33 protein-coding genes, 1 tRNA gene, 3 rRNA genes, 1 other RNA gene and 1 other annotated feature (1 of these 39 only partly in view) are annotated in these 45,000 nt (G+C 39.2%); of the genes, 8 read left to right on the top strand and 30 right to left on the bottom strand.

Annotated elements, in window-relative coordinates; all coding sequences use genetic code 11:
• From recR to ffs, 4 genes are all read right to left on the bottom strand, one after another.
• Positions 1–579, bottom strand: partial view of a recombination mediator RecR gene (recR, locus tag NYE67_RS00190; RefSeq protein ID WP_191701843.1) — the 5' portion only. Its footprint begins 18 nt before the window's first position; only the first 579 of its 597 coding nucleotides appear in the window; the start codon lies at positions 577–579; its stop codon lies off the left edge, out of view.
• Between the two features lie 68 nt (positions 580–647).
• Positions 648–962 (bottom strand): YbaB/EbfC family nucleoid-associated protein, encoded by a 315-nt coding sequence (locus tag NYE67_RS00185; RefSeq protein ID WP_191701844.1) that lies wholly within the window; start codon positions 960–962, stop codon positions 648–650.
• A 26-nt stretch (positions 963–988) separates the two neighbouring features.
• Complete coding sequence (gene dnaX / locus NYE67_RS00180; protein WP_340728867.1) at positions 989–2,734, bottom strand: DNA polymerase III subunit gamma/tau; 1,746 nt, start codon at positions 2,732–2,734, stop codon at positions 989–991.
• A gap of 152 nt (positions 2,735–2,886) precedes the next feature.
• Positions 2,887–3,154: signal recognition particle sRNA large type (ffs, locus tag NYE67_RS00175), an RNA gene on the bottom strand.
• A 156-nt stretch (positions 3,155–3,310) separates the two neighbouring features.
• Here ffs and NYE67_RS00170 point away from each other — a divergent pair.
• The 4 genes from NYE67_RS00170 (at position 3,311) to NYE67_RS00155 (ending at position 7,059) form a co-directional block, all read left to right on the top strand.
• Positions 3,311–3,403: transfer RNA gene (locus NYE67_RS00170), tRNA-Ser, on the top strand.
• A gap of 192 nt (positions 3,404–3,595) precedes the next feature.
• The gene (locus NYE67_RS00165; RefSeq protein WP_340728866.1) at positions 3,596–4,831 is read left to right on the top strand and encodes an ATP-binding protein; all 1,236 of its coding nucleotides are present in this window, start codon (positions 3,596–3,598) and stop codon (positions 4,829–4,831) included.
• Positions 4,831–5,709, top strand: coding sequence for a response regulator (locus NYE67_RS00160; RefSeq protein ID WP_340726586.1), 879 nt, complete (start codon positions 4,831–4,833; stop codon positions 5,707–5,709). Before NYE67_RS00165 ends, NYE67_RS00160 begins: the two co-directional genes overlap by 1 nt.
• 81 nt (positions 5,710–5,790) lie before the next feature.
• Positions 5,791–7,059, top strand: coding sequence for a cation:dicarboxylate symporter family transporter (locus NYE67_RS00155; protein WP_340730869.1), 1,269 nt, complete (start codon positions 5,791–5,793; stop codon positions 7,057–7,059).
• A 46-nt stretch (positions 7,060–7,105) separates the two neighbouring features.
• Here the strand turns inward: NYE67_RS00155 and NYE67_RS00150 are convergent, their stop codons facing one another.
• On the bottom strand, positions 7,106–7,726 hold the full coding sequence (locus NYE67_RS00150; RefSeq protein WP_340728865.1) for an RraA family protein: 621 nt from the start codon (positions 7,724–7,726) through the stop codon (positions 7,106–7,108).
• Positions 7,727–7,881: 155 nt separating this feature from the next.
• On the opposite strand from NYE67_RS00150, the gene NYE67_RS00145 reads away from it, so the two are divergent.
• Entirely contained in the window at positions 7,882–8,259 is a 378-nt protein-coding gene (locus NYE67_RS00145) for a sodium:proton antiporter (protein ID WP_340728864.1), read from the top strand.
• A 45-nt stretch (positions 8,260–8,304) separates the two neighbouring features.
• On the opposite strand, the gene NYE67_RS00140 is transcribed toward NYE67_RS00145, so the two are convergent.
• The 3 genes from NYE67_RS00140 to NYE67_RS00130 all read right to left on the bottom strand — a co-directional run bounded on the left by NYE67_RS00140 (position 8,305) and on the right by NYE67_RS00130 (position 10,527).
• A complete protein-coding gene (locus tag NYE67_RS00140; RefSeq protein WP_191701850.1) occupies positions 8,305–8,973 on the bottom strand; it encodes a deoxynucleoside kinase in 669 nt (222 codons plus the stop codon).
• The gene (locus NYE67_RS00135) at positions 8,970–9,608 is read right to left on the bottom strand and encodes a deoxynucleoside kinase (RefSeq protein ID WP_340726583.1); all 639 of its coding nucleotides are present in this window, start codon (positions 9,606–9,608) and stop codon (positions 8,970–8,972) included. Before NYE67_RS00135 ends, NYE67_RS00140 begins: the two co-directional genes overlap by 4 nt.
• A gap of 124 nt (positions 9,609–9,732) precedes the next feature.
• Positions 9,733–10,527, bottom strand: a complete 795-nt coding sequence (locus NYE67_RS00130; protein ID WP_340726582.1) for a hypothetical protein — start codon at positions 10,525–10,527, stop codon at positions 9,733–9,735.
• A gap of 103 nt (positions 10,528–10,630) precedes the next feature.
• Between NYE67_RS00130 and tadA the strand changes: the two genes are divergently transcribed.
• Together tadA and NYE67_RS00120 are read left to right on the top strand one after the other, a co-directional pair.
• Positions 10,631–11,134: a tRNA adenosine(34) deaminase TadA gene (gene tadA, locus NYE67_RS00125; protein ID WP_340728863.1), complete on the top strand. Its 504-nt coding sequence runs from the start codon at positions 10,631–10,633 to the stop codon at positions 11,132–11,134.
• Between the two features lie 8 nt (positions 11,135–11,142).
• On the top strand, positions 11,143–11,841 hold the full coding sequence (locus NYE67_RS00120; RefSeq protein ID WP_340726580.1) for a YwaF family protein: 699 nt from the start codon (positions 11,143–11,145) through the stop codon (positions 11,839–11,841).
• A gap of 30 nt (positions 11,842–11,871) precedes the next feature.
• On the opposite strand, the gene NYE67_RS00115 is transcribed toward NYE67_RS00120, so the two are convergent.
• The 9 genes from NYE67_RS00115 to serS all read right to left on the bottom strand — a co-directional run bounded on the left by NYE67_RS00115 (position 11,872) and on the right by serS (position 22,534).
• On the bottom strand, positions 11,872–12,999 hold the full coding sequence (locus NYE67_RS00115) for a zinc-dependent alcohol dehydrogenase family protein (protein WP_340726579.1): 1,128 nt from the start codon (positions 12,997–12,999) through the stop codon (positions 11,872–11,874).
• A 13-nt stretch (positions 13,000–13,012) separates the two neighbouring features.
• Positions 13,013–14,443, bottom strand: a complete 1,431-nt coding sequence (locus tag NYE67_RS00110) for an aldehyde dehydrogenase family protein (protein ID WP_340726578.1) — start codon at positions 14,441–14,443, stop codon at positions 13,013–13,015.
• A gap of 60 nt (positions 14,444–14,503) precedes the next feature.
• Positions 14,504–15,337, bottom strand: coding sequence for an AhlS family quorum-quenching N-acyl homoserine lactonase (gene ahlS / locus NYE67_RS00105; protein ID WP_340726577.1), 834 nt, complete (start codon positions 15,335–15,337; stop codon positions 14,504–14,506).
• Between the two features lie 219 nt (positions 15,338–15,556).
• Complete coding sequence (locus NYE67_RS00100; protein ID WP_340728862.1) at positions 15,557–16,921, bottom strand: MmgE/PrpD family protein; 1,365 nt, start codon at positions 16,919–16,921, stop codon at positions 15,557–15,559.
• Positions 16,908–18,032 (bottom strand): CaiB/BaiF CoA transferase family protein, encoded by a 1,125-nt coding sequence (locus NYE67_RS00095; protein ID WP_340730868.1) that lies wholly within the window; start codon positions 18,030–18,032, stop codon positions 16,908–16,910. The genes NYE67_RS00100 and NYE67_RS00095 overlap by 14 nt, the downstream gene beginning before the upstream one ends.
• 30 nt (positions 18,033–18,062) lie before the next feature.
• Positions 18,063–18,914, bottom strand: a complete 852-nt coding sequence (locus tag NYE67_RS00090) for a hydroxymethylglutaryl-CoA lyase (protein WP_340728861.1) — start codon at positions 18,912–18,914, stop codon at positions 18,063–18,065.
• A gap of 10 nt (positions 18,915–18,924) precedes the next feature.
• A complete protein-coding gene (locus NYE67_RS00085; RefSeq protein ID WP_340728860.1) occupies positions 18,925–20,091 on the bottom strand; it encodes an acyl-CoA dehydrogenase family protein in 1,167 nt (388 codons plus the stop codon).
• Between the two features lie 11 nt (positions 20,092–20,102).
• Positions 20,103–20,879, bottom strand: a complete 777-nt coding sequence (locus tag NYE67_RS00080; RefSeq protein WP_340726573.1) for an enoyl-CoA hydratase/isomerase family protein — start codon at positions 20,877–20,879, stop codon at positions 20,103–20,105.
• Positions 20,880–21,241: 362 nt separating this feature from the next.
• Complete coding sequence (gene serS / locus NYE67_RS00075) at positions 21,242–22,534, bottom strand: serine--tRNA ligase (protein WP_340728859.1); 1,293 nt, start codon at positions 22,532–22,534, stop codon at positions 21,242–21,244.
• Between the two features lie 95 nt (positions 22,535–22,629).
• Positions 22,630–22,849, bottom strand: a binding site (T-box leader).
• 156 nt (positions 22,850–23,005) lie between these two features.
• Here serS and pdxR point away from each other — a divergent pair.
• The gene (gene pdxR / locus NYE67_RS00070; protein WP_340728858.1) at positions 23,006–24,412 is read left to right on the top strand and encodes a MocR-like pyridoxine biosynthesis transcription factor PdxR; all 1,407 of its coding nucleotides are present in this window, start codon (positions 23,006–23,008) and stop codon (positions 24,410–24,412) included.
• A 40-nt stretch (positions 24,413–24,452) separates the two neighbouring features.
• On the opposite strand, the gene asnB is transcribed toward pdxR, so the two are convergent.
• The 13 genes from asnB to dnaA all read right to left on the bottom strand — a co-directional run bounded on the left by asnB (position 24,453) and on the right by dnaA (position 45,000).
• The gene (gene asnB, locus NYE67_RS00065; RefSeq protein WP_340728856.1) at positions 24,453–26,279 is read right to left on the bottom strand and encodes an asparagine synthase (glutamine-hydrolyzing); all 1,827 of its coding nucleotides are present in this window, start codon (positions 26,277–26,279) and stop codon (positions 24,453–24,455) included.
• Positions 26,280–26,408: 129 nt separating this feature from the next.
• The gene (locus NYE67_RS00060) at positions 26,409–27,749 is read right to left on the bottom strand and encodes a D-alanyl-D-alanine carboxypeptidase family protein (RefSeq protein ID WP_340728855.1); all 1,341 of its coding nucleotides are present in this window, start codon (positions 27,747–27,749) and stop codon (positions 26,409–26,411) included.
• 131 nt (positions 27,750–27,880) lie between these two features.
• Positions 27,881–29,347, bottom strand: coding sequence for an IMP dehydrogenase (gene guaB, locus NYE67_RS00055; protein ID WP_340728854.1), 1,467 nt, complete (start codon positions 29,345–29,347; stop codon positions 27,881–27,883).
• A gap of 360 nt (positions 29,348–29,707) precedes the next feature.
• Positions 29,708–29,823: ribosomal RNA gene (rrf, locus tag NYE67_RS00050) — 5S ribosomal RNA — on the bottom strand.
• An 82-nt stretch (positions 29,824–29,905) separates the two neighbouring features.
• Positions 29,906–32,834, bottom strand: a 23S ribosomal RNA gene (locus NYE67_RS00045).
• Positions 32,835–33,064: 230 nt separating this feature from the next.
• A 16S ribosomal RNA gene (locus NYE67_RS00040) occupies positions 33,065–34,619 on the bottom strand.
• Together the 16S, 23S and 5S rRNA genes form the textbook arrangement of a ribosomal RNA operon.
• A 446-nt stretch (positions 34,620–35,065) precedes the next feature.
• Positions 35,066–36,160: an HD-GYP domain-containing protein gene (locus NYE67_RS00035; RefSeq protein WP_340728853.1), complete on the bottom strand. Its 1,095-nt coding sequence runs from the start codon at positions 36,158–36,160 to the stop codon at positions 35,066–35,068.
• Between the two features lie 189 nt (positions 36,161–36,349).
• Positions 36,350–38,851 (bottom strand): DNA gyrase subunit A, encoded by a 2,502-nt coding sequence (gyrA, locus tag NYE67_RS00030; protein WP_340726566.1) that lies wholly within the window; start codon positions 38,849–38,851, stop codon positions 36,350–36,352.
• Positions 38,852–38,879: 28 nt separating this feature from the next.
• Positions 38,880–40,805, bottom strand: coding sequence for a DNA topoisomerase (ATP-hydrolyzing) subunit B (gene gyrB, locus NYE67_RS00025; RefSeq protein ID WP_340728852.1), 1,926 nt, complete (start codon positions 40,803–40,805; stop codon positions 38,880–38,882).
• A gap of 67 nt (positions 40,806–40,872) precedes the next feature.
• Positions 40,873–41,985, bottom strand: coding sequence for a DNA replication/repair protein RecF (recF, locus tag NYE67_RS00020; protein WP_340726564.1), 1,113 nt, complete (start codon positions 41,983–41,985; stop codon positions 40,873–40,875).
• A 3-nt stretch (positions 41,986–41,988) separates the two neighbouring features.
• Complete coding sequence (gene yaaA, locus NYE67_RS00015; RefSeq protein WP_191701044.1) at positions 41,989–42,225, bottom strand: S4 domain-containing protein YaaA; 237 nt, start codon at positions 42,223–42,225, stop codon at positions 41,989–41,991.
• Between the two features lie 124 nt (positions 42,226–42,349).
• The gene (gene dnaN, locus NYE67_RS00010) at positions 42,350–43,486 is read right to left on the bottom strand and encodes a DNA polymerase III subunit beta (RefSeq protein WP_191701045.1); all 1,137 of its coding nucleotides are present in this window, start codon (positions 43,484–43,486) and stop codon (positions 42,350–42,352) included.
• A 170-nt stretch (positions 43,487–43,656) separates the two neighbouring features.
• Positions 43,657–45,000, bottom strand: a complete 1,344-nt coding sequence (gene dnaA, locus NYE67_RS00005) for a chromosomal replication initiator protein DnaA (protein WP_191701046.1) — start codon at positions 44,998–45,000, stop codon at positions 43,657–43,659.

Below are 45,000 nucleotides of genomic sequence, written 5' to 3'. Positions count from 1 at the left end.
TTCTAAAGCTTTCGATAATGTAACTTCATCAGCGTATTCCAAGTCCCCACCAACAGGTAAGCCATGTGCAATACGAGTTGTTCGAAGTCCGGATGGTTTAACGAGACGGGAGATATACATCGCTGTCGCTTCACCTTCAATAGTAGGATTAGTCGCTAAAATTAATTCTTGTACACGTTCATCGTGCAAACGCGCTAATAGCGAAGCCACATTAATATCCTCTGGTCCAATACCGTCCATTGGTGAAATCGCTCCATGCAGTACATGATAAAGCCCTTGATAGTCACGCATTTTTTCCATAGCAATAACATCTTTTGGATCTTGCACGACACAAATGGTAGAAATATCTCGTTGTTTATCTGAACAAATATGACAAGGATCTATATCTGTTATATGACCGCATTGTGAGCAATATAGTAAATTACGTTTTGCATCAATCAGTGCTTTCGCGAATGTTGATACTGTATCTTCTTTCATCGTTAAAACGTGAAATGCTAAACGGGCAGCAGTTTTAGGTCCAATCCCTGGTAATTTCATAAAGCTGTCGATTAGCCTGGATATCGGCTCTGGATAATGCATTCTATTCCCTCCTATAAAAAGGCACATCCCAAAGCTTGAGATGTGCTCTTATTTCTACATGTTTCAAATTAGAAAGGAAGGTTCATCCCTTGTGTGAATTTGCCCATTGTAGAATTTGTTGTTTCTTCTACTTTTTTAAGTGCTTCGTTCGTTGCGATAATAATTAAATCTTGTAACATTTCGATATCTTCTGGATCAACTACAGATTCATCTAAATTTACCTCTAACACTTGGCGCTGACCGTTCATTACAACTTTGACCATACCGCCACCAGCAGTACCTTCAAATAACTCTGCATTTAAAGCCTCTTGTGCTTCCATCATTTCTTTTTGCATTTTTTGCATTTTTTTCATCATGCCTTGCATATTACCCATACCACGCATATTAATTTCCTCCTTTAAATGTTCAATTATTCTTCGATAACCTCAACAAAGTCTTTTCCAAATTGCTTTTCAGCTTCCGTTACAAGTGGATCTTGTGTTTCCATCATTTGAACTTCATCCATAAAAGAAGGCTCATCCGATAAATCCGTTGTGGCATCACCATCAGTCATTCCGGAATTTTTCTGATTTAACCCATTTTCCTGAATGAAACTTTCCCGCAGACGAACCCAAGCTGATTCTGGAATACATAATAGTTCATACTGTACCCCTACTTCAGACGCTATCCTTTGTGTAAACAATGAAACAAGAGCACTGTTGTCTGCTACCATTTGACAATGTATATCATACTTGAATTTTATCACAAAAGCACTTGCATTTGCGGCAACTGGCTCTGCATCTGCCAATAAAGCAGCATGTGACTTTTGTAAGCTTGATAAACTGATCGCCCAAGCCGATTTCACTTTTTGTAAATCTGTTTTTGTTGCTGTTTTTAAGACTTCTTGAATACGACCTGTTGGAGCATTGTATTGATTACCTTGTGGCCGTACACGTTGACGAGGTTGCTCATTTTGTTGAACGGGCGCTCCTCCACCTTGAAGTTGTTGTGTCAGTTGACCTAAACGATTTTCAAGTGAAGCCACTTTCCCTTCGATTGCAGGGTCTACTGCCGTTACCCCTTGTGGTGTTGCTTTATACTGCGCCATTTTTAGAAGTGCCGTTTCTAAATAAATTTTCGTGTGATGTGAAAAGCGCATCTCTTGTTGTGTCTTTGCTAGAATATCGATAAAGCCATATAGTGTACTTGCATCAAAGTGCTCAGCCAAAGCTAAAAATTTATCTTCAGGTGCAATAAACTCCAATAGTTCCTCTAATGTACCGTCTGTTTTCAAAAGCAGTAAGTCCCGGAAAAATGTAATGAAGTCTTCAGCCAAACGTAACGGCTCTTTTCCATCTGCAATTAAATTTTCCACACTGCTTAGTACTTGTGCAACTTCCTTTTGTAAAAGTGAGTTGGCAATATCATAAAATGCATCTTGGCTAACAGAACCTGTTACAAGGAGTACATCTTCCAACTGAACATGCTCATTACTGAATGATACGACTTGATCAAGTAAACTTAGTGCATCACGCATACCACCAGCTGCAGCTTGTGCAATTGCTTTCAACGCTTGCTCATCGTATCCCATACCGATGTCTTCCAACACAACCTTCATACGCTCCACTATATCTATAGAAGAAAGTCGCTTAAAATCAAAACGCTGACAACGGGAAATAATCGTCGCTGGTAATTTATGCGGCTCTGTCGTAGCCAATATAAATACTGCATGCTCAGGTGGTTCCTCAAGTGTTTTTAGTAAAGCGTTAAATGCACTTGTGGAAAGCATATGCACCTCATCAATAATATACACTTTAAAGCGTGCATTCGCTGGGGCAAAGCGTACCTTTTCTATAATATCGCGCATTTCCTCCACTCTAGAGTTAGAAGCTGCATCGAATTCAATAACATCCGTATGTGATCCTTCAGTAATACTTACACAGGTCGCACACTCATTACATGGCTCACTTGCTGGAGCATTTTCACAGTTTAAAGCTTTCGCAAAAATTTTCGCAGTACTTGTCTTACCTGTCCCGCGTGGACCAGAAAATAAATAGGCATGTGTCGTTTTGCTTGCAAGGAGAGCATTTTGAAGGGTCCTCTTCACATGTGTTTGCCCAGACATTTCACGAAATGACTGTGGTCTATAAACACGATAAAATGCTTGATACGTCAACCTTTCCCTCTCCTTTCGTAATAAAAATCTATAAATTTAGTATAGCACAAAGTAATAGGAAACTCTTTTGAAATCAAACGAATATACTTCATACAAATAAAAAAACGCACCCATCAAATTTTGATGAGTGCGTTTGAGTTGGTAAGTTAATACCGTGCACCTTTCTTCGACTGCCGCACATAAGCGTTACTCTTGTCGTTAGCTCGGGTTAGGCTACCCCGCGGCACATAAGTGATTCCACTTAATGCTGCTTCCTTCCGGACCTGACATGGTTCATGGGTACTTATTGCGCAGGACCCAACCGTCAACACTACGTGCAAAAGGCAGACCAAACAATACGGACAGCCTCAGAAAAGGAATTCAATCTTGCTAGAGCGGATTGCAAGTTACAGGGCACCGCTACCTCCCCATCTAGCACGGCAAGTATTAGTATACTAAGCAAGCAATAAAAATGCAATGATATGTCCCAATTAATTTTTACCATTTTAAAAAAATATCGTTTTTTTGCACAAATTTTATTGACGTGAAATTTATTTCGTGATAAATTAATCTTTGTCGAAAAGACAGCTTATATTTGGAGGTATACCCAAGTCCGGCTGAAGGGATCGGTCTTGAAAACCGACAGGCGGGTAACACCGCGCGGGGGTTCGAATCCCTCTACCTCCTCCATATTTTTAACATTATTCCGCTACAGCTATTGTGCGGTTTTTTTTATATAAAAAATCATTTAAGTACTATTTCTATCTGTTAGAAATAGTACTTTTTGTATTTATTTTTGCTTTTCAGGTACAATTAACTCTTAAAACAGGCTTTTAAAGGCGGTATATTACTTTGGAATCGACTCTACCTCGAATAAAATCAATGAATTTATTTCTCTTTATACTGCTTGTAGCGTGTTTAACGGCTATAGGTAGCGAAATAAAGTTTATTCCCTTTGAAGACGGACCATTTCGTTTTGGATTAGGGAGTATTATTTTTTTCTTTGTATTATTAACTCGACCATTGCCAATTTTATCAACAGGTCTTTTAACTGGAATAGTTGTTATTATTAGCCGATCGATATTGGACTTTTTAATTTACGGCCAAGATCTTGCTGTTCAACTAATTGAACATATACCGGCAGGATTTTTTTATATTACCTTTGCGCTATGCTTTAAACTAATTGCATTGGATGAAATAAAAAAACAACCGTTTATTCTTGGTTTATTAGGCGCATTATTTGAGGTTGTTTCCAATATGGTCGAGTATATTTTAACGGAAATACTCCTTGCCTCTGATCAAGAAACGTTAGTTATTTCTTTCTTACTGTTTAGCGTAGTTGGATTATTACGTAGTTTTTTCGTTGTCGGTATCTATAGCATTATTACTATGTCGGAACAGAAAAAGCAGTTAAAGCAACTGATGACCATTCATTCCGATTTATATGTTGAAGCACTCTATTTACAAAAGACAATGAATCAAATTGAACAACTTACCGCAAATAGTTATCAGCTTTATAAAAAGCTAAAAACAACCGAAGAAAAGCATGCGTTAGAAGCTTTATATATTGCCCAAGAAATTCATGAGGTTAAAAAGGATCATGAGCGCATTTATGCAGGTCTTTCAAAAATTACAAATCAAAATTATCCATCCAAATTCTTATTAACGGATATTTTAGCTTTTATTGTAGAAGCTAATGAAAGCTACGCAAAATATTTAAATAAATCTATTTCGTTTACACTAATATGTCCAGAAGATTTTGTAACAAAAAAGCATATTGCCCTTTTTGCTATTTTAAATAATTTAGTGGCAAATGCCGTAGAAGCAATTGAAAAAAGCGGGTTTGTTACGGTAAGTGTTACGGTCGAAAAAGAAACGACAACTTTTATCGTAGAAGACAATGGCATTGGCATCGAAGAATCACTTATTCCTGTTATATTCGATCCAGGCTATACATCGAAATTCAATGAACAAGGACAAGGCTCCACAGGAATTGGTCTGTCTCATACAAAAACAATTGTCGAAAACCTAGAAGGAAAAATTCACATAACGAGTGACACTTCAACTTGCTTTATTGTACAAATTCCTTCTAAAAATATTCAAAAGGAGATTTTCTAATGCGTTATTTTATAGTAGATGACGACCGTGCAAGTCGGGCGATGCTTAGTAATATTATCAACGACTGTGAACTTGGGACTGTCATCGGAGAGGCAAAAAACGGTCTTGATGCAATTCCTCAAATTTTAATGATGCAACCGGAATTCGTATTAATCGATCTATTAATGCCTAAGTTGGATGGTATTGAAACAATTGAACGCCTTTTGCAAAATGGATTTAAAGGCCACTTTATTATGATTTCGCAAGTGGTCAATAAAGAAATGGTGGCAGATGGCTATTCAAAAGGGATTGAATTTTTCATCCATAAACCTATTAACAAAGTTGAAGTGCAAATGGTCTTAAAACGGACGACAGAGCAATATTTATTGAAAAATTCTCTTGAAGTTATCCGCCAATCTTTAACAAATTTTAATATTACAGAAGTGACTCATACTAAAAAAACAACACGCGAACATATACAGTCCATCTTAAATGATATGGGGATTGTCGCTGAAGTTGGCAGTGAGGATATTATTAAAATAATTGAACAACTGTTAATTGAAAAGCATAAAATCGCTCCCCTCCCTCCGTTAAAAGAGGTCTATGAACGTGTAGCAATGCTGACGAAAAATACACCCGATGACATTTTAAAAGAGAGTAAAGCGATAGAACAGCGTGTGCGTCGAACGATATTAGCTGCCATGATTAACTTAGCCAATATGGGAATTGTCGACTATACAAACTCTGAATTTGAATACTATACTCCCCGCTATTTCGATTTAACCGATATCCGGTATTTGATGAAGCAAATTGAAAATAATGACCAACGAAAGGCAAAGGTAAATATCAAAAAATTCATTCAAGTATTATATTCTGAAATTATTAGTAAAGTTGATTAGTCGGATTTTGTCGGATTTTGTAGGTATGCAATAAAATTAATTTTAGGCTAGTCCTGAATCTAAATTTTTAGGGGGAACTATATTTTGAAAAAGCTAAAAATTAGTTTAGCTGCTCAAATTTTAATCGGTCTTGTACTTGGTGTTATCGTTGGGGCAGTATTCTTTGGTGACGAAAATGTACAATCATATTTACAGCCACTTGGCGATATATTCTTAAACTTAATTAAGATGATCGTGGTACCGATTATTATTTCGACACTAATCGTTGGTGTTGCCGGAACTGGTGACATGAAGCAATTAGGTCGTCTTGGCGGTAAAACACTTATTTATTTTGAAGTTATTACAACAGTAGCCATTGTTGTTGGTTTATTAGCAGCGAATCTATTCCAACCAGGTGCTGGAATTGATATGAATGAGTTGCAGCAAACAGATATTTCTTCTTATGTAGAAACATCAGAACAAGAAGAAGCAAAAGGAACTTTCCAAATCATTGTTGATATTGTACCAAAAAATATCATCAACGCTATGGCTGAAGGCGATATGCTTGCAATTATCTTCTTCTCTGTAATTTTCGGTTTAGGTGTAGCAGCCATTGGAGAACGAGGGAAACCTGTACTCGCATTCTTCCAAGGTACAGCAGACGCCATGTTCTGGGTAACAAACTTAGTAATGAAATTCGCACCAGTTGGGGTATTTGCACTTATCGGTGTAACCGTTTCCAAATTCGGTGTAGAATCCCTTATTCCGTTAGGTAAATTAGCCATTTTAGTATATGCAGCAATGATTTTCTTTGTAATTGTTGTATTGGGTATTACAGCCCGTATTTTCGGTATTAATATTTTTAAATTAATTCGCATGATTAAAGATGAGTTATTACTGGCATTCTCTACATCTTCATCAGAGACAGTATTACCTCGCATTATGTTAAAAACAGAAAAGATGGGTGCACCAAAGGATATCGTATCATTCGTTATTCCAACAGGTTACTCATTCAACTTAGACGGCTCGACACTTTACCAGGCAATTGCAGCACTTTTCATTGCTCAAATGTACGGTATCGAACTTTCAATAGTAGAACAAATTACATTAATGCTTGTATTAATGGTAACATCTAAAGGGATTGCCGGTGTTCCTGGGGTATCATTCGTAGTACTTCTTGCAACATTAGGATCTGTAGGTATTCCACTTGAAGGTTTAGCATTCATCGCAGGTATTGACCGTATTCTTGATATGGCTCGTACAGCTGTAAACGTAGTAGGTAACACATTAGCTGCACTTGTTATGGCAAAATGGGAAAAACGTTTCGACGAGAAGCAATTTGCCGAATATCAAGCTGCAAACTTAAAATAAAGATATGAAAACGCCGTAGTGAGATACAACACACTACGGCGTTTTTTTATTTTACAACTTTCGATAAGTAAGCTCGTATGGATGCTTCGCCATTATGTAAAGCTTCATGTTCCCGCGCTTCATCCTTTGCCACTTTTACTTCTGCAGCTTCTATTATCTGATGGATATCTTTTTGTGGAATGACAATTACCCCATCAATATCACCAACGATATAATCACCATTTTGAACGGCTACTCCACCTACTGATACAGGTCCCCCAACCGTACCACCGCCATGTTTATTGCCTGCTGCTACTGTTGTTCCTAATGCAAATACAGGAAAATTAATAGCTCGTGCAGCTGCTAAATCCCGTATGACCCCGTCGACTACAAATCCCTGTACTCCGACGCCTTGTGCAAGCTGCATGACGAAATCACCTGCAACTGCACGATTTGTATTACCCTTTGCATCGATAACTAAAATATCTCCCTTTTCTGCTTGACTAATCGCTTCCAAAACAGCCCCGTTTTCCCCGTCCGGTAATCGTACCGTTAGTGCACGTCCCGCAATTTTAAAATGATCGGCCAGCGGTTTAATTGATGCTGCAACATTCGTATGCCCCCCTGTTGCATCGGAAATTGCCGTCGTTGGTAAAACAACTAATCGTTCTACTATTCTTAAAGTCATATTTCCATCCCCTTTTCGCTATAATGTTACAAATCATAAAATTCATAAACACTTTTAGCATAAACGAAATAACTTTTTTTTTACAATATTTTTTATACTCGTTACAAATTTATACAGATTGGGAATACTGATACTACTTAAAAGGAGGATTAATCATGAACAATCGACTCATTGAAGTTGTAACAAATGATGTTGGTGAAACTGTTTATAAAATGAAGACTTTTGATATACATGTTACAGCTAAGTTAACAGGGGGAATTGCGCCGACAATTACTTATCTTCATGGAGATAAGGATGTTACGGATGATATACGTGCCATTCGCTTTCATTTCGAAAATCCGGCTTCCTATATTGAAAATTACGCCTCTTTTCAAAAAATACTTTTTGAAAAAGAACAACGTGCAGTTAATGAATTGTATGAAATGATTAGTATAAAACCTAAAAATATGTCGACCGGTAAGCAGATTTTATGGAGCTCTTTCGTATTTTTTCTTGTTATGATTCCCATCTTTATTATTCTTTTAATAAAATAAAGAAAGACCGATTTCCGTCATGATACAGAAATCAGTCTTTTTTCATTATTTTCTTAGATGGCTTGTTTGCTCTAGCATATAACCAATACGTGCTACAACGTCTTCTACTTGATCAGGATTTTTCATTAAATCGTAGTCATTTATATCAATGCGCAATACAGGGCACGCATTGAAGTTATTAATCCAGTCTTCATAGCGTCCATGCATTTCCTGCCAGTAAGTATGAGGCGTTTGCTGCTCCATCTCACGTCCACGTTCCTGGATACGACCAATGACATCGTCAATCGGTCCCTCTAAATAGACAAGCAAATCCGGATGCGGGAAATAAGGTGTCATGACCATGGCATCAAAAAGGTTTGTATATGTCTCATAATCTGTTGGTGACATTGTGCCTTTGTCATAATGCATCTTTGCAAAAATACCTGTATCTTCATAAATAGAACGGTCTTGAATAAAGCCACCGCCATATTCAAATATACGTTTCTGTTCTTTAAAACGCTCAGCTAAAAAGTATATTTGTAAATGGAAGCTCCATTTTTCAAAGTCATCATAAAATTTATCTAAATAAGGGTTTGTATCGACCTTTTCATATGATGTGCGGAAATTTAAGCTCTGTGATAATGCATTTGTCATTGTCGATTTCCCGACACCAACTGTTCCTGCAATTGTAATGACCGCATTCGCAGGAATATTGTACTTCTCTCTTAAGTTCATTTCTGATGCAAACTCCTTTGTTGTAACTTTTCCTCTACTACTCGTAGTACATACTGTAAATCTTCTTCGTTCTTTACAAAATCAAGCTCATCCCCATTAAGCGAGATAACAGGAATCTCTGGATGCATCTTTTCAAAATGCCCAATAAACTCATGATAATCACTTGAAAGTTGTTCCATATATTCACGTGTGATATTCTTTTCTACTTCACGACCGCGCATCGCAATTCGTTTCATTAAAGTATCCAAGCTTGCATGTAAATAAATGACCATGTTTGGCTTTGGCATATCTGCCGTTAAAATTTTATAAATAGATTCGTACTTTTCATATTCTGACGCCTTTAAAGTACGTTTCGCAAAAATTAAATTTTTAAAAATATGATAATCAGCCACTACCGGACCTTGCGCTTCAATAATCTCATGAATATCAGATAATTGCTTATAACGATTGCACAGGAAAAACATTTCGGTCTGGAAGCTCCATTCATTAATATCTTCATAAAACTTACCTAGAAATGGATTTTCATCTACAATCTCTTTTAATAAATGATAATCAAACGTTTGTGATACGGCCTTAGATAATGAGGTCTTCCCAACACCAATCGGACCTTCTACTGTTATAAATGGCACAGACATTAGAAGTGCTCCTTCTCTTTTTATAGTCAATGCTTTTCATTTTATCACAATGACTAATAGACAACAAAACAAACTATTTTATTTTACTGAAATCATGAAAAAAGCTGTTCCAAACATGAATCATTCAATCGAATTGAGCAAGTGCCTGTTCTTGTTGTTCATATACTTTATTACATTTTTGTTCATAGTCTACTTCAATCTTTTCACATTCAGTGTTCACCATCTCTTCAAGTGAATGTTCCTTTTCTATGAAATCCCGTTCTAAAGTATCTTGCTGTTGGTCGATTTTTTCATTTAAATCCTGTAATTTCTCAAACAATTGATTCTCGAGCTGGTTTTGTGATGCTATCTCGCTATCCAGGAGCTTTTCAATAGCTTCATCACGCTTTTGCTCAATTAATTCACACTTCTCCTCATGTTTCTCTTCCAGGATACTAAATTGCTGCTCATATATTTCACTTATGTCGAAAAGCGCAGAATGTAAATCACCCAACCTCTGTTCAAAGTCGGTTATGAGACGCCTACTTTTCTCCACTTGTTGATGCTGATAGTTTTTAAATACTGCAAGTTCTTCCGCTTGCATTTGCTCCAGCAACTCTACCTTATTTTGTTTGTAGCCTTTAACTTCTTCACTATAGTCACTTTCATATTTTTCTAAGATAATTTGTTTTCTATTTTCAAATAGTAATTTTATTTTGTCCACTGCAAGAGCACAATTTTGTTTAAGGTCATTTTCTTCATTTTGCTTCCGTTGTTCCAGTGCGATTAATTGCTCTTCATACTGCCATTGTAAAGTCGTATAGATTTGCAATTTATTTTTCTCAACGGTTTCTAATTGTGCCGTGTACTTTTCATATAAATGCTCCAACTGCTTTTCAAAATAACTGTTCACTTCTTCTATTGTTTGAAATGAATTCATAATAATACTCCTTCAAGCTTTTCCTTCATCATAGCACGATTAATTCTATAGTCGCCTAAGCATTTCAACTCATGCTAAACTGAATATAAGGAGTGATAGATAAATGCGCGAACATAACGATCGCTATTACATGCAAGAGGCATTAGAAGAAGCAAAAAAGGCAGCTGCCCTTGGCGAAGTCCCAATCGGTGCTGTCATTGTATATAAAAATGAAATTATTGCACGGGCACATAATTTACGGGAAACAACACAAAACGCTCTAACACACGCAGAAAGCATGGCAATTCAAGAAGCCTGCAAAAAAATAGGCAGCTGGCGTTTAGAGGAAACAACACTGTATGTAACATTGGAACCTTGCCCCATGTGCGCAGGTGCTATTCTCCAATCACGCATACCTCGCATAGTTTATGGTGCACGTGATATTAAAGCAGGTTGTGTTGACTCGTTATATCGTTTATTAAATGATCAACGGTTTAATCATGAATGTGAGGTTACAGAAGGTATATTAGGAGATGAATGTGGCCAAATTTTAACGGACTTTTTCAAGGCTTTGCGCGAACGTAAAAATCAAGAGAAATTATTGCGTAAACAACAACAAGAAAAGTAGGTGGTACGGTGGGCGGATTTGTTATTTTTGATTCCATTCATGTAACATGGCTTATTTTTATTAGTTTGTTTTTAATTATTTCAATATATGGTTATCATTATATTTCTAGTAAACAGCAACAGCTCTATCAAAAATCAATTTTTTGGCTGTTGCTGTTTTTGGAAATAACGAAGCAAATTTACTTAATTGTTACGAAACAATATTCCTATTGGAGCCCGCCACTCCATTTATGTGGGCTCGGTATTTTTATTACTGGTTGGCATGCTTACTTTTCAAACCGAACATCAGCTACACTACTTTATACACTTACTTTACCAGGGGCTGCAATTGCTCTATTATTCCCTGGTTGGACAGCAGATCCGGTTGGAGGATTTTTACACATCCACAGCTTTGTGTTTCATGCCTTACTCGTAGCCTTTATTTGTCCATTAATCAGAGAGCATCAGCTACATACTACATTCCGGGATATTTGGCGCTCGGTGTTGCTCTTACTCATTACGGTACCAGCTATTTATTATTACAATGCACGATTTCAAACGAATTTTATGTTTTTAAATCGACCAGTAAAAGGAACACCCCTCCAGTGGCTTTATGATGCATTTGGCGCTTCCGGTTACTTATTGAGTTTAGCCGGGGTTATCTTTAGTATTTGGATTGTACTTTATGTACTTCTGAACATACAAAAACGACGAAACGTTTCCTTATAATTGTTTCGTCGTTTTATATCTCCACATCGATTAATCCATTTTAATAATGATTCGGGAATTATCCCCTGTAGCTAATAAATCAAAGCCCTCATTAATTTCATCCAAAGGAATAATATTGGATAACAATTGGTCCACTGGTAGTTTACCGGATTTCATCATATGCAAATAATGCGGAATATCTCTCATTGGAACACAACTCCCTACATAAGAACCTTTTATAGTTTTCTCTTCTGCTGTGAGTGTCACATAGGGAAACGAAAATTGGTGCTCTGGGTGAGGTAATCCTGTTGTCGTTGTTGTGCCCCCGCGCTTTGTAATTGCATAAGCTACTTCCATTGCTGGAACTACTCCCGCTGTTTCAAAGGCATAGTCAACACCGCCATTTGTATAAGCTTTCACTTGTTCCACCACATCTGCATCTTGTGAGTTAAAGACTGCTGTTGCTCCTAATTCCTTTGCTTGCTCCAGTTTCTTTTCATTAATATCAATTGCAATGATTTCACGCGCGCCTGCTGTAATTGCCCCGAGCAATGCGCTTAAACCAATTCCACCTAAACCGACAACTGCCACTGTTGTCCCTAGTTGAACTTTTGCTGTATTGACAACAGCTCCTACACCGGTAATAACGGCACAACCAAAAAGCGCTAACTTTTCAAATGGCAAATCTTCGTCTACTTTCACAAGCGAATTTTGCGAAACGACTGCATACTCAGAAAAGGCAGAAACGCCAACGTGATGACCAATGTTTTCATCGCCTGCATGGAGGCGTACTCCGCCACCAATTAACGTACCATCTCCGTTAGCTTTTGCACCTGGTTCACATAAGGCTGGACGTCCTTCCGCGCACGGAACACAACGCCCACAACTCGGCACAAATACACAAATTACTTTGTCACCTTGCTTGAAATTCACAACACCTGGACCTACCTCTTTAACAATACCGGCTGCTTCATGACCTAATGCCATTGGTAAAGGGCGTGGACGGCTCCCATTAATTACAGACAAATCCGAATGACAAAGACTTGCCGCTTTAATCTGGATTAATACTTCGCCTTCCTGGGGGGCATCCAATTCAATTTCTTCTATATGGATTGGTTTACTTTTCGCATACGGCTTTGTTACACCTGATGAACGTAAAACAGCAGAGCGAATTTTCATCATGAGGTCCTCCTTAAATAAGCTTAATTCCAATAAATTTCAAATCGGACATCCCTTCAATTGCATAGCGAATTCCTTCTTTGCCTATACCGCTCTCTTTTATCCCTCCATATGGCATATGATCAAAACGTCGTACGGAAGATTCATTAATCCATACGCCCCCCATCTCCAACTCCTCAGCAAACTTCAATGCACGGTTAATATCAGAAGTAAACACACCCGCTTGTAAGCCATACTCTGAATCATTAGCAGCGACCAATACTTCCTTCTCTTCAGTAAACGGTATTAATGCAACCATTGGAGCAAATACTTCCATACAAACAACTTGCATCGAGTTTGTTACATTTTCCAAAATCGTTGGTTCCAGTACAGTCCCGTCTCTTTTTCCTCCAGTACGAATTGTTGCCCCTTGCGATACCGCTTCTTCTATCCAGCTTGCTGCGCGAATTGCTGCTTCTTCCGTAATCATTGGACCTAACTGTGTTTGTTCTTCCGCAGGGTCTCCAATAATAAGCGCTTCAACTTTTTGCTGTAGTAATTGAGCAAACTCCTCATACACGGCTTGCTCTACATAAATACGCTGTGCAGAAACACACGCCTGGCCGGCAAATGTAAAACCTGCCATTGTAATAGTGGAGGCAGCGTACTCTAAATTTGCATCTGCAAAAATAATATTCGGTGCATTTGAACCTAACTCTAGAGTTACCGGCTTTTTCCCTGCTAGTTCTTGGATATGCCAGCCTACTTTCCCGCTCCCTGTAAAGGTTACCTTTTTCACTAAAGGATGCTTCACTAAGGGTTCTACTAATTCTGTGCCAGGGCCTTGAAGTATATTTAACGCGCCTGTAGGTAATCCAGCATCCTGCAGTAATTCATAAAGCAAAATAGAGGACAGCGGCGTTTTTTCTGCTGGTTTCAACACCACAGTATTACCAACAGCAATAGCAGGAGCTATTTTATGCAAGGCTAGATTTAATGGGAAATTAAACGGTGTAATTGCTGCAATTACACCTAAAGGTATACGCTTGGCAATACCAATTTGGTGCTCGCCTCCTATCGCACTGTCCATTGGTATTTGATCACCTGCTAAGCGCTTTGCCTCTTCACTCGCAAATAGCAGTACTTGAACTGCCCGTGTCACTTCCCCGCGTGCTTCATTAATTGGTTTTCCAGCTTCTATAGAAATAGTTTTTGCGAATTGTTCGCTGCGTTCCTCTAGCAGTATGGAAGCCTTCCGTAAAATCCGGCTGCGCTCATGGGCGGGCATTTTACGCATCGTAGTTTCAAATGTTTGCTGTGCTACCTCGATTGCTTCATTTACATCTTCAATTGAGGCACAGGCAATTGTGGCAATGCGCTCCCCGTTATAAGGATTGAAAACATCCATTGTTTTTTCTTCTTGAATACGGTGCTCTCCATTTAGTACAGATCCTATTTTTTGCATGTTCTTCCCTCCGTTATGACAGTGACACCCTAAGTATGTCTACTTAGGGTGGAGAATTGATTATTCGTAGTAACCTTCCGTCGATTTGATGAACGTTTTAAACTGATTCGAGTCATGTCCAAACCAAATTTCAGAATCATTGCGCGTTGCAAATTCTCTTATTCTTTCAACGGTAGAATTGTAGCCAACAGAATCATACAAAATACCTGGTGGCTTTACTGGTGGGCCATAGCTCTCTGCTGTGTATAAGGCATCAGATGCAAGCAAAACATTTCCATGTCCCGGAAGTTCGATGTGTAAGCCCAACATGCCATATGCGTGACCCGGACCAAAGTTTATAATTTTAATGCCATCTACAAGAGGCACTTCCTTTTCATGAGGCTTAATTGTACGCCAGCGCAGTTCCTTTTGAATCCATGCCATGACATCACCCCAAATATATGCGCCCATATTTCTTGTCATCGCAAATGTTTTCATTACGTTCGACAGCTCTGTATCATGAACGATAATTTCTGCATTTGTAAATAACTCCAGACAGCCTGCATGATCTAAATGCAGATGTGAGGCAATAACATATTTAATATCTTCCGGACGGACTTTTAATTGTTCTAATCGATTAATTAAATAGCATTCTTCACTTTGGAATGCAGGGAATAGTTGCTGGATTCCCTCTGGCCAACGCCCGTCATTCCCCATTCCGTCCGGATTACAGCCTGTATCAAATAAAATTTTCCCTTCTGGATGGTCAATCAATACGGCATAAACCGGAAACTCAACAAACTCAGCAGGTGGATTTGGATTATTAATGCTAGCTGGATTATGCATGGCAATCATATAATTTTTATCCATTTTCATTGTCCCTGTATCAAGCACATATACCTTTTTATTACACATCATAGTACCCTCCAGTATGGTTTTATATTTAAAAGACCTTTGCTACTGTCAGCATTGCAAGCAGAATCCACCGTCACCACCTTTCAATATTTCTTTTTTAAGACGGAATGATTGTGGCACGTGTAACGGTACGTTTTATTGATTCATCCAACGCTTTTTTTTTCAAAGTTAAGGGCTTTTGATCACTCACCCTTCATTTATCTGAAAATTGCACAGCTGTTAAACGATTGAAATGTGTTTGATAGGATGTATTGTACGGATGATCTGCTGAACTTGGAGAGTTTCTAAATGTAGTAGTTGATTTATGATTTTTTCCTTGTGGGTTTCTTCCAGTGGTACTAAACTATTGAATTTTTCAATGAAATCTTGCTCGGTTAATGGATTTTCAGGGTCTCCTTTTGGAAATTGGCTTTGCATGACATCACTTGTGCCTTCTAGCCAGTGAATTTGAATTTTCGCACCCCACTCATGAGGATATTGACTATGAATGTCTTCATCTACAGACACGACCATCTTTTCCATCAGGCTGCGAATTAACGGATTCTTCAAAGAATCGGCATTAAAGGCATCAAAACCGCCTTTACCAGTCAATAATGCTAAAGCAACACAAAATTGCATACTGAATTTCGCGGCATAAATAGTTTGGGGATTCTTAGCATCGGTAATATCAAGCGCCACTTGATAGGCACCTACTTCAATTGATTTTATAGAATGGATTCCGTTATTTTTTACCTTTTCATACAGTTCAATCGCTAAGTCCATTGCGGCATGTGTATGGCGACATGATGCATGGACTTTAAAAGCATTTTCAGTAATTTTGTATTGCTCCCCTAATTTATCCGTCATTCGCGTTACATCGTACTTGTCGCTCATTGCTTCAAAAAATCCTCTGCGTCCCTCAAGAATGGCTGTTGCTCCTGTGAAACCTTGCTGTGCTAACAATGCACTTAAAATGCCATTCATTGCTGCCTTACCAGGATGTAATTGCTTACTCATTGCACCATCCTCAATAAATTCCCATAGCCCTGCAGCTTGTGTACCGGCTGAACCAAATGCTTGGACAATTTGTTCTTTTGATAAATCCAATAATTTAGCCACAGCTGCTGCCGCGCCAAAAGTACCGCAAGTCGCTGTATTGTGGAAATAGTAGTAATGGGAAGGAGTAACGGTTTCTCCTATACGAAACGCCACTTCATAGCCTACAACAATTGCCTCAATTAACCGTTTTCCCGATAAATTCTGCCACTCGGCAATGGCAATTGCTGCGGGCATAATGACGGTTGCAGCATGTACAATGGACGCTTTATGAATGTCATCCAGTTCAATAACGTGGCTCGCCCCACCATTGATGAAAGCAGCATTTGTTATGCTCGTTTTCAATCCTGATACTGCCGTTGCCTGTTTTTCTCCACCAATTATTAACGCCACTTGCTCCATCATTTGGACCGGATCCGCTTCTTTGCCTTTCAATAAAGATGAATAATAGTCGACTATACATAATTTCGTAAAGTGTACAACCTCCTCTGATATATCCTCAAAACGAACATTCACAATGTATTGTGCCAACTGCTCACTTATTGTCATGTATGCTACCCCTCCCTAAAATTTCCTTATTGTGCTCCCCTAGCATTGGCGCAGGTACAGTTGGTGTTAAGTCACAGTTTGAAAATGTTAGAGGAATACGTGTTGCATACATTTCCTTATCACGTAAATGTGGCAGACGTATGATAAGTTTATTCTCTATTTGCTGCGGGTCTATAAGGACATCTTGCATCGTTTTCACCTGAGCTACAGGAACTCCTCCATTTTCAAGTGCCTGAATGAGTACATCGCTTTTTTCCGCTTGTGTTATTTTTTCTATTTGTTCCATCAGTAAGGAGCGATTTTTGACGCGCTCTTCATTGGTACAGTAACGAAGATCTTCAACCCATTCATGCCTATTCAATACTTCACATAGTTTTTCAAATAATTTATTGTTTGAGATACCAATCATTATTGCCCCATCTGATGTTCGAAACGCTCCATAGGGTGCAAATGCGCCATGATTAGAGCCTAATTTCTCAGGATTTTCACCTGTTAATTTGGTTGAAAGCAAATGATAGTTCGCCCAAAATACACCGGTTTCATACAATGATGTTGAAACAAAGCTCCCCTCATTTGTATGACTACGTTGCAAAATGGCAGATACAATACCAAGTGCCCCCCACATGGCACTTCCTTGGTCAATTAATGAAACGGGTACCCTTGCTAACTCTTCACTCCCTGTAATACTCATGATGCCTGTTTCAGCCTGCATAATGGCATCATAGCCTGGATACATTTTTTTAGGGCCATGTTGTCCATAGGCAGTCAGTGAACAATAAACAAGTTGAGGATTCACTTCCTTCAATGCTTTATAATCAATCCCCAATTTCTGCGCTATACCAAGCCGGTAATTTTCAACAAAAACGTCGGCTGTTTTAATCAAATCCAGTAATCTTTCAAAATCAGAATTATCCTTTAAATTAAGGGTAATGGATTTCTTCTGTCTATTAATATTTAAAAAGTAAACGCCATCTTCCTGAAATTTAGGCTCCATTTTACGGGCTTCATCGCCACTCAACTTTTCGATTTTGATTACTTCTGCCCCTAAATCGGCCAAAATCATTGTTAATGTTGGCCCTGAAATATTAGTAGTCATATCGATGACACGTATGCCTTGTAATGGTTTCAGATTCAGCCCTCCTTAAACTAAATTACTAGCAAAAGCGCCGACGTCCTTCAATTTTTCAGACTGAATATTTGTCTTAATTCCCATTGCTTCAAACAGCTCTACCACCTTCTCTGTCGCTACATTTCCTGTTGCTCCAGGCGAAAATGGACAGCCGCCAAGCCCCGCGATCGAACTATCAAACTTTTCGATTCCCGCATTTAATGCGGCCATGGTATTGGCATAGGCAAAGCCGTTAGTATCATGGAAATGAGCCACGAACGTTGTGTCCGGAAAGTCTCTTCTCAATGCGCTAAATCGCTCATACACAATGCGCGGATTTGCCTGTCCATTCGTATCTCCAATCGAAATTTCATCAGCCCCATCACTCACAAATTGTGAAACGACTCGCTTTACTTGCTCATAGGAGATAGCCCCTTCATACGGACAGCTAAAACACATCGACACATAGCCTCGGATAAACTTCTGCTGAGCCTTTGCATGCCGGAACATTTCGCTACATTCTGCTAAAGACTCTTCAATGGAACGCTTAATATTTTTTTGATTGAATGTCTCGCTTGCCCCAACAAATACCGCAATCTGTGGTACACCTGCTTCGATTGCACGCTCCAGCGCTTTCATATTTGGTGTTAAAGCAAGATAATTCATCCCTAACTCATTGCAAAATGATGTAATTTCCTGTGCATCGGCCATTTGTGGCACTATTTTTGGATGGACAAAGGAGGCCGTTTCGATTCGCTGAAAACCAGCTTCATATAATTGTTTAATTAGTTGTTTCTTTTCCTCTGTTGGAACAAAGCGTGCTTCATTTTGTAGACCATCGCGAGGACCTACTTCAATAATTTCTACTTGATTTGGAAAGTGCATGTTGTTCACCTCAATAAGATTTAGGAAGTTTTAAAATATGTTCTCCTACGTATGATAAAATTAAATTCGTTGAAATAGGAGCTACTTGATATAATCGCGTCTCTTTAAATTTACGCTCAATATCATATTCTGCTGCAAAGCCAAAGCCGCCGTATGTTTGAATCGCTACATTAGCTGCCTCCCAGGATGCATCTGCCGCAAGTAACTTCGCCATATTGGCCTCTGCCCCGCAAACTTGCTGCTGATCATAAAGTTCTGCTGCTTTTATGCGCATCAAATCTGCAGCTTCAATATGGATGTGCGCTTGTGCAATCGGGAATTGGATCCCTTGGTTTTGTCCAATCGGTCGATCAAAAACGACACGTTCTTTTGCGTAATTCGTAGCCCGTTCAATAAACCAACGACCATCACCAATACATTCTGCAGCAATTAAAATTCGCTCAGCATTCATCCCGTCCAAAATATACCTGAACCCTTTTCCTTCTTCGCCAATTAAGTTCTCTACCGGCACTTTTAGATTATCAATAAATAATTCCGTTGTTGCATGGTTCATCATCGTTTTGATGGGACGGATTTCCAAGCCATTGCCAACTGCTTCATTTAAATCCACAATCAGCACGGACAATCCATCACTCTTTTTAACACATTGATCTTTTGGGGTTGTACGCACCAACAAAATCATTAAATCTGAATGTTCTGCACGTGAAATGAATACCTTTTGACCGTTCACAATATAATGGTCGCCATCACGTTTCGCAAACGTTTTTAAATTTGTTGTATCCGTACCTGTATTTGGTTCTGTCACGCCAAATGCTTGTAAACGGAGCGTACCATCCGCAATCTTTGGTAAATATTTCTCCTTTTGTGCCGGCGAACCATGCCGCAAAATTGTACCCATCGTATACATTTGGGCATGGCAAGCACCCGCATTCCCGCCTGAGCGGTTAATTTCTTCTAAAATCACTGACGCTTCCAATATTCCTAAACCTGAACCACCATATTGTTCAGGTATTAGAGCCCCTAAAAAACCTGCCTGTGTAATAGCTTCCACAAATTCTGTCGGATAACCGTCAATTTCATCTAACTTCCGCCAATACGTACCATCAAAACGTTTACAAACTGCTCTAACAGCTTCCCGAAGTTCCTCTAGAAATACGAGATTCTCTGTTTGCATCATATAGTATCCTCCTACCTTCCGATAAAATTAGGTTTCCTTTTCTCATTAAAGGCTAAGATACCTTCTATTCGATCCTCTGAAGCAATGACCTCATTGTATGTTTCAATTTCGATTCGAAATGCTTCAGATGCTTCTAATGAACTGATCTCTGCTATTTTCTTTACTCCTTGAATTCCTAATGGGGCGTTAGATGCAATCGTTTCGGCCAATTGCAGTGCAGTTTGCAGCACATCTGAGGATTCAACCACTGCATTAAATAAACCTGCCTGCTGAGCTTCCTCTACTGGAACAATTCGGCCTGTAAATAGCCATTCCTTTGCAATATGAAGCGGTACACGTTTTGGTAATAATCGCGCACCCCCTCCGCCAGGCATTATTCCTCGAGTAACCTCAGTCAATCCTACTTTAGTGTTTCTGCCGGCGATTATTAAATCCGTATTTAAGACGAGCTCAAATCCCCCCGCAAGTGCATAGCCGTTTATTGCAGCTATTGTAGGTTGCTTACAATTGGCTACAGCCTGAAACATTTGCTCAAATAAATGATGCTGTTCTGTCCATTGTGAATCGCTCATCCCCTTACGTTCTTTTAAATCTGCGCCTGAACAAAAGGCATCTACAGTAGAAGAAGTTAAAATAACGACACGTACTAGCTGCTCATTCAGAGACTGAAATACATTGAGCAGCTCCTTAGCCATCTCCGTATTAAAGGCATGGCGCATTTCAGGTCGGTTTAACGTGACAATCGCAATTTTCTCTTCATATTCATATGAAACTTTAATGTATTCCATTCGTTCACTCATCCTCCTGTGAGATTACTTGATTCATTTAAGGCTTTATAATTTTTGTTGGAACTGAGGTGTTATTAAAAAAGAGAGTATTAGGCAAGATAATATTGGAATTATTGAAGTGAAAATAACTGTGTATATATAGAGGGTTTTATGAAAATTAATTTTGATGTAACTGCTGAAAATAATGTTATGAGTCAGTAAACTCTATTATTCTTTGAACATTGCATTGAGTATACTATTTTCTCGAATATAACAAAATATTCTACCTTTGTAAAACTAATTACTAAATAATATATTTGTTTGCAAATGAAAAAAGTGTGCTGAATTTATTAGATTCAACACACTTTCAAATTAAAATTTAATTATTTCGCCGTAATCATTTCTAGGCCACCCATATATGGACGTAAAACGTCGGGAACGACTACAGAACCATCTTCTTGTTGGTAATTTTCCAGAATTGCTGCTACTGTACGGCCAATTGCTAGACCTGAACCGTTTAACGTGTGAACGAATTCCGGTTTTGCGCCTGCTTCACGACGGAAACGAATATTGGCACGACGTGCTTGGAAATCTTCAAAGTTTGAACATGAAGAAATTTCGCGGTACATGTTTTGTGCCGGAATCCATACTTCTAAATCGTACTTCTTCGCAGCTGTGAAACCTAAATCTGCTGTACACATTTTTAATTTGCGGTATGGCAAACCTAAAAGTTGTAATACCTTTTCAGCATGACCAGTTAAAATTTCCAATTGCTCATAAGATTCTTCCGGTTTCACAAAGCGTACTAACTCAACTTTATTGAATTGATGCTGACGGATCAATCCACGTGTATCACGACCCGCAGATCCTGCTTCTGAACGGAAGTTAGCGCTGTATGCTGAAAATGCTTGTGGCAGCATGTCTGCTGATAAAATTTCATCACGGTAGTAGTTTGTTACCGGCACTTCAGCAGTTGGAATCAGGTAATAATCCATCTCATCTTCTTCACGAACTAATTTAAATACATCTTCTTCAAACTTCGGTAATTGACCTGTGCCCGTTAATGAATCGCGGTTAACAATTTGCGGTGGCAACATTTCCGTATAGCCATGTTGATCTGAATGAAGATCCATCATAAAGTTCAGTAAAGCGCGCTCTAAACGTGCACCCAACCCTTTATAAAATAAGAAACGACTTCCTGTAACTTTTGCTCCGCGCTCAAAATCCACGATATCTAGCTCTTTCGCAATATCCCAGTGTGCCTTTGTTTCAAAGTCAAATGTTGGTACAGTGCCCCAAGTGTATTCCTCTACATTGTCATCCTCTTCTGTTCCAACTGGTACTGACTCATGCGGGATATTCGGCAAACGCATCATCATATCTTTAAACTCTTCTTCAATGCCATTTAACTCAGCATCTAAAGCTTTAATCTCATCGCCTACTTCACGCATACGGGCAATTACTTCTGTTGCATCTTCCTTGTTGCGCTTCATAACAGAAATTTGCTCAGATACTTTATTGCGCTCAGCCTTTAATACTTCTGTTTTGGCAATTAGCTCACGACGCTTTGTATCTAGGTTTTCAAAGTTGTCCAGATTCCCTAAATCTTCGTTACGTGTAAGAAGCATACGTTTTACTTCTTCAAAATTGTCTCGGACACGCTTAATGTCTAACATAATTTTTCCTCCTAAAGTTTATGAATGATGATCCCGAGCACTTTAACGCATTAATGTATTAGTAAAGTGAATACAAAAAAGCCCTCAATCCCTATGAAAGGGACGAGAGCTACCCGCGTTGCCACCCTAATTGAATAGATCTAAAATCTATTCCTCTTAACAATTAACGACTCTGGTAAGCCGGCTTCTACCTACTTGTTAGTTTTCGGAAAAAGCATCTCAAGGACGGATTCACAAGTGCTTTTATCAGCTTTCACCACCCGCTGACTCTCTAAAAAAAACTTGCTTGCTACTACTTCCTATCATCGAATTCATTTATAAATTTAACCATACTGTACTATAAACAGTACATCAATGCAAGTTTTCCCTAAAACATTCAGAAATAATTGCCGATGTGCTATACTTTTCTGACATTATTGAAATTAATATATTTTTATTTTTCTTAAAGGTCACAAAAGGAGGTACTTTAATATGCTTTTCTTTCAACTAAAAAAAGAACATTCTATTCCACTCTACGAACAGCTATATATCGGTATAAAAGATGCGATTACAAATAACCAACTGGTTGTAGGAACTCGCCTACCTTCTAAACGGGAACTGGCGGAATTTTTCAATATTAGCCAAACAACTGTTGAACTGGCCTATGCTCAGCTGTTAGCGGAAGGATATATTATGTCAAAACCTCGCATTGGCTATTTTGTAGAAGAAATTGATTCATTGCCTTATCGTAAAAATTCCGTAATGGATGTTAACTTTAAGAATGTAGCTCAGCAAACGGAGTATAAAATTGACTTTTCCTCTGCAAAAATTGACGAGGATGCATTCCCGTTTACAACATGGCGAAAATATGCCAAAGATGTTCTAGATAAGCCATTCAAACATTTACTGCAAACTGGCGAACGTCAAGGTGAGCTGGCATTACGAATCGAAATTTCAAACTATCTTCATCAGTCCCGGGGGATAGCGTGCCAGCCGGAACAAATCGTGATTGGCTCCGGAACCGAACAGCTCCTGCCCATGATTTTAAAAATATTAGACGATGATTTCCTACTAGCCTTTGAAAATCCAGGCTATTCACCAATACCAAGGCATCAACTAAGTCAGCTCGCTATTCCAATTTCCGTTGATTCAGACGGAATTGTTGTGGAACAATTGCAGAAAACGAATGCAAATGTTGTTTATGTTACTCCATCTCACCAATTCCCGACTGGGGCAGTACTGTCTGCCAACCGGCGTACTCAGCTATTGAATTGGGCAGCTAAAGCACCTAATCGTTTTATAATTGAGGATGATTACGATAGTGAGTTTCGTTATATTGGAAAGCCAATTCCGGCATTACGGGGTATGGATCAAAACGATCGCGTTATTTACTTGAGTACTTTTACGAAATCCCTTATGCCATCATTACGCGTTGCCTATTTCGTATTACCCCCATCACTTATTAAACGCTATCAAGAGCATTTTAATTACTATTCTTCTACTGTTCCTCGGTTTGAACAGCATATTTTAGCAAAGTTTATGGAAGACGGGCATTTTGCAAAACACTTAAATCGTATGCGGAAAATTTATCGTAAGAAGCACGATAAATGTATTGAGATTTTTTCAAATTATTATCCACAAATATCTATATCTGGAGATGCAGCAGGTACGAATATATTAATAGCCTTTCTTCATGATCAATCTGAATTGGCGCTTCAACAAATTGCCTTACAGCATCATATTAATATTTTGCCTCTTTCCAACTATTATCTAACAGAGCAATCATACTCTAAACGGACATTTTTACTAGGTTTTGGAAATTTACAAATCCATGAAATAGAACATCAAATTCATGAACTAATGGCCATTTGGAATATCTCCAGAAAATCAGTAAACTAAACCCAACCTTTGAGACGTTCTAAATTAAGAACGTCTTTCTTTATGTTGAAATAATATCAATTCGGTAATGTTCTACCCAATCATGCACTTGAATTAAGTAGGCAATTAATTGTGGACCGGCCATTAACTGACCAAACCATGGAATCTGAAATGACTGACCATTTGTAGCGAGTAGACGCTTTAATTGGTCATGCTCGAATAACTCATATAATACTGAATCCTTCTGTTGCAAAATTTGCTGTAAACGTTGATGCACAAGTTCAGTATATTTTGGATGATATGTTTTTGGGTATGGATTTTTTTTACGCTCCACTACTTCTTTCGGTAAAAGAGAGGAGAAAGCCTCCCGTAAAATCCCCTTTTCTTTGCCACCACTGTTTTTCATTTCCCATGGAATATTCCATACGTATTCTATAATCGTATGATCAGCAAACGGAACACGCACCTCCATACTCGCTCCCATTGTCATTCGATCATTTCTTTCCAACAAGGTTTGCATAAAGAATAAATTATTTAAATAAAATAATTGCTGGCGTTCTTTTTCCTCTTTACTACCTATAAATTGAGGCATATTCTTGATTGCTTCTTCATAAGTATTTTGCATAAACTGAGGCAACTGTAGCCGTTTTTGCCATTCTGGTTTAAATAGCTGTTCCCGCTCATTTGTTGATCTTAACCATGGAAACAGACTTTCTGATTTTTCACCATAAAACCATGGATATCCACCAAATACTTCATCTGCACACTCACCTGATAAAGCTACCGTATGTTCATTTTTCATCTCTTTACAGAACAAATAAAGCGAACTATCAATATCGGCCATACTCGGCATATCTTTCAATATCATGGCATGCTGTAAGCTTTCAACTAAATCTTCCTGAGTAAGGGTAACTTGCTTATGATTGGTTTGAAATGCTTGTTGCATCTTCCCAATCCAAAATTCATCCTGAGATGTTTGAAATGAGTTTTCCTGAAAGTGTTGGTCATTTTCTTCATACGCTACGGAATATGTCGATAATGTTTTATTTTCTTTGGCAAGTTGTTCAGCTGCTACAGCCGTTATAATACTTGAATCTAGCCCTCCCGAAAGCATTGTACTAATAGGTACATCACTTATTAGTTGGCGTTCAATTGCCTTCGTTACAAGCTCCCGTACTTTATCTATTGTTTCTTCCTCTGACTGTTCATGTTGTTTACTTACTATATCCCAATATTTCCAGCTCTTTTTGCCCTCTTTACGAACAGTCATGGCATATGCCGGTTTTATTTCCTTAATTCCTTTAAATATGGCATTACCGATTATTCGAGAAGGTCCTAAACTAAATAACGCCGCCAGCCCTTCTATATCGACTTGCGGCTTTACTGCAGGGTGTGCCAAGATTCCTTTAATTTCAGAGCTAAATAATATGCCATCTTCATATTCATAGTAAAATAATGGCTTAACTCCTAAACGGTCACGACATAAGAATAAAGATTGCTCCTCTGCATTCCATATAGCAAAACCATATATCCCATTCAAATAGTCCACACATCCCTCTTTCCATTCACAATACGCAATTAAAATAACTTCCGTATCGGATGTGGTATGGAATGTATATCCTCGTTTAATGAGCTGTTCACGAATTTCATTGGCATTATAAACTTCTCCATTGTAAACAATCGTAAAATTCCCTCTAGTCATTGGTTGGTCACCTGTGACTAAGTCAATAATTGCGAGCCTTTTATGTCCTAGTAAGGCATGCTTGCTCACAAAATACCCCTCACTATCCGGACCACGATGTAAAAGCGTTCTTGTCATCTTCTTTATAAGTAATTCATTATCTACCAGATTTTTCGAGTAATCAATCCAGCCTGAAATCCCACACATAATTATCCCTCCATAACAACAATGTATGTATGGCATGCTCCATCTACAAATTGTCCCATTCGAAAATTCTGTTTTTGTATAAAAAAAAGCCTTTCTATAAGATTTTTCTTATAAAAAGGCATCACATATTTATTTAATTAATCCATTCGCAAAACCAAATACACCGCTCCATAAATTAGCAAAGAAGCTTCCAATACCCTGGAAGAACAGTGCTATTTTTCCTGCACGTTCTACAGCATCCGTTGTTACCACTTCTGCTACAATTTTAGAGCCGTCAATATAGCCATAATCCATTCCTTGTGAAATATTAACCACAGCTTGACCTACTACTTGGTTCTTCTCAACACCAGCTTCCAGTTCTTCTGTTGTTAACATTAGTGTCGGAATATATAAATCTTTTTCAGACGTTTTTACCATCACTGAAATAGGTTCTTTTACTGCTATATTTACAGCTTCTTCTTTCCCTTTTGTTACAGGAAGTGATTTCTTTCCTTCAAATGTGTAATTTGCTGGAACAAGTTCTACTTTTGAAAATTGACCAAATCCATAATCAAATAGCTTCCTTGTTGCATCAAAACGCGCCTTATAAGAGCCTACACCTTTTGAATCTACAGCCTTCATTACTACTGCAATTAAACGTGTATCCCCACGTTTTGCTGTACCCGTAAACGTATGACCCGCAAAATCAGTAGTACCAGTTTTTAAACCGTCTACTCCTTCATATGCATAGACAAGACCTGGAAGCATGAAATTCCAGTTTGACATGTTAATTGCATCCGAAGTTCCTTCACGGAAGACTTTTTTCGGGATTTTTGCTGTTTCTAGCATATCAGGATGATCCTTCAGCAAATGATACGCTAACTTTGCCACAGAACGGGCTGGCATCACATTTTCATCATTTTCCCCTGTACCTTCTGGGTGCATCCCCAATAAATCAGAGTTATTTAACCCCGTAGAGTTTACAAATTTATAATTTTCCAAACCAAGTTCTTCTGCTTTTTTATTCATAAGCTTTAAAAATTCTTTTTCTGTCCCTGCAATTGTTTCAGCAATTGCAATTGTTGCTGCATTGGCAGAATAAATAGCCATCGCTTCATATAATTCTTTAATTGAATACGTACCATCCGCACGCAAAGGTACATTACTTAATAAACGGTTTTGAGAAACTTTATATGTATACTCTGTTACATTATATTGTTGATCCCAAGTAATCGATCCTTCTTTAATTGCATCTAGTAATAAGTATTCCGTCATCATTTTCGTCATACTTGCGATACCTAGTGCAGTTTCTGCATTTTGCTCATATAAAATCTTACCAGTATCTGCATCAATTAATATCGCTGCATCTACCGTTAATCCTAAATCCGTCTCTGCATTCGTTGGAGCAGGTACGGCCATCGCCAACATACTGAATATTAACACTGGGATTAAGACGAAGCTTAATACCATTTGTTTACTTACTATCTTCACAAAGCTACCTCCAAAATTTTATTCTCTAACGACATTTTATCATACATAAGTAGTCTAATGTGTGCTCTTCTTAATAAAAAAACGCTACTATCTCAATTTGACGATAGTAGCGTTCAAAAGTTGCATAGAACTTATTGTAAAGAATAGTTTGGTGATTCTTTTGTAATTTGTACATCATGTGGGTGTGACTCACGTAAGCCTGCACCTGACATTTTAATGAACTGTGATTTTTCACGTAATTCAGCTAAATCCGGAGCACCACAGTAACCCATTCCAGCACGTACACCACCAACTAACTGGTGAATTGTATCTGCTAGAGGCCCTTTATAAGGTAGACGTCCTTCAATTCCCTCAGGAACTAACTTCTTCGCATCTTCTTGGAAGTAACGGTCTTTTGAACCTTTTTCCATTGCACCAAGTGAACCCATACCGCGATATACTTTAAAGCGACGTCCTTGGAAAATTTCTGTTTCTCCCGGAGATTCAGAAGTCCCCGCCAATAATGAACCTAACATGACAGTATGACCACCTGCAGCTAAAGCTTTTACGATATCTCCTGAATACTTAATACCACCATCAGCAATAATCGTTTTACCAACTTCACGTGCTACTGAAGCAGCATCATAAATAGCTGTAATTTGAGGTACACCAACGCCTGCCACAACACGAGTAGTACAAATAGAACCAGGACCAATTCCCACTTTTACAACATCTGCTCCTGCCTCAAATAAAGCACGTGTACCTTCAGCTGTTGCTACATTACCTGCAATGATGTCTAAATTCGGATATGCGGCACGGATATCTTTAATAGTATTTAATACACCTTGTGAATGACCGTGTGCTGTATCAATTACTACAATATCAACCTGTGCTTCCACTAGCTTAGCAATGCGTACCATTGTATCTTTAGAAACACCTACTGCGGCACCTACAACTAAACGTCCATGGCTGTCTTTAGCTGCATTAGGGAATTCAATCACCTTTTCGATATCTTTAATCGTAATTAAACCTGTAAGTTTTCCATCTTCATCTACAATAGGTAACTTTTCGATTTTATATTGTTGAAGAATTTCTTCGGCCTCTGCTAAAGTTGTCCCAACAGCTGCCGTAATTAAATCCTCTTTTGTCATAACATCATCAATTTTTAATGAATAATCAGAGATAAAACGTAGGTCACGGTTTGTAATAATCCCAACTAACTTTTGATCTTCCATGTTGTTCACAATAGGAACACCTGAAATGCGGTATTTGCCCATTAAATGTTCTGCATCGAATACTTGGTGCTCAGGTGTTAAGAAAAAGGGATTAGTAATAACACCATTTTCAGAGCGTTTTACTTTTTCTACTTCTTCTGCTTGCTTTTCAATACTCATGTTCTTATGAATAATACCAAGTCCACCTTGACGAGCCATTGCAATTGCCATTTTTGCTTCTGTTACAGTATCCATACCGGCAGAAATCATTGGAATGTTTAACTTAATATTATTAGTAAGATTTACAGATAAATTAACATCCTTTGGTAATACTTCTGAGTGTGCTGGCACTAATAATACATCATCAAATGTTAAACCTTCTTTAGCAAATTTTGTTTCCCACATTTTTAAGTATGCCTCCTATTTAGAAAAGAATATTATTGTAAGGTTATCAACGTCGACCACGACTGTCAAGATTACATGAAAAATAAAATAATTCGGAATATTACCTCAGTTGATTATTTTAATAATTTTTACCGTTTTATTATAATTTTATTTTTACTTCTGCTTTATCTTTTCCTTTAATAAACTTTTTATAATATAATTCTTTACTTCAAATATTAGCTATAACGACCTTTATAAGTTTCTATTTTTTTGTAATATACCTTTATTTAGTAAAAAGAATTTTAGACTTCTGAAAAGTGAGCTCTTTATTGAATATTTTTATACAAAAAAACCACTGAAAAATTCAGTGGTTTTAAAAGTGCGAAGCGACGTCCTACTCTCACAGGGGGAAGCCCCCAACTACCATCGGCGCTAAAGAGCTTAACTTCCGTGTTCGGTATGGGAACGGGTGTGACCTCTTTGCCATCATCACTTCACTATAGGGCTTCTTACGAAACCTGTAGAAAGAATCATTCTTTCAAAACTGGATAAACGTTTCATTGAGTTGTGCAATAAAATGTGGTTAAGTCCTCGACCGATTAGTATTCGTCAGCTGCATGCGTCACCGCACTTCCACCTCGAACCTATCTACCTGATCGTCTTTCAGGGGTCTTACTTACTTGCGTAATGGGAAATCTCATCTTGAGGGGGGCTTCATGCTTAGATGCTTTCAGCACTTATCCCGTCCACACATAGCTACCCAGCGATGCCTTTGGCAAGACAACTGGTACACCAGCGGTGTGTCCATCCCGGTCCTCTCGTACTAAGGACAGCTCCTCTCAAATTTCCTACGCCCACGACGGATAGGGACCGAACTGTCTCACGACGTTCTGAACCCAGCTCGCGTACCGCTTTAATGGGCGAACAGCCCAACCCTTGGGACCGACTACAGCCCCAGGATGCGATGAGCCGACATCGAGGTGCCAAACCTCCCCGTCGATGTGGACTCTTGGGGGAGATAAGCCTGTTATCCCCGGGGTAGCTTTTATCCGTTGAGCGATGGCCCTTCCATGCGGAACCACCGGATCACTAAGCCCGTCTTTCGACCCTGCTCGACTTGTAGGTCTCGCAGTCAAGCTCCCTTATGCCTTTACACTCTTCGAATGATTTCCAACCATTCTGAGGGAACCTTTGGGCGCCTCCGTTACTCTTTAGGAGGCGACCGCCCCAGTCAAACTGTCCGCCTGACACTGTCTCCTACCCCGCTAAGGGGCATGGGTTAGAAGTTCAATACAACCAGGGTAGTATCCCACCGACGCCTCCTCCGAAGCTGGCGCTCCGGGATCTCTGGCTCCTACCTATCCTGTACAAGTTGTACCAAAATTCAATATCAGGCTACAGTAAAGCTCCACGGGGTCTTTCCGTCCTGTCGCGGGTAACCTGCATCTTCACAGGTACTATAATTTCACCGAGTCTCTCGTTGAGACAGTGCCCAGATCGTTACGCCTTTCGTGCGGGTCGGAACTTACCCGACAAGGAATTTCGCTACCTTAGGACCGTTATAGTTACGGCCGCCGTTTACTGGGGCTTCAATTCACAGCTTCGCTTGCGCTAACCGCTCCTCTTAACCTTCCAGCACCGGGCAGGCGTCAGCCCCTATACGTCACCTTACGGTTTTGCAGAGACCTGTGTTTTTGCTAAACAGTCGCCTGGGCCTATTCACTGCGGCTTCTCTAGGCTATGCACCCAAAGAAGCACCCCTTCTCCCGAAGTTACGGGGTCATTTTGCCGAGTTCCTTAACGAGAGTTCTCTCGCACACCTTAGGATTCTCTCCTCGACTACCTGTGTCGGTTTGCGGTACGGGCACCTCTCACCTCGATAGAGGCTTTTCTTGGCAGTGTGAAATCAGGAACTTCGCTCATAAGAGCTCGTCATCACAGCTCAACGTTAAAGTATGCGGATTTGCCTACATACACGCCTTACTGCTTGAACACGCGCAACCAACGGCGTGCTTACCCTATCCTACTGCGTCCCCCCATTTCTCAAACGGTGAGGAGGTGGTACAGGAATATCAACCTGTTGTCCATCGCCTACGCCTATCGGCCTCGGCTTAGGTCCCGACTAACCCTGAGCGGACGAGCCTTCCTCAGGAAACCTTAGTCATACGGTGCATGGGATTCTCACCCATGTTTCGCTACTCATACCGGCATTCTCACTTCTAATCGCTCCACCAGTCCTTCCGGTCTGACTTCAACGCTATTAGAACGCTCTCCTACCACGCATACTCAAAGTATGCATCCACAGCTTCGGTGAATCGTTTAGCCCCGATACATTTTCGGCGCAGCGTCACTCGACCAGTGAGCTATTACGCACTCTTTAAATGATGGCTGCTTCTAAGCCAACATCCTGGTTGTCTAAGCAACGCCACATCCTTTTCCACTTAACGATTACTTGGGGACCTTAGCTGGTGGTCTGGGCTGTTTCCCTCTTGACTACGGATCTTATCACTCGCAGTCTGACTCCCGTGTATAAATATCCGGCATTCGGAGTTTGTCTGAATTCGGTAAAGCGAGATGCCCCCCTAGTCCAAACAGTGCTCTACCTCCGGTATTCTCAATCACGAGGCTAGCCCTAAAGCTATTTCGGAGAGAACCAGCTATCTCCAGGTTCGATTGGAATTTCTCCGCTACCCACACCTCATCCCCGCACTTTTCAACGTGCGTGGGTTCGGGCCTCCAGTGAGTGTTACCTCACCTTCACCCTGGACATGGGTAGATCACCTGGTTTCGGGTCTACGACCACGTACTAATTCGCCCTATTCAGACTCGCTTTCGCTGCGGCTCCGTCTTCTCAACTTAACCTCGCACGTAATCGTAACTCGCCGGTTCATTCTACAAAAGGCACGCTATCACCCATTAACGGGCTCTAACTACTTGTAGGCACACGGTTTCAGGATCTATTTCACTCCCCTTCCGGGGTGCTTTTCACCTTTCCCTCACGGTACTGGTTCACTATCGGTCACTAGGTAGTATTTAGCCTTGGGAGATGGTCCTCCCGGATTCCGACGGAATTTCACGTGTTCCGCCGTACTCAGGATACACTCTGGAGGGAATGAACTTTTGACTACAGGGCTTTTACCTTGTTTCGCGGACCTTTCCAAGTCGCTTCGTCTAACTCATTCTTTTGTAACTCCGTATAGAGTGTCCTACAACCCCAAAGAGCAAGCTCTTTGGTTTGGGCTCTTCCCGTTTCGCTCGCCGCTACTCAGGGAATCGAATTTTCTTTCTGTTCCTGCAGGTACTTAGATGTTTCAGTTCCCTGCGTCTGTCCTCATCACGCTATGTATTCACGTGTAGATACTATCCGATTAAAGATAGTGGGTTCCCCCATTCGGAAATCCCCGGATCAAAGCTTACTTACAGCTCCCCGAGGCATATCGGTGTTAGTGCCGTCCTTCATCGACTCCTAGTGCCAAGGCATCCACCGTGCGCCCTTATTAACTTAACCAAAAGTTAACACTTGGATAAAATCCAAGATTTAAGTTTACACGTCAATTGCTTGACTTGTTACATTTCTATAAAATAGAAATTTGTTTTATTGCTTTCAATGTCGTTTTATCCAGTTTTCAAAGAACGAAGTTTTGAAGTATCTCATTCAATTAAGAATGAACCTTCAAAACTGAACAGCAAACGTTAATGTTTCAATCTCCATGAGAATGATTCCGAAATAATCCTTAGAAAGGAGGTGATCCAGCCGCACCTTCCGATACGGCTACCTTGTTACGACTTCACCCCAATCATCTATCCCACCTTCGGCGGCTGGCTCCATAAAGGTTACCTCACCGACTTCGGGTGTTACAAACTCTCGTGGTGTGACGGGCGGTGTGTACAAGGCCCGGGAACGTATTCACCGCGGCATGCTGATCCGCGATTACTAGCGATTCCGGCTTCATGTAGGCGAGTTGCAGCCTACAATCCGAACTGAGAACGATTTTATCGGATTAGCTCCCCCTCGCGGGTTGGCAACCGTTTGTATCGTCCATTGTAGCACGTGTGTAGCCCAGGTCATAAGGGGCATGATGATTTGACGTCATCCCCACCTTCCTCCGGTTTATCACCGGCAGTCTCCTTAGAGTGCCCAACTGAATGATGGCAACTAAGAATAAGGGTTGCGCTCGTTGCGGGACTTAACCCAACATCTCACGACACGAGCTGACGACAACCATGCACCACCTGTCACCGTTGCCCCCGAAGGGGAAACTATGTCTCCATAGTGGTCACCGGGATGTCAAGACCTGGTAAGGTTCTTCGCGTTGCTTCGAATTAAACCACATGCTCCACCGCTTGTGCGGGCCCCCGTCAATTCCTTTGAGTTTCAGTCTTGCGACCGTACTCCCCAGGCGGAGTGCTTAATGCGTTAGCTGCAGCACTGAGGGGCGGAAACCCCCCAACACTTAGCACTCATCGTTTACGGCGTGGACTACCAGGGTATCTAATCCTGTTTGCTCCCCACGCTTTCGCGCCTCAGTGTCAGTTACAGACCAGACAGTCGCCTTCGCCACTGGTGTTCCTCCAAATCTCTACGCATTTCACCGCTACACTTGGAATTCCACTATCCTCTTCTGCACTCAAGTTCCCCAGTTTCCAATGACCCTCCCCGGTTGAGCCGGGGGCTTTCACATCAGACTTAAGGAACCACCTGCGCGCGCTTTACGCCCAATAATTCCGGACAACGCTTGCCACCTACGTATTACCGCGGCTGCTGGCACGTAGTTAGCCGTGGCTTTCTAACAAGGTACCGTCAAGGTAGCGCCAGTTACTACGCTACTTGTTCTTCCCTTGCAACAGAGTTTTACGAACCGAAATCCTTCTTCACTCACGCGGCGTTGCTCCATCAGACTTTCGTCCATTGTGGAAGATTCCCTACTGCTGCCTCCCGTAGGAGTCTGGGCCGTGTCTCAGTCCCAGTGTGGCCGATCACCCTCTCAGGTCGGCTACGCATCGTTGCCTTGGTGAGCCGTTACCTCACCAACTAGCTAATGCGCCGCGGGTCCATCTTATAGTGACAGCCGAAACCGTCTTTCAACTTTCAAACATGTGTTTAAAAGTGTTATTCGGTATTAGCCCCGGTTTCCCGGAGTTATCCCAATCTATAAGGTAGGTTACCCACGTGTTACTCACCCGTCCGCCGCTAAATCAGAGAGAAGCAAGCTTCTCTCATCATCCGCTCGACTTGCATGTATTAGGCACGCCGCCAGCGTTCGTCCTGAGCCAGGATCAAACTCTCCATAAAAGTAGTTTGAAAGCTCATTTGCTTTGCTAGCGATTCAACTTAATTAAAAGTTGAAATCTATTGTTTGCTTCATTTAAGAAGCTTGTTTCATTAACGTTGCTTGTTCAGTTTTCAAGGTTCATTGTGTTGTTCGAGTGACAACTTTTATATCATAACATTTCTCTATGTTGCTTGTCAACAACTTTTTGAAAGTTTTTTGAAAAAGTAATAACTCGCTTAACAGCTTTTATAATTCTATACTTTCTTTCCTCTTAAGTCAACACTTTAATAAATTTTTATAATTTATATTGTTTCCTCTTAAGGACTCTTAATATAATATCATTGTAAAATCCTAGCGTCAATAGTTTATTTTAAAAAAAGTTGTATTTGTTTTTAATATCTTATTTCATATAAAAAGAGCCGTATCCATTCTATGGATAACAGCTCTCTTCAAAAATAATCTTAATCTAATAATCCTTTGTAATGACACGTGAAATATAGAAGCTTCTATTAGTAGCAAGATCCAGCAACTCTCCCGTACGAGTTAATTTTACTAGCGGGCGTGTAGGAGAATATTTATTGATAAACATTACTTCTCCTAACTCTAAATTAGATAATTCAATTTTTGTTCCAATTGGTAAATCAACGACGATATCAATTAATGCCTGCACAACTTTAATATCAAACTTTCCAAACTCTTCTTCTTTAATCATTTCAATTACCTTAAAAGGAGATTGTTTTGAACGATATACCCGCTCGCTAGTCATCGCATGGAAAACATCTGCCACTGCAATAATTTGTGCAAACGTGGAAATGGAGCCATTACGAATTCCATTCGGATAGCCGCTACCATCTAGTCGCTCGTGATGCTGGAAGATGGCTTCTTTCATTACCTCTTTCATAGCAGGATTATTCTTTACTAACATAAAACTATAAAAAGAGTGTTTTCGTACTTCTTCAAATTCAGAAGATGTTAACGCATTTTTCTTGTCTCGTATACGCGCTGGAATGCGTGACATTCCACTATCCGCTAACATCCCAGCAATGGCTAGTTGAATAGTATCGCCACGTTCAAAGCCCATTTTTTTTGCTATAACCGTTGCAATCAATCCCGTAGCAATACAATGATGGTATAAGTAGTCCTTTGGTATTGAGTAGTTATTTATGTTGTATATGTACGAACGGTCTTCTAATACTTTTTCTATTAGTGGAATCATAAAGCCCCGAACTTTTGTAAGATCAATTTTCCCACCAGCCGCCCAATTTAAGAATTCTTTTTTCAATTGGACAATGCCATCATTATAATAATTTTCAAAACTTATATACTTCGGCAGTGGCACAGTTAAAGGATTCTTTTCAGAATTTGTCTCAATTGACTTGATTTCTTCTATATCGTTATAAATTAAAACTGTTTTTAAATTAAAGAGCTCAATTACACGCAGATGCTCAGATTTCACTTTTGTATCTTTATAAATGATTGGATATTGTGTATTGGCAAATATATCTTCTGCAATTACCTTACCTAATCGTAATTCTTCGGCTCTCATAACTATTGCTTCCAACTTCACAACCCCTTCAGTTCATTAGTATAGGTATTTAGGTTTAATTGAAATCTTAGATTAGCTAATCTAGAATTATAATTATCCCTTACAAATCTTTACTATTACACAGTTTATTATAACGATTGGAGAAAAAATTACAAATAAAAAAAGTAATCTAGATAGTAAAAACCTACTAGATTACTTTTCGATTTACTCTTCTGTTCCAGAAGTTGATTCGCCTTCTAAATCTGATTCTAATTCTAATTCGTCTTCATCAGTATCATCGTCTTTTTTCACACGTGCTACTGTTGCAACAATTTCTTCATCTGCAAGACGAATTAAACGAACACCTTGCGTGCTTCGTCCAATAACAGAAATATCTTTAACATCCATGCGGATCAACATACCGTTAATTGTAATTAACATAATGTCTTCTGAACCATCAACTGCTTTTACCGCACACATCTTACCGTTCTTATCAGTAATTTGCATCGTCTTCAGACCTAAACCACCACGGCTTTGTAAACGGTACTCTGATTCAGGCGTACGTTTTCCGTAACCTTTTTCAGTAACAACTAATATTTCCTGACCCGGTTCAATGATTTCCATACCAACTACATAATCGCCATCACGAAGTTTAATACCTCTAACCCCTGCAGCAGTACGACCCATTGAACGAATATCGTCTTCTTTAAAACGAACTAACATACCTTCACGAGTACCGATAATAATTTCTTTCGTACCATCTGTTAAATGGACTGAAATTAAATCATCATCTTCACGCAATGTAATAGCAATTAAACCGTTCGTACGAATATTTGCAAATTGGTCTACTGGTGTACGTTTCGTTACACCTGTTTTTGTTGTAAAGATAAAGTATGCATCTTCTTTAAATTCCGTAACGCGAATCATTGCAGTAACATGTTCACCTTTATCGATATTCAGTAAGTTAACAATTGGTAAACCTTTTGCCTGTCTACCGAATTCAGGAATTTCGTATCCTTTTGCACGGAAAACTTTACCTTTTGAAGTAAAGAATAAAATCGTATCATGCGTAGATGTAAATAGTAAATGCTCAACGAAATCATCCTCATTCGTACCCATACCTTGTACACCACGGCCCCCGCGCTTTTGTGAGCGATATGTATTCGCTGCTAAACGTTTAATATAACCGTTATGTGTCAATGTCAGTACTGAGTTTTCTCTTGGGATTAAATCTTCGTCTTCTATCATTTCTAAACCGCCGGCAGTTATTTCTGTACGGCGTGTATCATTGTAACGTTCTTTAATTTCCGTCATTTCTGTACGGATAATTTCAATTACCTTCGCTTCATCTGCTAAAATCGCCTTTAATTCATCAATTAGTTTTAGAAGTTCTTGGTATTCCGCTTCAATTTTTTCACGTTCCAATCCGCTTAAACGTACTAGGCGCATATCTAAAATTGCTTGTGCCTGACGTTCAGATAGATTGAAGCGCTCCATTAATTGAGGTCTTGCTTCTTCCCCACTGCGAGAAGCACGGATAATCGCAATAATTTCATCAATATGATCCAGCGCGATACGTAAGCCTTCTAAAATATGTGCACGTTCTTCTGCTTTTCGAAGTTCGAAAGCAGTACGACGTTTAATAACTACTTTTTGATGTTCTAAGTAATGATAGAGCACTTCTTTTAGACCTAATACTTTTGGCTGTCCATCCACTAATGCAAGCATATTTACACCGAAGCTTGATTGCATCGCTGTTTGTTTAAATAAGTTGTTGAGTACAACGTTTGCATTGGCATCACGGCGAACCTCAATAACAATACGCATACCATTACGATCTGATTCATCCCGTAAATTTGTAATACCATCAATTTTTTTATCACGTACTAGTTCAGCAATTTTTTCAATAAGTTTTGCTTTATTCACTTGGTAAGGTAATTCGTGAACTAAAATTGTCTCTTTACCATTTGCAGCTTGTTCAATCTCAACTTTTGCACGAATCGTTAAAGAGCCTCGGCCTGTTTCGTAGGCACGGCGAATTCCTGAACGGCCTAAAAGAATACCGCCTGTCGGGAAATCTGGCCCTGGAATAATTTCCATCAGCTCTTCAGTTGTAATGCTAGGGTTATCCGCTATTGCCAATACCCCATCGATTGTTTCTCCTAATTGATGTGGTGGGATATTTGTCGCCATACCTACAGCGATTCCCGAAGCACCGTTTACTAAAAGGTTTGGATAACGTGCTGGTAATACTAACGGCTCGTTTTCACTACCATCATAGTTCGGACCATAATTAATTGTATCTTTATTGATATCGCGAAGCATTTCCATCGCGATTTTTGACATACGAGATTCTGTGTAACGCATAGCTGCAGCGCCATCACCATCTACCGAACCAAAGTTACCGTGACCATCAACAAGCATGTAACGATAGCTGAAATCCTGTGCCATACGTACCATTGCATCATAGATGGAAGAGTCACCATGCGGATGGAACTTACCCATTACATCCCCAACGATACGAGCACTCTTCTTATATGGTTTATCTGAAGTATTACCTAATTCCTGCATGCCGTACAAAATACGACGGTGTACTGGCTTAAGCCCATCGCGTACATCCGGTAAGGCACGTGAAACGATAACGCTCATCGCATAGCTTAGGAAAGATGATTTAATCTCTGTTGTAATATTTTTTGATTCTATATGTCCATGTTGAATGTCAGACAAAATAAGGACCTCCTTCCAATTGAACTAATTAAATATCCAGGTCTTGTACATAGACTGCATTTTCTTCGATAAAGTCACGACGTGGGCCAACTTCATCACCCATTAATGCATCGAAAATTCTATCGGCTTCAATCGCATCATCCAATTCTACGCGAATTAATGTACGGTGCTCTGGATCCATCGTTGTATCCCATAATTGCGTTGCATTCATTTCTCCTAAACCTTTGTAACGTTGTACATTTGGCTTAGGCAATTTTGGTAGACGCTGTAAAATATCTTCTAATTCTTGATCTGAATAGCAGTATTCTACATGTTTCCCTTGTTTCACTTGGTAAAGTGGAGGTTTTGCTGCATAAACATATCCAGCTTCAATTAATGGACGCATGAAACGGAAGAAGAAGGTTAATAATAATACGCGAATATGCGCACCATCGACATCGGCATCCGTCATAATTACGATTTTGTGATAACGTGCTTTTTCTAAATTGAACTCTTCGCCAATACCTGTACCAAATGCAGTAATCATTGCACGAATCTCAGCATTGGATAAAATACGGTCTAAGCGGGCTTTTTCAACGTTTAGAATTTTACCGCGCAATGGCAAAATTGCTTGGAAGTGACGATCACGACCTGATTTTGCAGAACCACCCGCAGAGTCACCCTCAACGATATAAATTTCCGATTCAGCAGGATTTGTAGAAGAACAATCTGATAACTTACCAGGTAAACTTGAAACTTCCAATGCTGATTTACGACGTGTAAATTCACGTGCTTTTTTTGCAGCGACACGTGCTCGGGCAGCCATTGTTCCTTTTTCAACAACCTGACGCGCTACTGAAGGATTCTCCAACAGGAAACGTTCAAAGCCTTCTGAGAATAATGAGTTTGTAATTTGGCTCACTTCAGAGTTCCCTAATTTAGTTTTTGTTTGTCCTTCAAACTGAGGATCCGGGTGTTTAATCGATACGATAGCTGTTAAACCTTCTCGTACGTCTTCACCTGTAAGGTTAGCATCTGCTTCTTTAATTAAATTTGATTTTCTTGCATAATCATTGATGACACGCGTTAAAGCCGTTTTAAAGCCTGATTCATGCGTACCACCTTCATACGTATTAATGTTATTGGCAAATGACATAATTGTTGAGCTAAAGCCAGCATTATATTGCATAGCAATTTCTACAGTAATGCCTTCTTTTTCGCCAAATACATCAATTGGTACATGGATTGGTTCTTTGTTTACGTTAATATGCTCAACATATTCGCGAATACCACCTTCAAAGTGGAATGTTTCCGAACGTTCCTGCCCAATTCGTTCGTCGGCAATCGCTATACTAATTCCGCGATTTAAATAGGCCAATTCACGAATACGAGTTGCTAAAATATCGTACTCATATATTGTTGTTTCTTTAAAGATTTCACTATCTGCCTTGAAGCGTGTAGTAGTACCTGTATAATCCGTCTCACCAATAACAGTTAGTTTTTGTACAGTATGGCCGCGCTCAAAAATAATTTCATGAATTTTACCATCGCGATGTACTTGAACAATCGTTTGACTTGATAATGCGTTTACTACAGAAGCACCTACACCATGAAGACCGCCGGATACTTTGTATCCTCCACCGCCGAATTTACCGCCAGCGTGCAAGACTGTCATAATAACTTCAACAGCAGGCATGCCCATTTTTTCCTGAGTATCAACAGGGATACCACGACCATTATCTTCTACACGAATCCAATTGTCTTGTTCAATCGTTACTGTAATATTTGAACAATAACCCGCTAAAGCTTCATCAATACTATTGTCTACAATTTCCCACACTAAATGGTGCAATCCTTTTGAACTTGTTGAACCAATATACATACCAGGACGTTTTCGTACAGCTTCTAATCCTTCTAATACCTGTATTTGATCCGCATCATAAGATTGCTGGACTTTATTATCTTCTAAAGTCACTATTGGTCACCTACTCTTTCATAACTTTCAGTATGCTTCGCTAATATTAACTTTCATGCATTTATTGTTATTCAATTGCTCCTTTTTTCACATGGAACAATTTAGCGTGCTGTATTGTTTCATGGTGAATACCTTCAACACTTGTCGTTGTAACAAATGTTTGAACTTCACCCTGAATTGTATTTAATAAATGTGATTGACGATAATCATCTAATTCAGATAAAACATCATCCAACAATAAAATTGGTGTTTCTTTTGTTTCTTGTTTTATGAGCTCTATTTCAGCAAGCTTTAATGATAACGCTGTTGTACGTTGTTGACCTTGTGAACCATATACTTGTACATCATAGTCATTCACGAAAAACTGCAAATCATCACGGTGTGGACCGATTAATGTTACGCCTCGCTCAATTTCACGCTGTCTAACCTCTGTTAGTTTTTCCGTTAAATGCGTTATCATTTGCTCAGCTGACCAATTTGCTTCCATTCCTGACACAGGACGGTATTTAATTACAAGCTTTTCTAGACCGCGTGAAATGCCAAAGTGAATTGGTTCAGCCCACTCCTGCAAGAGTTCCATAAATTGAAATCTTTTACGAATTATTTGTATAGCTGCCTGAACATATTGTTCTGTATAAATATCAAACATTACATCAGATGCAAATGCTTGTTTTCCTTGGTTTTTTTTCAGTAAATGATTACGTTGTTTTAATATCTTTTGAAATGTCAGTAAATCATGTAAATAGACTGGCGATATTTGCCCGATTTCCATATCGATAAATCTTCGGCGAATTTGTGGGCTACCTTTCACGATATTCAAATCTTCAGGAGCAAACATGACAACATTCATCTGTCCAATGTAATTACTTAATTTAGTTTGTTCAAGATGATTGATTTTGCCTTTTTTGCCCTTTTTTGAAATCGTTAATTCGATAGGAATACCACCGTAACGCTTATTTACCACACCTTCTATTTTACCATAATCCGCGTCCCAAAGTATTAATTCTTTATCGTTCGCAGTACGATGAGATTTGGCCATCGCTAGTACATAGATTGATTCCATAACATTTGTTTTTCCTTGAGCATTCTCCCCAATAAAAACGTTAATTTTATTTGAAAAATCTAGTGTTAACGATTCATAGTTACGATAATTCGTTAGCTGTAAGCGCTCGATGTTCATGAATTATTCTTCTCCGTTTGCAATAAACGCATCCACAATTTTAAATCGGCCAACACCTGGGATATTAATTACATCTCCATGACGTAATTTTTTTCCTCGGCGACCTTCTGCTTCTCCATTCACAAACACTTCATGTTCACTTAAAAACCATTTTGCCATACCACCAGAGCTAATTGTATCTGTCATTTTCAGCGCTTGACCAAGCGTTATAAATTCTGTATCAATTACTAAATCATTCAACGTAATTCATCCTCCACTTAAATAAAGTCTTATCATTCTATCATACCTAAAATTTGTCCATAAGTAAAAAAGGAATGGTCTCAATAATAAGTTAAAGACCATTCCTTTTAAAAATTATATTTTTTTAGTAAGTACGTACCGGTAAAATCAGTTGTAAAATCGCATCATCTGCTACAGATCGCAGAATGAATGGACGCATTGCCCCTGTAAATTCAATGACAACATCTTGACCATCAATTGCTTTTAACGCTTCCATCATGTATTTTGCACTGAAAGAAATTTTTAAAGTTTCCCCTTCTAGGCTTTCCACTTGGATTTGCTCTTCCACTTTACCAATCTCAGGTGAATTTGATGATATTTCCACTGTTTGGTTTTCAAGAGTTTCAAATCGAACAACATTATTACGGTCTTCACGAGCAAGCAACGATGCACGGTCAATTGCTTGAAGAAGTGATTTTCCGTTAATAGTAATCATTGTTTTAAATTCTTCTGGAATTAAACGGGATGTGTCTGGGTAATTCCCTTCCAAAAGACGTGAAAAGAAAAGAACGTCATCTGTTTTAAATAATACATGTTGACTCGTTAATACAATTTGTACTGGGTTATTCGTATCTTCTAAAATTTTATTTAATTCATTTAAACTTTTTCCTGGAATAACAACTGAAGTCACATCAGTTGGTAAATTTTCAAGATTTACTTTACGACGTGCTAAACGGTGACTATCCGTTGCAACGCATATTAATTCATCGCCATCAACTTTCCAGTTTACACCTGTCAACACGGGACGACTTTCAGAAGTAGCTACAGCAAACACCGTTTCACGAATAATCGACTTTAATAGATCCGTAGGTATTGTAAATTGGCGATCAGCTGCAAGCTCAGGTAGTTGTGGATATTCTGTTGCATCAGATCCGATTAGATGAAATTCTGATTTACCAGAACGAATAATTGTTGCAGTACCGTTTGTAATTTCGATTTCTACTTCGTTTGTAGGTAATTTACGAACAATTTCGTTGAACATACGTGCTTGTAATACGATAGAACCTGTTTGAGTAATATTTATGATTTGCTCGCCATTTTCTTCTACTGGGATAAATGTTTGGATTGTAATATCTGCATCACTACCAGTTAAAGTCATACCCTCATTTGTAACATCAATCTTAATTCCCGTTAAAATAGGAATCGTCGTTTTAGAGCTAACTGCTTTCATTACATCATTTAATCCAGCTAAAAGATGATCACGTAAAATATTAAATTTCATTAGTTTACCTCTCTTATATAATTAATTATTTATTTAAAGATATTAATAGATATAGTAATAGGTCCTGTGGATTTGTGGATAACCGAACTTTTTCTTACGGCATGTAAGCTATCCACATGTGCACAAGTTGTGAATATCCTTGTGTGAAAAACAGTGAGTTATACACAACTTTACTTACCTAGCATGCTCCGAATTTGTTTAATATCCTGTTGGAGTTGTTGATCCGTTTTAATTAATGAAGATATTTTTTCATGTGCATGGATGACAGTCGTATGGTCTCGGCCACCAAATTCCTCACCAATTTTAGGTAATGAAAAATCCGTTAGTTCTCTGGATAAATACATTGCAACCTGTCTTGGGAAAGCAATCGACTTTGTACGGCGCTTTGCCGTAAAATCCTCTAATCGAATATTGAAGTGCTCGCCTGTTGCTGTTTGAATATCTAAAATTGAAATCATGCGCGGCTTTGAGTTTGGCATAATGTCTTTTAAAGCTTCTGCAGCCAGTTCCGGTGAGACATCCGTATTGACCAAAGAAGAATAAGCAACTACACGGATTAATGCGCCTTCCAATTCGCGGATATTTGTATCGACTTGGTTGGCAATATACAGCATAACCTCATTTGGAATATCTAGACCGTCAGCTTTGGCTTTTTTTCGTAAAATGGCAATACGTGTTTCTAAATCAGGTGGTGCTATGTCTGTGATTAAACCCCATTCAAATCGAGAGCGCAAACGATCTTCTAATGTAGGGATTTCCTTAGGTGGTCGGTCACTTGAAATGACAATTTGTTTTGATTCTTCATGTAAAGTATTGAATGTATGGAAAAACTCTTCTTGCGTTGATTCTTTCCCAGCTAAAAACTGAATATCGTCAATTAGCAACACATCAACATTCCGGTATTTATTACGAAAATCAATTGTTTTGTTATCACGAATCGAGTTGATAAACTCATTTGTGAATTTCTCAGATGATAGATAAACGACATTTGCAGTAGGATTATGTTCTTTTACATAATGGCCAATGGCATGCATTAAATGGGTTTTTCCTAGTCCTACCCCCCCGTATATAAAGAAAGGGTTATACGCTTTTGCTGGTGCTTCTGCTACAGCTAAGCTCGCTGCATGAGCAAAGCGGTTACCAGAGCCGATAACGAACGTATCAAATGTGTATTTTGGATTGAGCATACCAGGTGTAATATCATGATGTTCACTTGATTTTGCTTGGGTAATTGGTGGTGGTAGTTCAAAGTCGTCTGCAACTTGATCTTTCTGAACGACAAATTTTATGACCAGATCTTCGCCAGTTAACTCATTTAATATTCCTGTAATCATATGAATATAGTATTGTTCAAGCCAATCACGGGCAAAAGAGTTAGGTGCTGATATCGTTACTTTTGTGCCACTATGAGCTAAAAGTTTTGTCGATTTCAGCCAAGTATCAAAGCTCGGTTTTGAAATTTTTTGTTCAGCTTGGGCAAGGACGGCATTCCATAAATTTTCTAAATGTTCCAA

The organism is Solibacillus sp. FSL W8-0474, assembly GCF_038004065.1.
Taxonomy (GTDB): Bacteria; Bacillota; Bacilli; order Bacillales_A; family Planococcaceae; genus Solibacillus; species Solibacillus faecavium.
The sequence above is the reverse complement of the archived record's forward strand: the minus strand, read 5'-3'. Positions and strand labels throughout refer to the sequence as shown.

Coding starts and splice junctions, on each gene's coding strand:
- NYE67_RS00185 (WP_191701844.1), bottom strand. CDS start 962: ATGCGTGGTATGGGTAATATGCAAGGCATGATGAAAAAAATGCAAAAA.
- serS (WP_340728859.1), bottom strand. CDS start 22,534: ATGTTAGACATTAAGCGTGTCCGAGACAATTTTGAAGAAGTAAAACGT.
- dnaN (WP_191701045.1), bottom strand. CDS start 43,486: ATGAAATTTAATATTTTACGTGATCATCTTTTAGCTGGATTAAATGAT.
- NYE67_RS00160 (WP_340726586.1), top strand. CDS start 4,831: ATGCGTTATTTTATAGTAGATGACGACCGTGCAAGTCGGGCGATGCTT.
- NYE67_RS00080 (WP_340726573.1), bottom strand. CDS start 20,879: ATGGAATACATTAAAGTTTCATATGAATATGAAGAGAAAATTGCGATT.
- NYE67_RS00150 (WP_340728865.1), bottom strand. CDS start 7,726: ATGACTTTAAGAATAGTAGAACGATTAGTTGTTTTACCAACGACGGCA.
- NYE67_RS00130 (WP_340726582.1), bottom strand. CDS start 10,527: ATGAATTCATTTCAAACAATAGAAGAAGTGAACAGTTATTTTGAAAAG.
- recF (WP_340726564.1), bottom strand. CDS start 41,985: ATGAACATCGAGCGCTTACAGCTAACGAATTATCGTAACTATGAATCG.
- NYE67_RS00135 (WP_340726583.1), bottom strand. CDS start 9,608: ATGTCTGTGCCATTTATAACAGTAGAAGGTCCGATTGGTGTTGGGAAG.
- NYE67_RS00140 (WP_191701850.1), bottom strand. CDS start 8,973: ATGAACTTAAGAGAGAAGTACAATATTCCTGCGAATGCGGTCATTACA.
- NYE67_RS00145 (WP_340728864.1), top strand. CDS start 7,882: ATGAACAATCGACTCATTGAAGTTGTAACAAATGATGTTGGTGAAACT.
- pdxR (WP_340728858.1), top strand. CDS start 23,006: ATGCTTTTCTTTCAACTAAAAAAAGAACATTCTATTCCACTCTACGAA.
- NYE67_RS00115 (WP_340726579.1), bottom strand. CDS start 12,999: ATGAAAATTCGCTCTGCTGTTTTACGTTCATCAGGTGTAACAAAGCCG.
- ahlS (WP_340726577.1), bottom strand. CDS start 15,337: ATGTGTAATAAAAAGGTATATGTGCTTGATACAGGGACAATGAAAATG.
- NYE67_RS00165 (WP_340728866.1), top strand. CDS start 3,596: ATGAATTTATTTCTCTTTATACTGCTTGTAGCGTGTTTAACGGCTATA.
- NYE67_RS00090 (WP_340728861.1), bottom strand. CDS start 18,914: ATGCACTTTCCAAATCAAGTAGAAATTATTGAAGTAGGTCCTCGCGAT.
- tadA (WP_340728863.1), top strand. CDS start 10,631: ATGCGCGAACATAACGATCGCTATTACATGCAAGAGGCATTAGAAGAA.
- NYE67_RS00100 (WP_340728862.1), bottom strand. CDS start 16,921: ATGACAATAAGTGAGCAGTTGGCACAATACATTGTGAATGTTCGTTTT.
- asnB (WP_340728856.1), bottom strand. CDS start 26,279: ATGTGTGGGATTTCAGGCTGGATTGATTACTCGAAAAATCTGGTAGAT.
- NYE67_RS00085 (WP_340728860.1), bottom strand. CDS start 20,091: ATGATGCAAACAGAGAATCTCGTATTTCTAGAGGAACTTCGGGAAGCT.
- guaB (WP_340728854.1), bottom strand. CDS start 29,347: ATGTGGGAAACAAAATTTGCTAAAGAAGGTTTAACATTTGATGATGTA.
- NYE67_RS00110 (WP_340726578.1), bottom strand. CDS start 14,443: ATGCAAAAAATAGGATCTGTACTAAATGGAGAGCACCGTATTCAAGAA.